63 protein-coding genes (2 of these 63 cut by a window edge) are annotated in these 54,030 nt (G+C 71.4%); 18 read left to right on the top strand and 45 right to left on the bottom strand.

What is annotated here, in order from left to right; genetic code table 11:
• Positions 1-449: the 5' portion of a TetR/AcrR family transcriptional regulator gene (locus AC07AB_RS12785; protein WP_478564496.1), read on the bottom strand. Its footprint begins 136 nt before the window's first position; the window shows 449 of its 585 coding nt (coding positions 1-449); it begins with the start codon at positions 447-449; its stop codon lies off the left edge, out of view.
• A 129-nt stretch (positions 450-578) separates the two neighbouring features.
• On the opposite strand from AC07AB_RS12785, the gene AC07AB_RS12780 reads away from it, so the two are divergent.
• Together AC07AB_RS12780 and AC07AB_RS12775 are read left to right on the top strand one after the other, a co-directional pair.
• Positions 579-1,769: a cytochrome P450 gene (locus tag AC07AB_RS12780; RefSeq protein WP_478564493.1), complete on the top strand. Its 1,191-nt coding sequence runs from the start codon at positions 579-581 to the stop codon at positions 1,767-1,769.
• Positions 1,770-1,772: 3 nt separating this feature from the next.
• Positions 1,773-1,988 carry a ferredoxin gene (locus AC07AB_RS12775; RefSeq protein WP_478564491.1) on the top strand — a complete coding sequence of 72 codons (216 nt, stop codon included), beginning with the start codon at positions 1,773-1,775 and terminating at the stop codon, positions 1,986-1,988.
• 216 nt (positions 1,989-2,204) lie between these two features.
• Here the strand turns inward: AC07AB_RS12775 and AC07AB_RS12770 are convergent, their stop codons facing one another.
• The 3 genes from AC07AB_RS12770 to AC07AB_RS12760 form a co-directional block, all read right to left on the bottom strand.
• Positions 2,205-2,705, bottom strand: a complete 501-nt coding sequence (locus AC07AB_RS12770) for a GNAT family N-acetyltransferase (protein WP_478564488.1) — start codon at positions 2,703-2,705, stop codon at positions 2,205-2,207.
• A gap of 42 nt (positions 2,706-2,747) precedes the next feature.
• Positions 2,748-3,812: a bile acid:sodium symporter family protein gene (locus AC07AB_RS12765; protein ID WP_478564485.1), complete on the bottom strand. Its 1,065-nt coding sequence runs from the start codon at positions 3,810-3,812 to the stop codon at positions 2,748-2,750.
• A 221-nt stretch (positions 3,813-4,033) separates the two neighbouring features.
• Entirely contained in the window at positions 4,034-4,891 is an 858-nt protein-coding gene (locus tag AC07AB_RS12760; RefSeq protein ID WP_478564482.1) for an isocitrate lyase/PEP mutase family protein, read from the bottom strand.
• A gap of 727 nt (positions 4,892-5,618) precedes the next feature.
• Here AC07AB_RS12760 and AC07AB_RS12755 point away from each other — a divergent pair.
• Positions 5,619-7,829, top strand: a complete 2,211-nt coding sequence (locus tag AC07AB_RS12755; protein WP_478564480.1) for an MGH1-like glycoside hydrolase domain-containing protein — start codon at positions 5,619-5,621, stop codon at positions 7,827-7,829.
• Between the two features lie 58 nt (positions 7,830-7,887).
• Here the strand turns inward: AC07AB_RS12755 and AC07AB_RS12750 are convergent, their stop codons facing one another.
• Entirely contained in the window at positions 7,888-9,114 is a 1,227-nt protein-coding gene (locus tag AC07AB_RS12750; RefSeq protein WP_478564477.1) for an acyl-CoA dehydrogenase family protein, read from the bottom strand.
• A 149-nt stretch (positions 9,115-9,263) separates the two neighbouring features.
• Between AC07AB_RS12750 and AC07AB_RS12745 the strand changes: the two genes are divergently transcribed.
• Positions 9,264-9,908 carry a TetR/AcrR family transcriptional regulator gene (locus AC07AB_RS12745; protein ID WP_478564474.1) on the top strand — a complete coding sequence of 215 codons (645 nt, stop codon included), beginning with the start codon at positions 9,264-9,266 and terminating at the stop codon, positions 9,906-9,908.
• A 23-nt stretch (positions 9,909-9,931) separates the two neighbouring features.
• Here the strand turns inward: AC07AB_RS12745 and def are convergent, their stop codons facing one another.
• A complete protein-coding gene (gene def / locus AC07AB_RS12740) occupies positions 9,932-10,492 on the bottom strand; it encodes a peptide deformylase (RefSeq protein WP_478564471.1) in 561 nt (186 codons plus the stop codon).
• Between the two features lie 166 nt (positions 10,493-10,658).
• Here def and AC07AB_RS12735 point away from each other — a divergent pair, with 166 nt between their 5' ends.
• From AC07AB_RS12735 to AC07AB_RS12705, 7 genes are all read left to right on the top strand, one after another.
• Positions 10,659-11,897, top strand: coding sequence for a MurT ligase domain-containing protein (locus tag AC07AB_RS12735; protein WP_478564468.1), 1,239 nt, complete (start codon positions 10,659-10,661; stop codon positions 11,895-11,897).
• A gap of 23 nt (positions 11,898-11,920) precedes the next feature.
• On the top strand, positions 11,921-12,649 hold the full coding sequence (locus AC07AB_RS12730) for a type 1 glutamine amidotransferase (protein WP_478564465.1): 729 nt from the start codon (positions 11,921-11,923) through the stop codon (positions 12,647-12,649).
• 146 nt (positions 12,650-12,795) lie between these two features.
• Complete coding sequence (locus tag AC07AB_RS12725) at positions 12,796-13,821, top strand: 6-phosphofructokinase (RefSeq protein ID WP_478564463.1); 1,026 nt, start codon at positions 12,796-12,798, stop codon at positions 13,819-13,821.
• A gap of 136 nt (positions 13,822-13,957) precedes the next feature.
• Positions 13,958-14,914, top strand: coding sequence for a cytochrome c oxidase assembly protein (locus AC07AB_RS12720; RefSeq protein WP_478564460.1), 957 nt, complete (start codon positions 13,958-13,960; stop codon positions 14,912-14,914).
• Between the two features lie 94 nt (positions 14,915-15,008).
• The gene (locus AC07AB_RS12715; protein WP_478564457.1) at positions 15,009-15,167 is read left to right on the top strand and encodes a hypothetical protein; all 159 of its coding nucleotides are present in this window, start codon (positions 15,009-15,011) and stop codon (positions 15,165-15,167) included.
• 198 nt (positions 15,168-15,365) lie between these two features.
• The gene (locus AC07AB_RS12710) at positions 15,366-16,070 is read left to right on the top strand and encodes a lysophospholipid acyltransferase family protein (protein ID WP_478564454.1); all 705 of its coding nucleotides are present in this window, start codon (positions 15,366-15,368) and stop codon (positions 16,068-16,070) included.
• A gap of 65 nt (positions 16,071-16,135) precedes the next feature.
• Positions 16,136-17,191 (top strand): NAD-dependent epimerase/dehydratase family protein, encoded by a 1,056-nt coding sequence (locus AC07AB_RS12705; protein WP_478564452.1) that lies wholly within the window; start codon positions 16,136-16,138, stop codon positions 17,189-17,191.
• Here the strand turns inward: AC07AB_RS12705 and AC07AB_RS12700 are convergent.
• Both AC07AB_RS12700 and AC07AB_RS12695 read right to left on the bottom strand, forming a co-directional pair.
• Positions 17,163-17,789, bottom strand: coding sequence for a DUF1707 SHOCT-like domain-containing protein (locus AC07AB_RS12700; RefSeq protein ID WP_478564449.1), 627 nt, complete (start codon positions 17,787-17,789; stop codon positions 17,163-17,165). The genes AC07AB_RS12705 and AC07AB_RS12700 overlap by 29 nt on opposite strands.
• Positions 17,790-17,926: 137 nt before the next feature.
• On the bottom strand, positions 17,927-18,313 hold the full coding sequence (locus AC07AB_RS12695; protein WP_478564446.1) for an ArsR/SmtB family transcription factor: 387 nt from the start codon (positions 18,311-18,313) through the stop codon (positions 17,927-17,929).
• A gap of 181 nt (positions 18,314-18,494) precedes the next feature.
• On the opposite strand from AC07AB_RS12695, the gene AC07AB_RS12690 reads away from it, so the two are divergent.
• Together AC07AB_RS12690 and AC07AB_RS12685 are read left to right on the top strand one after the other, a co-directional pair.
• On the top strand, positions 18,495-18,911 hold the full coding sequence (locus tag AC07AB_RS12690; RefSeq protein ID WP_478564443.1) for a hypothetical protein: 417 nt from the start codon (positions 18,495-18,497) through the stop codon (positions 18,909-18,911).
• 137 nt (positions 18,912-19,048) lie between these two features.
• Entirely contained in the window at positions 19,049-19,795 is a 747-nt protein-coding gene (locus AC07AB_RS12685) for an SDR family NAD(P)-dependent oxidoreductase (RefSeq protein WP_478564440.1), read from the top strand.
• Between the two features lie 72 nt (positions 19,796-19,867).
• Here the strand turns inward: AC07AB_RS12685 and AC07AB_RS12680 are convergent, their stop codons facing one another.
• On the bottom strand, positions 19,868-20,950 hold the full coding sequence (locus AC07AB_RS12680) for an alkene reductase (RefSeq protein ID WP_478564437.1): 1,083 nt from the start codon (positions 20,948-20,950) through the stop codon (positions 19,868-19,870).
• A 127-nt stretch (positions 20,951-21,077) separates the two neighbouring features.
• On the bottom strand, positions 21,078-22,631 hold the full coding sequence (locus AC07AB_RS12675) for an MFS transporter (protein WP_478564434.1): 1,554 nt from the start codon (positions 22,629-22,631) through the stop codon (positions 21,078-21,080).
• 123 nt (positions 22,632-22,754) lie between these two features.
• On the opposite strand from AC07AB_RS12675, the gene AC07AB_RS12670 reads away from it, so the two are divergent.
• Complete coding sequence (locus tag AC07AB_RS12670; RefSeq protein WP_478564431.1) at positions 22,755-23,333, top strand: helix-turn-helix domain-containing protein; 579 nt, start codon at positions 22,755-22,757, stop codon at positions 23,331-23,333.
• 88 nt (positions 23,334-23,421) lie between these two features.
• Here AC07AB_RS12670 and AC07AB_RS12665 read toward each other — a convergent pair whose 3' ends face one another.
• Positions 23,422-24,492, bottom strand: coding sequence for an NAD(P)/FAD-dependent oxidoreductase (locus AC07AB_RS12665; protein ID WP_478564428.1), 1,071 nt, complete (start codon positions 24,490-24,492; stop codon positions 23,422-23,424).
• Positions 24,493-24,618: 126 nt separating this feature from the next.
• Between AC07AB_RS12665 and AC07AB_RS12660 the strand changes: the two genes are divergently transcribed.
• Entirely contained in the window at positions 24,619-25,092 is a 474-nt protein-coding gene (locus tag AC07AB_RS12660) for a MarR family winged helix-turn-helix transcriptional regulator (protein WP_478564425.1), read from the top strand.
• Positions 25,089-25,967, top strand: a complete 879-nt coding sequence (locus tag AC07AB_RS12655) for an SDR family NAD(P)-dependent oxidoreductase (protein ID WP_478564422.1) — start codon at positions 25,089-25,091, stop codon at positions 25,965-25,967. Before AC07AB_RS12660 ends, AC07AB_RS12655 begins: the two co-directional genes overlap by 4 nt.
• Positions 25,968-26,051: 84 nt before the next feature.
• On the opposite strand, the gene AC07AB_RS12650 is transcribed toward AC07AB_RS12655, so the two are convergent.
• From AC07AB_RS12650 to AC07AB_RS12595, 12 genes are all read right to left on the bottom strand, one after another.
• Positions 26,052-27,650, bottom strand: coding sequence for an alpha/beta hydrolase (locus AC07AB_RS12650; protein ID WP_478564419.1), 1,599 nt, complete (start codon positions 27,648-27,650; stop codon positions 26,052-26,054).
• A gap of 115 nt (positions 27,651-27,765) precedes the next feature.
• Entirely contained in the window at positions 27,766-28,569 is an 804-nt protein-coding gene (locus AC07AB_RS12645) for an urease accessory protein UreD (RefSeq protein WP_478564416.1), read from the bottom strand.
• Positions 28,566-29,264, bottom strand: coding sequence for an urease accessory protein UreG (ureG, locus tag AC07AB_RS12640; protein WP_478564413.1), 699 nt, complete (start codon positions 29,262-29,264; stop codon positions 28,566-28,568). Before ureG ends, AC07AB_RS12645 begins: the two co-directional genes overlap by 4 nt.
• A gap of 59 nt (positions 29,265-29,323) precedes the next feature.
• Positions 29,324-30,142, bottom strand: coding sequence for an urease accessory protein UreF (locus AC07AB_RS12635; protein WP_478564410.1), 819 nt, complete (start codon positions 30,140-30,142; stop codon positions 29,324-29,326).
• Between the two features lies 1 nt (position 30,143).
• Positions 30,144-31,865, bottom strand: coding sequence for an urease subunit alpha (locus AC07AB_RS12630; protein ID WP_478564407.1), 1,722 nt, complete (start codon positions 31,863-31,865; stop codon positions 30,144-30,146).
• Positions 31,858-32,169: an urease subunit beta gene (locus AC07AB_RS12625; protein ID WP_478564404.1), complete on the bottom strand. Its 312-nt coding sequence runs from the start codon at positions 32,167-32,169 to the stop codon at positions 31,858-31,860. Before AC07AB_RS12625 ends, AC07AB_RS12630 begins: the two co-directional genes overlap by 8 nt.
• Entirely contained in the window at positions 32,166-32,489 is a 324-nt protein-coding gene (locus AC07AB_RS12620) for an urease subunit gamma (protein WP_478564401.1), read from the bottom strand. Before AC07AB_RS12620 ends, AC07AB_RS12625 begins: the two co-directional genes overlap by 4 nt.
• Before the next feature lie 906 nt (positions 32,490-33,395).
• The gene (locus AC07AB_RS12615) at positions 33,396-33,764 is read right to left on the bottom strand and encodes a hypothetical protein (protein WP_478564398.1); all 369 of its coding nucleotides are present in this window, start codon (positions 33,762-33,764) and stop codon (positions 33,396-33,398) included.
• 50 nt (positions 33,765-33,814) lie between these two features.
• Positions 33,815-34,240, bottom strand: coding sequence for a hypothetical protein (locus tag AC07AB_RS12610; RefSeq protein ID WP_478564395.1), 426 nt, complete (start codon positions 34,238-34,240; stop codon positions 33,815-33,817).
• Between the two features lie 87 nt (positions 34,241-34,327).
• Positions 34,328-35,170, bottom strand: coding sequence for a helix-turn-helix domain-containing protein (locus AC07AB_RS12605; RefSeq protein ID WP_478564392.1), 843 nt, complete (start codon positions 35,168-35,170; stop codon positions 34,328-34,330).
• Complete coding sequence (locus tag AC07AB_RS12600; RefSeq protein WP_478564389.1) at positions 35,167-35,703, bottom strand: DUF6879 family protein; 537 nt, start codon at positions 35,701-35,703, stop codon at positions 35,167-35,169. The genes AC07AB_RS12605 and AC07AB_RS12600 overlap by 4 nt, the downstream gene beginning before the upstream one ends.
• A gap of 5 nt (positions 35,704-35,708) precedes the next feature.
• Positions 35,709-35,912: a hypothetical protein gene (locus tag AC07AB_RS12595; protein ID WP_478564386.1), complete on the bottom strand. Its 204-nt coding sequence runs from the start codon at positions 35,910-35,912 to the stop codon at positions 35,709-35,711.
• Between the two features lie 272 nt (positions 35,913-36,184).
• On the opposite strand from AC07AB_RS12595, the gene AC07AB_RS12590 reads away from it, so the two are divergent.
• The gene (locus tag AC07AB_RS12590; RefSeq protein ID WP_478564383.1) at positions 36,185-36,430 is read left to right on the top strand and encodes a hypothetical protein; all 246 of its coding nucleotides are present in this window, start codon (positions 36,185-36,187) and stop codon (positions 36,428-36,430) included.
• A gap of 1 nt (position 36,431) precedes the next feature.
• On the opposite strand, the gene AC07AB_RS12585 is transcribed toward AC07AB_RS12590, so the two are convergent.
• From AC07AB_RS12585 to AC07AB_RS12565, 5 genes are all read right to left on the bottom strand, one after another.
• Positions 36,432-37,331, bottom strand: a complete 900-nt coding sequence (locus tag AC07AB_RS12585) for a DUF6221 family protein (protein ID WP_478564380.1) — start codon at positions 37,329-37,331, stop codon at positions 36,432-36,434.
• Positions 37,332-37,403: 72 nt separating this feature from the next.
• Positions 37,404-37,556 carry a hypothetical protein gene (locus AC07AB_RS12580; protein ID WP_478564378.1) on the bottom strand — a complete coding sequence of 51 codons (153 nt, stop codon included), beginning with the start codon at positions 37,554-37,556 and terminating at the stop codon, positions 37,404-37,406.
• Positions 37,557-37,565: 9 nt separating this feature from the next.
• A complete protein-coding gene (locus tag AC07AB_RS12575) occupies positions 37,566-37,814 on the bottom strand; it encodes a hypothetical protein (protein ID WP_478564376.1) in 249 nt (82 codons plus the stop codon).
• Positions 37,811-38,059 carry a holin gene (locus tag AC07AB_RS12570; RefSeq protein ID WP_478564373.1) on the bottom strand — a complete coding sequence of 83 codons (249 nt, stop codon included), beginning with the start codon at positions 38,057-38,059 and terminating at the stop codon, positions 37,811-37,813. Before AC07AB_RS12570 ends, AC07AB_RS12575 begins: the two co-directional genes overlap by 4 nt.
• A 6-nt stretch (positions 38,060-38,065) precedes the next feature.
• Positions 38,066-39,094: a peptidoglycan recognition protein family protein gene (locus AC07AB_RS12565; protein WP_478564370.1), complete on the bottom strand. Its 1,029-nt coding sequence runs from the start codon at positions 39,092-39,094 to the stop codon at positions 38,066-38,068.
• Between the two features lie 63 nt (positions 39,095-39,157).
• Here AC07AB_RS12565 and AC07AB_RS12560 point away from each other — a divergent pair, with 63 nt between their 5' ends.
• Entirely contained in the window at positions 39,158-39,640 is a 483-nt protein-coding gene (locus tag AC07AB_RS12560) for a hypothetical protein (protein ID WP_478564367.1), read from the top strand.
• A gap of 34 nt (positions 39,641-39,674) precedes the next feature.
• Here the strand turns inward: AC07AB_RS12560 and AC07AB_RS12555 are convergent, their stop codons facing one another.
• From AC07AB_RS12555 to AC07AB_RS12475, 17 genes are all read right to left on the bottom strand, one after another.
• Positions 39,675-40,349, bottom strand: coding sequence for a hypothetical protein (locus AC07AB_RS12555; protein WP_478564364.1), 675 nt, complete (start codon positions 40,347-40,349; stop codon positions 39,675-39,677).
• Between the two features lie 10 nt (positions 40,350-40,359).
• Positions 40,360-40,968, bottom strand: coding sequence for a hypothetical protein (locus AC07AB_RS12550; RefSeq protein WP_478564361.1), 609 nt, complete (start codon positions 40,966-40,968; stop codon positions 40,360-40,362).
• On the bottom strand, positions 40,965-42,056 hold the full coding sequence (locus tag AC07AB_RS12545) for a DUF5047 domain-containing protein (protein ID WP_478564359.1): 1,092 nt from the start codon (positions 42,054-42,056) through the stop codon (positions 40,965-40,967). The genes AC07AB_RS12550 and AC07AB_RS12545 overlap by 4 nt, the downstream gene beginning before the upstream one ends.
• Positions 42,056-44,296, bottom strand: coding sequence for a hypothetical protein (locus AC07AB_RS12540; RefSeq protein ID WP_478564356.1), 2,241 nt, complete (start codon positions 44,294-44,296; stop codon positions 42,056-42,058). The genes AC07AB_RS12545 and AC07AB_RS12540 overlap by 1 nt, the downstream gene beginning before the upstream one ends.
• A 2-nt stretch (positions 44,297-44,298) precedes the next feature.
• On the bottom strand, positions 44,299-48,771 hold the full coding sequence (locus AC07AB_RS12535; RefSeq protein ID WP_478564353.1) for a transglycosylase SLT domain-containing protein: 4,473 nt from the start codon (positions 48,769-48,771) through the stop codon (positions 44,299-44,301).
• A gap of 18 nt (positions 48,772-48,789) precedes the next feature.
• Entirely contained in the window at positions 48,790-49,152 is a 363-nt protein-coding gene (locus AC07AB_RS12530; RefSeq protein WP_478564351.1) for a hypothetical protein, read from the bottom strand.
• 29 nt (positions 49,153-49,181) lie between these two features.
• Positions 49,182-49,511 carry a hypothetical protein gene (locus AC07AB_RS12525; RefSeq protein WP_478564349.1) on the bottom strand — a complete coding sequence of 110 codons (330 nt, stop codon included), beginning with the start codon at positions 49,509-49,511 and terminating at the stop codon, positions 49,182-49,184.
• A 66-nt stretch (positions 49,512-49,577) separates the two neighbouring features.
• Positions 49,578-50,138, bottom strand: coding sequence for a phage tail tube protein (locus AC07AB_RS12520; RefSeq protein WP_478564346.1), 561 nt, complete (start codon positions 50,136-50,138; stop codon positions 49,578-49,580).
• 76 nt (positions 50,139-50,214) lie between these two features.
• Positions 50,215-50,613, bottom strand: coding sequence for a hypothetical protein (locus AC07AB_RS12515; protein ID WP_478564343.1), 399 nt, complete (start codon positions 50,611-50,613; stop codon positions 50,215-50,217).
• A complete protein-coding gene (locus tag AC07AB_RS12510) occupies positions 50,606-50,791 on the bottom strand; it encodes a hypothetical protein (RefSeq protein WP_478564340.1) in 186 nt (61 codons plus the stop codon). Before AC07AB_RS12510 ends, AC07AB_RS12515 begins: the two co-directional genes overlap by 8 nt.
• The gene (locus tag AC07AB_RS12505; RefSeq protein ID WP_478564337.1) at positions 50,791-51,156 is read right to left on the bottom strand and encodes a hypothetical protein; all 366 of its coding nucleotides are present in this window, start codon (positions 51,154-51,156) and stop codon (positions 50,791-50,793) included. Before AC07AB_RS12505 ends, AC07AB_RS12510 begins: the two co-directional genes overlap by 1 nt.
• Positions 51,156-51,500: a hypothetical protein gene (locus AC07AB_RS12500; protein ID WP_478564334.1), complete on the bottom strand. Its 345-nt coding sequence runs from the start codon at positions 51,498-51,500 to the stop codon at positions 51,156-51,158. The genes AC07AB_RS12505 and AC07AB_RS12500 overlap by 1 nt, the downstream gene beginning before the upstream one ends.
• On the bottom strand, positions 51,497-52,051 hold the full coding sequence (locus tag AC07AB_RS12495; RefSeq protein WP_478564331.1) for a mobile element protein: 555 nt from the start codon (positions 52,049-52,051) through the stop codon (positions 51,497-51,499). Before AC07AB_RS12495 ends, AC07AB_RS12500 begins: the two co-directional genes overlap by 4 nt.
• Positions 52,038-52,274, bottom strand: coding sequence for a hypothetical protein (locus AC07AB_RS12490; RefSeq protein ID WP_478564328.1), 237 nt, complete (start codon positions 52,272-52,274; stop codon positions 52,038-52,040). The genes AC07AB_RS12495 and AC07AB_RS12490 overlap by 14 nt, the downstream gene beginning before the upstream one ends.
• A 119-nt stretch (positions 52,275-52,393) precedes the next feature.
• On the bottom strand, positions 52,394-52,606 hold the full coding sequence (locus tag AC07AB_RS12485; RefSeq protein WP_478564325.1) for a hypothetical protein: 213 nt from the start codon (positions 52,604-52,606) through the stop codon (positions 52,394-52,396).
• A gap of 12 nt (positions 52,607-52,618) precedes the next feature.
• On the bottom strand, positions 52,619-53,929 hold the full coding sequence (locus AC07AB_RS12480) for a phage major capsid protein (protein ID WP_478564322.1): 1,311 nt from the start codon (positions 53,927-53,929) through the stop codon (positions 52,619-52,621).
• A gap of 8 nt (positions 53,930-53,937) precedes the next feature.
• Positions 53,938-54,030, bottom strand: the end of a protein-coding gene (locus tag AC07AB_RS12475) for an HK97 family phage prohead protease (RefSeq protein ID WP_478564319.1). It continues 792 nt past the right edge of the window; 93 of the gene's 885 nt are visible here — the last part of the coding sequence; the start codon falls outside the window, past its right edge — the gene reads right to left on this strand; the stop codon is at positions 53,938-53,940.

Here is a 54,030-nt window from a genome sequence, read left to right as displayed (position 1 = left end):
AGCCAGGCGAGGATCAGGTCGGAACGCAGCTCGGCGTCGGCGGCGTCGGTGAGGGTGGACAGGACGCTCGTGTACTCCCGGCCGAGGAGGCGGCGCGTCTCGCTGCGCGCCTCGCCGGTGCCGGTGGAGCGCAGATACACCTCCAGCGTCCGGTCGCGGTGGCCCTCGCCGGGGTCGAGGAGGCCGCGCAGGGCGACTTCCAGCAGCCGTTCGGGCGGTGTGTCGCGCACCTGCTGCCACCCCTGCCGGGCCACCACCTCGCTGAACAGCGCCTTCTTGGAGCCGAAGTAGCGGAAGAGCAGGGCCTGGTTGAAGCCCGCGCGGGCGGCGATGTCGCGCACCGTGGTGCGTTCGTAGCCCCGCTCGGTGAACAGCGCGGTCGCCGCGTCGATGAGGGCTCGCCTGGTCGCCTCGGCGTCCCGCCTGCGCTCCGGCCGGTCTTCGGTCATCCCGCGAGCCTCCCCCGAAATGGCCGTCAGCATAGCCCGGAATACCACCTGACGGACCGTTGACCACCCGCGCCGTCGGTCCTACCTTATGTAAGCAGACGCTTACAACGGAAGACGGAAGGGGCACAGGTGACCGCCACCGACATCGAACCCGCGGCTTACCCGTTCAACGAAGCGACCGCGCTGACGCTCTCGGATCTCTACGAGGACGCGCGCAGCCGGGAAGGGCTGCTGCGGGTCCGCTTGCCATACGGCGATCCCGCATGGCTGGCGACCCGCTACGCCGACGCCCGGCTCGTACTCGGCGACCGCCGGTTCAGCCGCGCCGAGGCCGCACACCACGACGAGCCCCGGCAGTCCGAGGCCCAGACCAACTCCGGCATCCTCAGCATGGACCCGCCCGACCACACCCGGCTCCGCAGGCTCTCGGCCAAGGCGTTCACGGTGCACCAGGTCGAGAAATTGCGGCCGGACATACGCGCGCTCGCGGAGGGCCTGATCGACGGCATGATCGAGGCCGGGCCGCCCGCCGACCTCGTCGAGGACTACGCGCTGCCGATCCCCGTCGGCGTCATCTGCCGCATGCTCGGGGTGCCCACCGAGGACCGCCCGCGCTTCCGGGTCTGGAGCGACAACGCGTTGTCCACCAGCTCCCTGACCGCCGAGGAGTTCCACGCCAGCCGGGAGGAACTGCGCGAGTACATGCGGGGCTTGATCGAGCAGCACCGCGCCCACCCCGCCGACGATCTGATGACCTCCCTGATCGAGGCGCGCGACGTGGGCGACCGGCTCTCCGAGCTGGAGCTGGTCGACCTCTGCGTCGGCATCCTGGTGGCCGGGCACGAGACCACCGCCTCCCAGATCCCCAACTTCGTCTACACCCTGCTCGGCCACCCCGAGCAGCTCGCCCTGCTGCGCGAGGACCCGGACCTCATCCCGGCCGCCGTCGAGGAGCTGCTGCGCTTCGTGCCGCTGGGCATCGGCGCCAGCCAGGCCCGGTACGCCACCGAGGACGTCGAGGTGGGCGGCACGCTGGTACGCGCCGGGGAGCCCGTGGTGGTGGCCGTCGGCGCGGCCAACCGCGACGCCCTGCGCTTCACCGAGGCCGGCAGGCTCGACGTGCGGCGGGAGAGCGGCGGTCATCTCGGGTTCGGCCACGGCGCGCACCACTGCCTGGGCGCGCCGCTGGCCCGGCTCGAACTCCAGGAGGCGCTGCGGGCCCTGGTCCTGCGGATGCCCGAGCTGCACATCACGGGGGACATCGTGTGGAAGACGGAAATGCTCGTGCGCGGGCCGCGCTCGATGCCGGTGGGGTGGTGAGCGATGACATGGCACATCGACGTGGACCGGAGTGTGTGCATCGGTTCGGGCATCTGCGCGGGGACGGCTCCTGAGCTGTTCCGGCTGGACGCCGAGCGCGCCCGCGCGGTCCAAGAGGAGATAGACCCGCAGGAGAGCGCGCTGGACGTGGCGGATTCCTGCCCGGCGATGGCGATCACCATCACGGAGGGTTCGGAGGTCATCGGGCCCCGCGAGTAGCCGCCGCGCCCGACGGGGCGGCCCGCTACCGGCTCGCGCCGGGCGCGGACCGCCCCGTGGGCTCCGCCGCCGTACGGACCGGGGCCGGCGCCACGGTCCCGATCCGCCTCAGAGCCTGTGTCGCCTCCCTGGTCGGACGCGTGACGTCTGGCACGCACGCTCGCGGCGTTGCCGAAACGCCACGGCCCGGTCCGGCCAGGGAGATGACACAGGCCCTCAGCCCGGCTCGCGCGTCTCCCGTTCCTCGGCGTAGCGCCGGAAGCCGCGGCGCTCGTAGTTGCGCAGCGCGTGCGGGTGGTCGCGGGTCGAGGTGTGCAGCCAGACCCGGCGCACCGCCGGCGCGTCCAGTGGCGGCTGGTCCCACGCCTGCCGGACCGCGAGCGTCAGGGCGTGCCCGCCGTACCCCCGCCCGACGTACTCGGGCCGCAGGCCGAACGTATCGATCTCCACGCTGCCGCCGGATTCCGCGCGCACGCTCAGTACGCCCGCCGCCTCGCCGTCCACGCGTATCAGCCAGTGCCGCATCCGCTCGTCGTGGCGCCGGCTCAGCCACCCGCCGGACCACTGGTGCGGCGCGCCCACCGCGGCCTGCGTCGCGGCCAGGGTCTCGGAGCCGGCCGGCGTCTCTTCCAGTACGACACCCTCGGCGGGCCGCCCGGGGCGCAGTTGGGCGTGCTCGGTCATCTCCAGATAGGTGACCACATGCTCTGTCCTCATGCCCTCATGCTGCCAGCCGTCCCGATGGCACGGCACCGGCTCTCAGGCGCCTGGCGCCACGTCCGTACGGGCGGCGTCCCTCGGCACCGCTCGCGGCGCCGCCGGATCGGCGGTGCGGCGCGCGAGGCGGCGGGCCAGGGCCGTGCAGACCATCAGCTGAAGCGTGTGGTAGAGCATCAACGGCAGTATCACCAGGCCGACTTGGTCGCCCGCGAAGAGCACGGTGGCGATCGGCAGGCCGCTGGCGAGGCTCTTGGTCGAGGCGCAGAAGACCGCGGTCACCTGGTCCTCCCGGCCGAAGCCCAAGAGCCGCGACCCCTTCGCGGCGACCGTCAGCACCAGCGCCAGCAGCGCCCCGCACAGGACGAGGAGGACGAGCAGCCGCCCCACCGAGGTCCGCTGCCAGATGCCGGCCGTCATCCCCTTGCTGAACGCGGCATACACGACGAGCAGGATCGACCCGCGGTCGCACACCAGCGTCAGCATGCGGTGCCGGGTGACCAGGTCCACGAGGAGCGGGCGTGCCAGCTGTCCGGCCAGGAAGGGCAGCAGCAGCTGCATCACGATGTCGGTGACCTGCCCCAGGGAGAAGGGGACGGTGCCGCTCGCGCCGCCGCGCAGCAGCAGCGCGGCGAGCAGGGGGGTGAGGACGACGCCGAGCAGCGTGGAGAAGGACGCCGAGCAGATCGCGGCGGCCACGTTGCCGCGCGCCATCGAGGTGAGGGCGACGGAGGACTGCACCGTCGAGGGCAGCAGGCACAGGAAGAGGATGCCGGTGGCCTGCTCCGCGTTGAGTACGGAGTCGGGGAGCTGCCCGAGCGCGAGGCCCAGCAGCGGGAAGAGCGCGAAGGTGCACAGCAGGATGGGCAGATGCAGCCGCCAGTGGCTCAGCCCGCCCAGCGCCGCCTGCGGCGAGAGCCGGACGCCGTAGAGGAAGAACAGCAGTCCCACGGCGACCTTGGTGGCGACGCCGAGGGCCTCGGCGGGTGTGCCGTCGGCGGGCAGCAGTGCGGCCAGTCCGACCGTGGCGAGCAGGGCCACGATGTACCAGTCGACACGGCCGCGCGCCAGAGCGCGCAGCCTGCGGGATAGGAGCGACAGCGGCATCCGGGTCTCCCTCTTCCTTCCTGATGGGCCATAGGGGGAACGGTCGGGGTGGCAGGGGGCACGGCGCGGCCGGCCGTGGCGGTACGGCCGGGAGCGCGGCGGTCGGCGCGTACGCCGGACGGGTCGCCCGCGTACGGGCGGGAGTGCGGGGAGGCCCCGGTCGGGCTGACCGGGGCCTCCCCGTTTCGCGATGGGCGCGGGCTTCGCGGGCCCGCGCCGGATCAGATCGCGGCGCCGGCCGGTGCGTGGTTCCGGCTGATGTTCCGCTCCAGCAGAGCCAGCGACTCGGCGACCCCCACGCTCTCGGCGGTGAACTGCGGCAGCCGCCCCTCGGCCTTCTTCAGCTCCGCCAGCGCCTGGTCGATGGCGGTCTGGGCCGCGAACAGGCACGGCGTGCTGTAGATCGCCACGTCGACGCCGAGCTCGCTCAGCTCGGGCAGCGAGAGCCGCGGCGACTTGCCGCCCGCGATCTGGTTGAACAGCAGCGGCTTGTCGCCGATGACCTCGCGGACCTTGCGGATCCAGTCGACGCTGCGCACCCCGTCGACGAGGATCACATCCGCGTCCGTGGCGGCCAGCGCCTCGGCCCGGCGCAGGATCTCGCCCTCTTCCGTGGCATCGGTGCGGGCGACGACGACCAGGTCGCGGCGCGCGGCCAGGACCATGTCGAGCTTCTCCAGATACGCCTCCAGCGGGAGTACCTGCTTGCCGTCGACGTGGCCGCAGCGCCGGGGCCGCTGCTGGTCCTCAAGAATCACCCCGGACGCGCCGATCGCCTCCAGGTGCTGGACGACGTGGCAGGCCGTCTCCGGGTCGACGTAACCGTCGTCGATGTCGACGAGCAGGTGTTGTCGGGGGAATGCGAGCCGCAGCCGCTGGACGAACGCGACGATGTCGGGCCACGCGATGAATCCGATGTCCGGCAGTCCGTAATGGGATGCGGCGAAACCGAATCCGGAGACGAACATGCCGTCGTAGTGCTGGGCCGCCACGGAGGCGGAGAACATATCGAAAACGCCGATCAGGGGCGTGGTCTCGTCTTGGGAGATAGCGTCACGGAGCCGATTGGGATATTCCATGGAAAACCTCCAGCGGTTGGTCGCGTCGATGTGTTCCACCGGCTGCGGCCCGCCGAGCACAGGCGGCCGGTCATGAGGGGTGACGCACGGGTCCCGCACGGGCCGCTGACGACCCCTCACCCACAGTTAAACCAAGGAATGGTCATGCGACAACCTGACTATCGTAAAGTCGCCTGATGAGAGGCGTCTTTGCGCCGATCTTCAGCGCGCAGAGAAAGACCTCCCCCCTGCCGCCCGGCGGACAAAGGCGACACACTCCCGGTACGCCCAGCTCAGCGACGCGCGGAGACCGAGGCTTGTTCGGGGCTTGTTCGCGAAAGATCCTCTTGACGGCGCATAGTCGAAGCGTGGCATCTCCACGCAACTGCACGAAATGGCCTCACGGAATGTTGAAGGGGAAACAGCCGCATACGCACATCTGACGAGAGGTGCAATACCCGGTAAACGGCGACCGTACGGACTCGGCCGCGACCATCGGCGCCATAGGGCGCCGCTCGGCGCCCGGCGGCCGGAATCACCGACCGCCGCCCGAAGGGCGATCGGGCCGATGACGCTCCAGGCGGCAGGCGGCCCGCGCGATCGACACAGACGATGCGAACCGGTCCGGAATACGCCTTTATGTCACTGGAGTGAACCAGGAGACCGACGAGAGTCAAGGGCTTAAAGTGACGCACCCCCCGGAGTTAGGGTCTCCCCTGCCAGACCCCCTCGTCACGTGAGGTTTCCCATGTCGGATCTGTCCCGCAGGCGGTTCGCCGCGTCGTCGCTCGTACCGCTGGGGGCCACGCTGCTGCCGGCCGCACCGGCGCTCGCGTCGGAGAACCAGCAGACGACGCAGTCGCAGTCCGCATCCGGCGGAACACCGCTCACCACAGATTTCCGGCACGGCCTCCACGACCTGCTCGACCTCCACGGACTGCCCACCACCGCCAAGCCGCCGGGCGACAATCCGCTCAACGTCTTCGCGGACCTGGGCGCATGGCACGCGTACGGCCTCCCCTCCCCCTCGGACCGCGACGGCCTCGGCGGATTCAGCGGACCGCTGTACCTGGCGGAGGAGTACCCCTGGTACCTCAGCCGGTCGTTCTCCCGGTTCGCCCTCCTCGACACCCGGTCGCACCGGGCCGTCGAACCGTCCGAGGACCACTCCCCCACGGTGCAGTCCGCGCCCGGACTCCTGCTCCAGTCGTTCCACGCGGACGGGCTGCGGATCACCCTGACGCTGCGTTACGCCAGTAACCGCACCGCGCTCGTCGAAGCGACGGTCCACAACAGCGGCAGACGGGCCCGCACGCTGCGGGCCTCCTGGTCGGGGACGCTGCTGCGCCACACCGAGGAGCCGGTCCGCAGCGCGCCCCGGCTCCGGGCGACCCGTACGGGCGTGGCGGTCGGCTTCGCCCGGGTCCGCTCCTATACGGACTACCTCACCACCGCCGCCGCCCGGTTCGAGGTGGTGCACACCGGGGCGGTGCACACCACGGTCCACGGCGACGGCTACCGCACCGTCGCGCGCGAGCCGGTGACCGTACGGCCGGGCGGGACGGCGGCGTTCGTCTGGAGCGAGTCCTACACCTTCACCGAAGCCGAGCGCCGTAAGGACCATCCGGCTGTGCGGGAGGCGCTCGCACACCCCGGCCGGGTCGCCGCCCGCGGGGACGAGCGCTGGCGGGAGTACCTGTCCCGCGCGCTGCACGACGTGGACGCGGGCCGCCGCCGCACGGCGGCCAAGGCGGTACAGACCCTGGTGACCAACTGGCGCAGCCCGGCCGGCGCGCTGCGCTCGGACGGCATCACGCCATCGATCACCAACAAGGATTTCGCGGGCGGCTTCTGGGCGTGGGACTCGTGGAAGGAGGCCGCCTCGACGGCGCTGTTCGCGCCCCGGCTGGCCGCCTCCGCCATCGAGGCGATGTTCGACTACCAGATCACCGCGGCCTCCGAGGACCGCCCGCAGGACGCCGGGATGGTCCCGGACGCGGTGTTCTACAACAAGGCCGGTACCGGCGGCCAGAACTGGAACGAGCGCAACTCCAAGCCGCCGCTGGCCGCCTGGGCGGTCTGGCAGGTGTACGAGCGCGGCGGGGACCGGGAGTTCCTGCGCCGGATGTACCCGAAGCTGACGGCGTATCACGCGTGGTGGTACCGCGACCGGGACCACGACCACAACGGCCTGGCGGAGTACGGGGCCACGGTCGATCCGGCCAACGACAGCACCAAGGAGCGGAGGCTGGCCGCGGCCTGGGAGAGCGGGATGGACAACGCGCCCCGCTTCGACGGCGCGGACGTGGTCGCCAACACCGACCGCGGGGGACGTACGGTCGGCTACTCGCTGGCGCAGGAGTCCGTGGACCTCAACTCCTACCTGTACGCGGAGAAGCGCTACCTGGCCCGCGCGGCGGGCGTCCTGGGGCGGCACGCGGAGTCGGCGGACTGGCACCGGCAGGCGGACGGGCTGCGGCACCGGATCCAGGTGCGCATGTACGACCCGGCCGACGGCTTCTTCCACGATTGCGGTACGGACGGCCGCGGGCCGCTCACCTCGGCGGGCAAGGGCATCGAGGGCGCCATCCCGCTGTGGGCGGGCGTCGCGACGGGCCGGCAGGCGGCGTCGGTCCGGGCGGCGCTCGTCGACCCGGCGCAGTTCGCCACCCACATGCCGCTGCCGACGGTGGCGCGCGACAACCCGGAGTTCGACCCGACCGGGTACTGGCGCGGGCTGGTCTGGCTGGACCAGGCGTACTTCGCGATCCTCGGCCTGCGCGAGTACGGCTACCACCATGACGCGGAGACCACCAAGGAACATCTCCTGCGCCACGCCCGGGGCCTGCTGGGGAACGGGCCGATCCACGAGAACTACCAGCCGCTCACCGGCGCGGGGCGCAACTCCTCGAACTTCTCGTGGTCCGCGGCGGCCGTCCTGGAACTGCTGCGGCGGTGACAACGGCGCGGGCCCCGGCCGAAAACGGCCGGGGCCCGCGCTGTTCCGCGGTACGTACTCAGCGGATCGGCATGCCCGACAGGGTACGGGCGATGACCAGGCGCTGGATCTCGCTGGTGCCCTCGAAGATCGTGTAGATGGCCGCGTCCCGGTGCATGCGCTCGACCGGGTATTCGCGGGTGAAGCCGTTCCCGCCGAGGATCTGGACGGCCTGGGCGGTGACCTTCTTGGCGGTCTCGCTGGCGAAGAGCTTCGACATGGAGCCCTCGGCGGAGGTGAAGGGCTTGCCGGTGGCGGCCATCCAGGAGGCGCGCCAGACCAGGAGGCGGGCCGCGTCGATCTGGGTCCGCATGTCGGCGATCTGGAAGGCCACGCCCTGGTTGTCGATGATGGGCCGGCCGAACTGGGAACGGGTCCGGGCGTATTCGAGGGCTTCCTCGTAGGCGGCGCGCGCGGTGCCGACCGCCATGGCGCCGACGGCCGGCCGGGACGCCTCAAAGGTGGCCATGGCGGCGTTCTTGACGCGCTCGCCGCCGGTCCTGGCGCGTTCGCGCGCGCGGGCGAGGCGCCCGTCGAGCTTTTCCTTCCCGCCGAGCAGGCAGTGGCCCGGGACGCGGACGTCCTCCAGGACGACCTCGGCGGTGTGCGAGGCGCGGATGCCGTGCTTCTTGAACTTCTGGCCCTGGGAGAGCCCGGGGGTGTCCGGCGGGACGATGAAGGAGGCGTGGCCCTTGGAGCCGAGCTCGGGATCGACCACGGCGACGACGACGTGGACATTGGCGATGCCGCCGTTGGTCGCCCACGTCTTGGTGCCGTTCAGCACCCACTCGTCCTTGGCCTGGTCGTAGACGGCGCGGGTGCGCATCGCGGCGACGTCGGAGCCGGCGTCGGGTTCGGAGGAGCAGAAGGCGGCGACCTTGACGTCGGAGGCGTCGCCGTACATCTGGGGGATCCAGGTGCCGACCTGTTCCTCGGTGCCGTTGGCGAGGACGCCGACGGCGGCGAGGCCGGTGCCGACGATGGACAGGCCGATGCCCGCGTCGCCCCAGAAGAGCTCCTCCATGGCCATGGGGATGCCGAGGCCGGTGGGGTCGAAGAACTGCTGGGCGTAGAAGTCGAGCGAGTAGATGCCGATCTTGGCCGCTTCCTGGATGACGGGCCAGGGGGTCTCCTCGCGCTCGTCCCATTCGGCCGCCGCCGGGCGCATCACATCGGCGGCGAAGCCGTGGATCCAGTCGCGCACCTCCCTCTGGTCCTCGTTCAGCTCCATGGTGAACTCGGCCATGACCCCTCCAACTATTTGTTACTAGCGGTAACACGAGTGTGTTACTCACCAGTAAGCCCTGTCAACCTGCTACGGCACCCGGATCCGCTGAGTGGAACGGGTGTTACGTTGCGCATGCGTCAAGAGTCACGGGGGCGGGGAGGCACATGATGGAGACCAGTCAGCGGGAAGACCAGCGGCGGGCCGCACAGGCGCGGCGCAAGGAGCTGCTGGAGGCCGCGGACCGGGTGGTGATGCGGGACGGGCCGGGTGCGTCGATGAACGCCATCGCGGCCGAGGCCGGGATCACCAAACCGATCCTGTACCGGCACTTCGGCGACAAGGGCGGGCTGTACCGCGCGCTGGCCGTGCGCCACACCGACGCCCTGCTCGACGGGTTGCGCGCGGCCCTCGGCTCCCCCGTCCCCCGCCGCGACCGCGTCGAGGCGACGCTGGATACGTATCTGGTGGCGATCGAGACCCGGCCCCAGGTGTACCGGTTCCTGATGCACCCCGCCGACGAGGAGCAGACCTCGGAGCAGGGGTTCGACGTCGGCCGGCACTCCGCGCCGCTGCTGCGGCGGCTCGGCGAGGAGCTGGCCCAGGTGATCGCCGAGCGGGTCGACCTCGGGCCGGGCGGCGACCAGCTGGCGCGGGCCTGGGGCCACGGGATCGTCGGCATGATGCACGCGGCGGGCGACTGGTGGCTGCGCGAGCGCCCGTTCTCCCGCGCCGAGTTGGTACGGCACCTCGCCGACCTGCTGTGGGGGCGGCTGGCCGCGGCCGGCGACCGGCCGGACGGCCCCGGCTTCTGAGAGCGGGCGGCGGACGGCGGCGCTCAGGGAGCGGCGGGCCCGGCGGGCGTCGACCACGGCGCCCGCCGGGCCGCCCGCAGCGCCCGTCGCCGGCGCAGCCCCGTCAGCCGGTCGGTGAACAGGCCCCCGTCGAGATGGTCGCTCTCGTGCTGGAGGCAGCGGGCGAAGAAGCCCGTGCCCTCCACCCGGACCGGCGCGCCGTCCGTCGTCGAGCCCTCGACGACGGCGCGGTCGAAGCGGGGCGTGCCCGCCTCGATGTCGGGGAGCGAGAGGCAGCCCTCCGGCCCGCGCACGTACACGCCGTCGGCCTCGACGAGCCGGGGGTTGACGATGTGGCCGAGGTGGCGGCGGTCCTCGTCGTCGGGGCAGTCGTAGACGAAGACCCGCAGCGGCACGCCGATCTGATTGGCCGCGAGCCCGACGCCATGGGCCGCGTACATGGTCGCGTACATGTCCTCGACGAGCGTCGCGAGGGCCGCGCCGTACTCCTCGACCTCGGCGCAGGGCGCCCGCAGGACCGGATCGCCGAGCAGCCGCATCGGCCGTATGAGTCCGCGGCTGCCGGGGATCGTGCCGTTTCGCATGCGTCAAAGCGTACGGTCCGCGGGCGGCAGGTTCGGGCCCACGGTCGGATCTCGATAGGCTGATCCCTGACCGATGCCTCCCGGCTGGCGATTCGGCGCGGAGGGGCGTTCCGCCGGCGGACACATGAGGCAGGCGCGGCGCCGGATGCAAGGAGGATCTAGGACGATGGCAGGGAACACGGAGCCGCTGTCCCCGCGGGCCAAGCTGGCCGTGACGGCGGGCAAGGCCGCGGCGGCGGTATCGCGGGCCGCGGGCCGCGGCAGCGGATCGGTGATCGGCGGCAAGGTAGCGCTCAGGCTCGACCCCGACCTGCTGGCCCGGCTGGCGACGCACTTGGACGTAGTCCTGGTGTCGGCCACCAACGGCAAGACGACGACGACCCGGCTGATCGCCGAGGCGCTGCGGGCGAGCGGAGTGGTGGTCTCGAACGCGCTGGGCGCCAACATGCCCGCGGGCATCACCTCCGCGCTGGCCGGCGGGTCCGACGCGCGGTACGGCGTGATCGAGGTGGACGAGAAGTATCTGGCGGGGGTCGCGCGCGATGTGGAGCCCAAGGCCATCGCACTGCTGAATCTCTCCCGCGACCAGCTCGACCGGGCCGCGGAGACCCGCATGCTGGCCGAGAAGTGGCGCGAGGGCCTGGCCGGCACCAAGGCCGTGGTGATCGCGAACGCCGATGACCCGCTCATCGTGTGGGCGGCGTCCTCGTCCCCGAACGTGGTGTGGGTGGCGGCAGGCCAGGAGTGGAAGGACGACGCCTGGTCGTGCCCCTCGTGCGGCGGTGTGATGCAGCGCCCGGGCGACGACTGGTTCTGCGCCGAGTGCGGCTTCCGGCGTCCCACGCCGAGCTGGGCGCTCTCCGGCGACTACGTCCTGGACCCGCACGGCAGCGCGTGGCCGATCCACCTCCAGCTGCCGGGCCGGGCGAACAAGGCGAACGCCACCTCCTCCGCGGCCGTGGCCGCCGCCTTCGGGGTGCCGCCGCAGGTGGCGCTGGAGCGGATGTACTCGGTCCAGGCGGTCGCCGGGCGGTACGACGTGGTGACGTTCATGGAGCGGGAGCTGCGGCTGCTGCTGGCGAAGAACCCGGCCGGCTGGCTGGAGACGTTCTCGCTGATCGACCCCCCGCCCACGCCGGTGATCCTCGCCGTCAACGCGCGCGGCGCGGACGGCACGGACACCTCGTGGCTGTGGGACGTGGACTACCCCCGCCTCGCCGGCCACCCGATCCTCGTCATCGGCGACCGCAAGCTGGACCTGGCGGTGCGGCTGGAGGTCGCGGGGCTGGACTTCCGGGTGTGCGAGGACGTGGACGAGGCCGTGCGGATGTCTCCGCCCGGCCGGATCGAGGTCATCGCGAACTACACCGCGTTCCAGGACGTACGCCGCCGCGTCGGCAACTGACACCCGCATAAGGAGCCTTACGCATGAGCCAGAGCAGTCTGCGCCTGGTGTGGATCTACCCCGACCTGCTGAGCACGTACGGGGACCAGGGCAACGCCCTGGTGGTGGAGCGGCGCGCGCGCCAGCGCCGACTGGACGTCCAGCGTCTGGACGTCCGCTCCGACCAGCAGCTTCCGACCTCCGGGGACATCTATCTGATCGGCGGCGGCGAGGACCGGCCGCAGCGGCTGGCGGCCGAGCGGCTGCGCCGGGACGGCGGGCTGAACCGGGCGGTGGCCAACGGCGCGATCGTCTTCTCGGTGTGCGCCGGGTACCAGATCCTGGGCCACGAGTTCATCAACGACCTCGGCCAGCGCGAGCAGGGCCTGGGGCTGCTGGACGTGGTCAGCACCCGTGGCGAGGGCGAGCGGTGCGTCGGCGACGTGCTGGGCGACATCGACGAGCGGCTGGGTCTGCCGCCCCTGACCGGTTTCGAGAACCACCAGGGCGTCACACATCTGGGTCCCACCGCGCGGCCGCTGGCGCGGGTGCGGTTCGGGAAGGGCAACGGCACGGGCGACGGCACCGAGGGCGCGTTCAACGACACCGTCTTCGGTACGTACATGCACGGCCCGGTGCTGGCCCGCAATCCGCTGATCGCGGACCTGATGCTGAAGCTGGCGCTCGATGTGAACGCGCTGCCGCCGGTGGACGAGCAGTGGTACGAGGCGCTGCGCGCGGAGCGGATCGCGTCGGCGACGCAGCCCGCGTAGCGGGGGCGACGCGAGGCCGCATGGCGAATCGGCCCGTATGACGGACGGATCGGCCTCCCCGCCACCCGCGCTTGTAGGGTGGCGGGGATGATCCAGCCGGACGACGGGGTCCGGTCAACCGGCCCTGTTGCAAAGGTTTTCGTGCCATGCGAATTGGTGTGCTCACTTCCGGCGGCGACTGCCCCGGCCTGAACGCCGTCATCCGGTCCGTCGTGCACCGGGCGGTCGTCGACCACGGTGACGAGGTCATCGGCTTCCACGACGGGTGGAAGGGGCTTTTGGAGTGCGACTACCGCAAGCTGGACCTGGACGCGGTCGGCGGAATCCTGGCGCGTGGCGGAACGATCCTCGGCTCGTCCCGGGTGCAGCCCGCGCATCTGTGCGACGGAGTGGAACGGGCCCGCGGCCACGTCCGGGACCTGGGGCTGGACGCGATCATCCCGATCGGCGGTGAGGGCACGCTCAAGGCGGCGCGGCTGCTGTCGGACGCGGGGCTGCCGATCGTCGGGGTGCCCAAGACCATCGACAACGACATCGCGTCGACGGATGTGACGTTCGGCTTCGACACCGCGGTCGGCGTCGCGACCGAGGCCCTGGACCGGCTCAAGACCACGGCGGAGTCGCATCAGCGGGTGCTGATCGTCGAGGTGATGGGGCGGCACACGGGGTGGATCGCCCTGCACTCGGGCATGGCCGCGGGAGCGCACGCCATCGTCGTGCCGGAGCGGCCGTTCGACATCGGCGAGCTGACCGCGCTGGTCGGCAAGCGCTTCGAGGCGGGCAAGAAGTTCGCCATCGTGGTGGTCGCGGAGGGCGCGAAGCCGCGCGAGGGGTCGATGGACTTCGACATCGGCGGCACCGACGTCTACGGGCACGAGCGCTTCGCGGGCGTCGCCCGCCAGCTGGCGATCGAACTGGAGCAGCGCCTGGAGAAGGAGGCGCGCCCGGTGATCCTGGGCCATGTGCAGCGGGGCGGCACGCCGACCGCGTACGACCGGGTGCTCGCGACCCGGTTCGGCTGGCACGCGGTGGAGGCGGCGCACCGGGGCGAGTTCGGGATGATGACGGCGCTGCGCGGCACGGACATCACGCTGGTGCCGCTGGCGGAGGCCGTGGAGACGCTCAAGACGGTGCCCGCCGAGCGGTACGGCGAGGCCGAGTGCGTGCTCTGAGCTGATCTCCGGGCCGTTCTCGCCCGCTCACCCGCGTACGGACGCGATCAGCGCCGAAGCCGCCCCCGGCCGGGACTCCGGCCGGGGGCGGTTCTACTCTGGTGCGGGCGCATTGGTACGAAGTAGGAGAGAGCGGATGGACCACGGCGGTCACGGCATGATGATGATGGATCTGCCGCCGTTCACGCTGGGACGGAGCCTGGAGTTCAGCGGCGACGCCTTCTTCATGATCGGCTGCTTGCTGGGGCTCGCGCTCTACGGCTGGGCCGTGGTGCGGCTGCGGCGGCGCGGGGACGCGTGGCCGGTGGGGCGCACGGTGTCGTATGTCATCGGCGTGCTGACGGTGGCGTTGGTGATGTGCACCAAGCTCAATGACTACGGCATGGCCATGTTTAGCGTGCACATGGTGCAGCACATGGTCATCAGCATGCTCTCCCCCATTCTGATCCTGCTGGGGGCGCCGGTGACGCTGGCGCTGCGGGCGCTGCCCACGGCGGCGCGCGGCCGCAAGGGGCCGCGCGAATTGCTGGTCGCGCTGTTGCACAGCTGGTATATGCGGATCATCACCCACCCGGTGTTCACGATTCCGCTGTTCATCGCGAGCCTCTACGGGCTGTATTTCACGCCGATCTTCGACTTCCTGATGGGCAGCCGGGTGGGGCACATCGCGATGATGGTGCACTTCCTCGCGGTGGGCCTGGTGTTCTTCTGGCCGATCATGGGCGTGGACCCGGGGCCGCACCGGCCGGGCTATGTGATGCGGATGCTGGAGCTGTTCGCGGGCATGCCGTTCCACGCGTTCTTCGGTATCGCGCTGATGATGGGCTCGGAGCCGATGATCACCACGTATATGCATCCCGCGGCCTCGCTCGGCGTCGATCCGCTCTCGGATCAGATGGCGGCGGGCGGTATCGCGTGGGCGTTCAGCGAGATCCCCTCGGTGGTCGTGCTGATCGCGCTGGTCTTCCAGTGGTACAAGTCCGAGCAGCGGCAGGCGCGGCGTTCGGACCGGATGGAGGCGCGCAGCGGCGACCAGGAGCTCGCGGCGTACAACGCCTATCTCGCGACGCTCCAGGCACGCGGAGGCCAGTAGCCGTCTGGCGGTGAGGACCGCGGCGGGGTGACGATGGTCCCCTGACCGCGGTCCTCGCGTTTTATCGCCGGGCCGCCTTGAGGAGGTGCGGAACATGCCCGGATCTGCACGGACGATGGCGGGGATGACGGTGGGCGGACTGGTCGCGGTGACCGGCTACAGCGTGGCGCTGGGCAGCAACGGCTGGCTGTGGTTCGCCTGGGTGGTACTGGGGCTGCTGACGGTGGGGGTGGTGGTGGCTCGGGGGAACTGAGGCCGCAGGAGGGCCCGGCAGCGGGCCGCGGCCGGACCGCTGTCCCCCCACCAGCCGCCGGTGGCCGCGGAGGCCACCGTACCGCACTGTGCGGTACGGGCGTGCGCCGTCCCCGGACGGGGCTGTCCTGCCCCTCCCCAGCCGGCCGCCGCCGGACTACTGTGCGTCAGCACTGGGACGAGGGGGAAGGCGGCCGCCGTGTTCTATCAGCTGCTCAAATACGTGTTCCTGGGGCCACCGCTCAGGCTGTTGTTCCGGCCGAGAATCGAGGGGATCGACCATATTCCGGACGACGGCGCGGCGATTGTCGCGGGAAATCATCTGTCGTTCTCCGATCATTTCCTGATGCCGGTGATCCTGCCGCGCAGAATCACGTTCCTCGCGAAGTCGGAGTACTTCACGGGCCGGGGGGTGCGGGGCCGGCTGACGGCGGCATTCTTCCGCGGGGCCGGACAGATCCCGGTGGACCGCTCCGGCGGCAAGGCGTCCCAGGGCGCACTGCGCTCGGGGCTGTCGGTGCTGCGCAAGGGCCGGCTGCTGGGGGTCTATCCGGAGGGCACGCGGTCGCACGACGGGCGGCTGTACAAGGGGCGTACGGGCGTCGCGGCGATGGCCCTGCGAGCGCGGGTGCCGGTGGTGCCGTGCGCCATGGTCGGCACGTTCGAGATCCAGCCTCCGGGCCGGTCCCTGCCGCGGATCAGGCCGGTGACGATCCGGTTCGGGGAGCCGCTGGACTTCTCGCGGTTCGTGGGGCTGAGCGACGAACGGCTGGCGCTGCGGGCCGTGACCGACGAGATCATGTACGCGATCCTGCGGCTGTCCGGGCAGGAGTACGTGGATCAGTACGCGACGGACGCGAAGAAGGCCGACCAGTCCCGGCGGTCCGCGCGCCCATTGCGCTGACGGCGGATCAGCGCACGGCGAAAGTCGATGGGCGCGCCGCCCGCGGTGGCCGTACCGTCCCGGTCATGACGGACGGAAGCGTATTCGTGCTCGGGGCGACCGGGCAGATCGGACGGGCCGCGGTGCGCGCGCTCGCGGCCGATGGGTGGCGGGTGCGGGCGGCGTCGAGGAGCGCCGGACGGGACGCGGGCTGGCCCGAGGGCGTACGGGCGGTGGCGGTGGACCGGGAGGACGGCGCGGCGCTCGCGGCGGCCCTCGGGGACGGGTGCGATGTGCTGCTGGACTGCGTCGCGTACGGGCGGGGGCACGCGCGGCAGCTGCTGGGGCTGGCGGACCGCATCGGGTCGGCCGTGGTGATCTCCAGCGGCGCGGTGTACGAGGACGAGAGCGGCCGGAGCTTCGACACGCAGAACGAGCCGGACGGCTTCCCCGCCTATCCGGTGCCGATCGCCGAGTCGTACCGCACGGTCGTGCCGAGCGATCTGACGTACGGGACGCGGAAGGTGGCGCTGGAGCGGGAGATGCTGGCGGCCGGCGACCGGCTGCCGACGACGCTGCTGCGGGCGGGCGCCGTCCACGGCCCGTACTCCGTTCTGCCCCGGGAGCTGTACTTCGTCAAGCGGGCGTTGGACGGGCGTCCGGTGCGGGTGCTCGCCTGGCGCGGCGAGAGCCGCTTCCACACCGTGCACGTCGACAATCTCGCGGAGCTGGTGCGGCTCGCGGCGGCCCGGCCCGGGTCGCGGGTGCTGAACGCCGGCGACCCCGAGGCGCTGTCGGTGGCGGAGATATCAGCGGCGGTGGACGCGGTGGCGGGGGTGGAGAGCGAGCTGGTGCCGGTCGATGGGCCGCCCCCGCGGCCGGGCGTCGGGGAGACACCGTGGAGCGTGGCGCGGCCGGTGGTGTACGACATGTCGGCGGCCGAACGCGAGCTCGGCTACCGGGCGGTGACGGGTTACGCCGAGTCGCTGCCCCGGACGGTGGAGTGGCTGGCCGGGGAACTGGCGGTCAGGGACTGGCGGGAGTCGTTCCCGCTGCTGGCCGGGGCCGGCCCGCAAGGCGGGCTCTGCGATTACGCCGCCGAGGACGAATGGCTCAACGCCACTCGCGCCAGGGCCATTTGAAGTTCCGCATGAGCCGCACATGGCCGAGGACGGACCGCCCGGTGATACGCACCACCGGGCCGTCCGAGCCCCCCTTGGGGGTCTTGCCGGGCAGGGAGCGCTTGCCGAAGAGGGCGGTTCCGGTGTCGTAGACCTGCGCCTCGTCGGGCAGCAGGATCTCGATCTTGCCGCAGAAGGAGTTGGCCTCGATCACGACTTCGCGCCGAGTGAAGACGGCGTGCCGCAGGTCGAGGACGACCGCGCCGAACCGGGCGTGCACGACGGAGTGCGGGGGTACGGGCAGTTGGCCGCCGCGCCGGATCTTACTGAAGAGGGCGGTCACGGGCTCGGTACCGGCAGGGTCGGCGAGGGACCGGCCGGGCTCGGGCGCGGGCAGGTCCGCGGTGAGCGGGACGAGTTCGGCGCGGGTACGTGCCTGGTAGACGGCCTCCAGCCGCTCGGAGTGCTCGTCGGCGGAGAGGCGGCCGAGGGCGAGGGCGTCACCGAGGAGGGCCGCGGCGGCGTCGCGCTCCTGGTCGGAGGCGCGGACGGCGGGAGCCTGGGCGGCGGGCCGGCCGGGCTCGCCGAGCGGCTCCGGGGTGGCGGCGTGATCGGGCATGCGGTCTCCTCGACGGTACGGACCCAACGGCACACTCACGCTATATCGCGACACTGTGGAGCGGCAAGGCGGCGAACGCGCCACGGCGGCCCTCCGGGCCGGAGGATCACCTCCGCTCGCCCCCCACTGGCGCCGCCTCACCCGCGGACCTTGGCGTCCCTCCGCACCTCGTCCGCCTCCGCCGCCCGGAGCAGCGCCGGCAGCAGACCGGGGAAGCGCTCCTCGATGTCCGCGCTCCGCAGGGAGATATAGCGCTCGCGCCCGATCCGCCGCGTGTGGGTCCAGCCCGCCTGGCGCAGGATCCGGAAGTGGTACGAGCCGGTGGCCCGCGTGACGGGCAGCTCGATGTCGCCGCACCCCACCTCCGCCTCCACGGCCAGCCGCCGGACGATCAGCTGACGCAGGGGCTCGCTGAACGCCTGGAGCAGACCGCCGAGGCAGAGGTCGGCGGCGTCCGGCTGATCGGCGTCGGCCGGCGGCGAGTCGGCGGGCGGCGCGGTGGGGGTGCGCACAGAGGGAGACATTTAGAGATCTCTCAAACTGAGTGTTAGCGTACGGATTGTCATTTCGATGATCCTGTAAATGTTCCGGCGGTGCAACGCTGTGCCCCGCGGCACACCCATGCCCCGAGCCGCACCGCCGGGCACACCGCCACCCCCGCAGAGCGCTCCCGCGGAGCGCTCCTCACAGAGACGGAAGACCGCCGTGCACGACACCACCGACGCCTCCCCCACCCCAGCGCCCGCGGCCGTCGGGCCGGAGCAGGACGGCGGCGGCGCGCCGCTGCGGACGCTCTTCTGCATCGCCGTCACCCAGGAGTTCTTCAACGCCGGCGACGACGAGCGCGCCGAGGTGGCCGCCGCGATCACGCCCGCCTTCGACCGGCTCGCCGAGCGCTTCGGCGTCACGGTGCTCGGCACCCTCGACGACGACCAGCTGATGGTCGGCGCGACGCCCGGCTGGCCCTGGACGTCCTACATCCTCGCCGACGTGCCCGACATGGCCACCGCCATCAAGGTCTGCGGCATCGTCCGCGAGACGCCGGTCGGCGAGAGCCGACTCTGGCGCTATCTGCGCGTCGAGGCGAGGGTCGGCCGCCCGCTGTTCTTCGGCACGCGCTGACGCGCCCCGCGCGCCCGCGCCCGTAAGCAACCGCGCTCCACCGCACGCGCGGCCCGGCTCCACGCAGATCGACCGCGTGAGACCCCTCTCCCCCGCTCCCCCTCTTCCATCGCACAGCTCCCGAAAGGTCCCGCCCCATGCTCTCCACCGGCCTCGCCGGACGCACCGTCCTGATCACCGGTTCCGCCCAAGGGCTCGGGGCCGCCCTGGTGCGCGCGTACTTCGACGAGGGCGCGCGGGTCGCGGCGCTCGACGTCGACGACGAGCGCAACCGCGCCCTGGCCGCCGAGCTGGACCCCAGCGGCGACCGCGTCCTCGCCGTCCACACCGATCTGCGCGACCTCGACGCCCTGGCCGCCGGCTACCGCGCCGCGAGCGCGTGGGGCCCGGTGGACGTACTCGTCAACAACGCGGCCCGGCCGCTGGTCAAGTCGCTCTGGGACATCACTCCCGAGGAGTGGGACGACGTGTTCGCGGTCAATCTGCGGGCCGCGTTCTTCCTCACGCGCATGGTCGCCGCCGACATGCGCGAGCGGGGGTTCGGGCGCATCGTCAACATGTCCTCCATCGCGGGCCAGGCGCCCCGGCCCACCGGCGCCGCCTACGGCACGACCAAGGCGGGCCTGATCTCGCTGACGCGCGTCTTCGCCGCCGAACTGGCCCCCCACGGCATCAACGTCAACGCCGTCGCGCCCGCGATGATCGACACCCCCATGGTCCGCTCCGTCTCCCCCGAGACCCTCGCCGAGATGACCGCCCAGGTGCCGCTCGGCCGCATCGCCGCCCCGGAGGACGTCGCCCGCCTCGCTGTCTTCCTCTCCGCCGAGGACTCCTTCATCACCGGCGCGACGTACGACATCAACGGCGGCGCCCTCATGCGCTGACCGGACGCCGCACCGCCGTGCCCCGGACCCGTCGCGGGTCCGGGGCACGGCGTGTGGACCAGGTGCCGGGCCTCAGCCCGCGTTCGCGGGCAGGAACGGGTAGTCGGTGTAGCCGCGGTGGTCGCCGCCGTAGAAGGTGGTGCCGTCGGGCTCGTTCAGCGCCGCCCCGGTACGCCAGCGGTGGATGAGGTCGGGGTTGGCGATGAAGGCCCGCCCGACGGCGACGAGGTCGGCCCGGCCGCTCTCGACGAGGTCGCGGGCGGCGGTCACGTCGGTGACGGGGTCCCAGCCGTTGCTGACGATGCGGGAGCCCCCGAAGCGGTCGGCGAGGTCCCTCAGCAGCGGGGTCTCGGGGGCGCCGATCGTGTGCAGATAGGCCAGGCCCATGGCGGAGAGCTCGTCGACGAGCGTCCGGTACGTGACGGCGGTGTCCGTCGCGTCGTCCTCCAGGGCCCCGTGGAGGTTGATGGCGGGCGAGACGCGGATGCCGACCCGTTCGCTGCCGATGGCGTCGGCCACGCCCTGGGCGACCTCGATGACGAAGCGCGCGCGGGCCTGCGGGGTGCCGCCGTACGCGTCGGTGCGGTGGTTGGTGGAGGGGGCGAGGAACTGGTGGAGGAGGTAGCCGTTGGCCCCGTGCAGTTCGACACCGTCGAGGCCGGCGTCGATCGCGGCGCGGGCGGCCTGTGCGTACTCCTCTACGACGGAGGGGATTTCCCCGGTGCCCAGTGCGCGGGGCGTCGGGTGGGGCCGGCGGCCCGCGGCGGTGAACATCTCGCCCGGTGCGGCGATCGCGCTGGGGGCGACGGTTTCGGCCCGGTGCTTGTTGTCGGGGTGCGAGATGCGCCCCGCGTGCATGAGCTGCGCGACGACGCGGCCGCCGCCGCGATGCACCGCGTCGGCGACGGCGCGCCAGCCCTCGATCTGCGCGGGGGTGTGCAGGCCGGGTGAGTTCATATAGCCCTGGCCCGCCGCACTGGGCTGCACGCCCTCGGTGATGATCAGACCGGCGGTGGCGCGCTGCCCGTAGTACGTGGTCATGAGGTCGGTGGGCAGGCCGTCGGGGGTGGCCCGGTTGCGGGTCATGGGGGCCATGGCGACGCGGTTGTTCAGGTTCCACTTGCCGACGGTCACCGGCTCGAAGAGGTCCGACATGAGGGGTTGTTGCTCCTTCTGTGTTGATGGGTGCATTGGTGGGTGCGTTGATGGATGGGTTGATGCACGCGTCGGCGAACGCACCGGAGTGGTGCGGACGTTGTGCGGTGGTGGTTGTGGTTCCGCGTCAGGCGAGATGCTGTCCCGCGCCGGGCCGCGCGTCGGCGGCGGGCTTCCGGGCGGTCTTCACCAGGACGGCGAGGACGAGGAACGCGGCGGCCAGGAGCGCGCCGGCGACGATGAACGCGACGCGGTAGCCGTGAAGGAACGCCTCCATCCGCACGGCGTGCGGGATCCCGCCCGTACTCGCCGGGCGGGCGGCGAGGTAGCCGCCGACAGCGGAGATGTAGAGGGTGTTGAGCAGGGCCGGGCCGAGGGCCGCGCCGATCTGCTGGCTGGTGCTCAGCGCCGCGCTGGCGACACCGGCGTCGCGCGGGTCGACGGCGGACAGGGCCACGTTGGGTCCGGCGAGGAAGAACAGCCCCACGCCCACGCTGACCAGGATCTGGGTCGGCAGGACTTCGCCCGTGTAGCCGGAGCCGGCGTCCAGGCGGGTGAGCCAGAACATGCCCGCCGTGGCCAGCGCCGTGCCGCCGACCATCAGCGCCTTGGGGCCGAGACGGGTGACGAGGGGCGCGGCCAGCGTGGTGGTGGCGATGATGCCGACGCTGAACGGCAGGAACGCGCAACCGGCCTGCAAGGGCGTATAGCCGAGGTTGACCTGGAGGAAGTAGGTCATGAAGAGGTTCATGCCGAACATGCCGGCGCCGAGCAGGAGATTGCCCAGGAACACCCCGGCGCGGTTGCGTTCGAGGACCACTCGCAGGGGCAGCAGGGGGTGTGCGGTGCGGCGTTCGACGACGACGAAGGCGGCGAGGAGGAGTACGGCCGCGGCCAGGAGCAGCAGGGTCGCGGGGGCCGTCCAGCCGTCGCCGTCGGCGGCCTGGGCGAAGCCGTAGACGAGGGCGACCAGGCCGCCGGTCACGAGGACGGCGCCGGGGATGTCGTAGTGGCGGTCGACGGCGGCGCGGCTCTCGCGGACGAAGCGCCGGGCGGCCAGCGCCGCCACCAGGGCGATGGGGATGTTGATGTACATGCACCAGCGCCAGCCGGCGTACTCGGTGAGGACACCGCCGAGCAGGAGACCGACCGCGCCTCCGCCGCCCTGGAAGGCTCCGAAGATCCCGAAGGCTTTGGCGCGTTCCTTCTCGTCGGTGAAGGCGACGGTGACGATGGAGAGCGCCGCGGGCGCCAGGAGCGCGGCGAAGCCGCCTTGCAGGGCGCGTGCGGCGAACAGGGTGACCGGATCGGGTGCGACGCCGCCGAGCATGGACGCCGCCGCGAATCCGACGAGGCCGATGAGCAGGGTCCGTTTGCGGCCGGCGAAGTCGGCGATGCGGCCGCCGAGCAGGAGCAGGCCGCCGAAGGCCAGGGCGTAGGCGGTGATCATCCACTGACGGTTCGCGTCGCTCATGCCCAGATCGCTCTGGGCCTGCGGCAGGGCGATGTTCACGATGGACACGTCGAGGACGACCATCAGTGTCGCGACCGACGCCACGGTCAGCGCCATCCATCTGCGCGGGTCCGGCGTCTGCGGATCCGTTGCGTACGAGTCCGGTGCCTGCGGATCCGGCGTCTGCGGGTCCGCCGCTGTCCCGGTGCGCCGGGCGGGGCTGGTCATTGAGAGCTCTCCAGAGCGGTAGTCGAGGGGGTCGGCGAGCGGCGGGCCGCTCGCGTCGCCTGGAGAGTGCGACCGGATCCGGCAAAGTTGCAAAGAGCCATGCCGTTTCGGCAAGGTGAGGCCATGGACCGAATCGAACAGTCATTGACGGCCATCGGCCCCAGGCTTCGGGAACTGCGCCGGCGGCGCGGCATCACGCTGGCCGCGGTGGCGCAGTCCACCGGCATCTCCGAGAGCACGCTCTCGCGCCTGGAAGGCGGTGGCCGCAAGCCCAACCTGGAGCTGCTCCTGCCGCTGGCCCGTGCGTACAGCGTCTCGCTGGACGAACTCGTGGGTGCTCCCGAGACGGGCGACCCGCGGGTGCATCTGCGGCCGGTCACACAGGGCAGCATGACCTTCGTGCCGCTGAGCCGCAGGCCGGGCGGGCTGCACGCGCACAAGCTCGTCATCAGTCCCAGCACCGGCGAGCGCGAACTGAACACGCACGAGGGCTACGAGTGGGTCTACGTGCTCGACGGGAGGCTGCGGCTGCACCTGGGCGAGCGGTCCCTGTCCCTGGCGCCCGGAGAGGTGGCGGAGTTCGACACGCACGTACCGCACTGGCTCGGCCCGGACAATGATCAGCCCGTCGAACTGCTCATCATCTTCGGCAAGCAGGGCGAGCGCGCCCACCTCCGCGCCCGCCCCGACCATCCCTCCTGACCCGCGGGGCCCTGAGGGCCTGTGCCATGCCCCCGGCCGGGCGCGCGGCCTCTGGCCGCCGGACCGACAGGGGACATGACACAGGCCCTCAGGCCCCGTCGGGCGCGGTGGCCGGCAACAGGGAGTCGATGCCGTGCCGGCGGTCACCCAGCACCCGCTCGCAGACCGCCGCCTCGTTCGCCGCGCTGAAGACGTCTTCCGCGCCCGCGCGGCGGCGCGCCACCGCCGCCTCCGCGTCGGCGTTCACCAGGTCGATGTTGATCGCCGCGGCCGCCGTCACACCACCGGCCTGTGCCGCGGGGACGCCGCCCATCACGTCGGTGACATTGCCGGCCACCCACACGCCGGGGACATCGGTCGCGCCGCCCGGATCGGACGGTACGTACGTGCCCACTCCCATGGGGTGGTCCGCCACGCCGATCCCCAGGCCCGACAGGATCTCGCCGCGGGCGACGAACTCGGGTGCCACGACCAGCGATCGCACGGGAATGTAGGGTCCGGAGGCCAGCCGCACACCGGTCAGCGCGTCATCCGTGACGTCCAGGCCGGTCACCTCCCCCTGCACGACGTCGATACCGAGGGCGGCCAGCCGCTCCCACTGCTCCTCGCCGGGCTCCGGGCCGGTGTGCAGGAACAGCGTGATCTTCCGCGACCACTGGTGGAACAGCAGCGCCTGGTGGACCGAGGCGGCGCTCGTCCCCAGCACTCCGATCGGGGTGTCGCGCACCTCCCAGCCGTGGCAGTACGGGCAGTGCAGGACGTCCCGCCCCCACCGCTCGCGCAGCCCGGGAACCGCCGGCAGCTCGTCGACCAACCCCGTCGTCACCAGCAGGCGGCGCGCGCCGTAGACCTCTCCGCCGTCCGTCTCGACGGCGAAGCCCTTCGCCGTGCGGCGGGTGGCCGTCGCGCGCGCCGACACCACCTTCCCTCCGTAGCGCGTCACTTCGTCCCGCCCGGCGCGCAGCAGTTCCAGCGGGGCCACCCCGTCGCGGGACAGCAGGCCGTGGGCCGCGGCGGCCGGGGCGTTGCGGGGCTCGCCCGAGTCCACGACCAGGACGGACCGCCGGGCGCGCGCCAGGGTCAGCGCTCCCGAGAGGCCCGCCACGCCGCCGCCCAGGACGATCACATCAAATTCACCGGAGACTTGTTCATCGGTCATGCGGCACACCGTGCGCCGCCCTCCGCCGCCGCACCATTTCTCTTGCCGGTCCGGCAAGGCCACCCCAGTCCGACGAGCATCTATGTGGAACTTCCAATGATTGGAACTTCCATGTACTGTGCGGCCATGGATGACGCGCGCTTGAACGAAGAGCTGATCGACTACCTGTTCGCCGTACGCACCCAGGTGCACGCCGAGCTGAGGGACCTCGCGCGCGAGGTCGGACTGACGGACACGCAGACCGACGTGCTGTGGCGGCTGAGCCGTGGGCACGAGATGACCGCGCGCCGCCTGGCCGATCGCCTCCAGTGCGACGCGTCGACGGCGACGTCGATGATCGACCGGCTGGAGAAGCGCGGCCTGGTCCGCCGTGTGCCCCACCCCACCGACCGCCGGGTCAAGGTCGTCCAGCTCACCGACGAGGGGTGCGCGCTGCGTGACCGCGTCGTCGGGCACAGCACCGAGCATTCGCCCTTCGCCCGACTCGACCGCGACAGCAGGCTCCGCCTGCACGCACTGCTGCGCGAGGTGGCCGACGGCCCCCGGCCGGCGGAGACCGCCGCTGCCACCGAAGACCACCACAGTGAGGGGCAGCGATGAGCACCACGACGACCACCGTGATCACCGGGGGCGGTTCGGGGCTGGGACTGGTGACGGCGCGTCATCTCAGCGAGGCCGGGCAGAGCGTCGTCCTCGTCGGCCGGGACGCGGCGCGCACCGCCGCCGCGGCCGACAGCCTGCGCGGCCTGGCGCCCACCGGCCGGGGCGCCGCTCCGATCAGGACGTACACCGCCGATCTGGAGCAGTGGTCGCAGGTCCGCGACCTGGCGAAGGCGCTCGCTTCGGACATCGGCCCGGTCGGCGTGCTCATCAACAACGCCGGGGCCGCGTTCGCTCGCCGCGAGCGGACCGTGGACGGCGTCGAGCGGACGTACGCCCTCAACCACCACGCGCCGTTCCTGCTCACGCACGCCCTCCTGGCCGACGGGGGCCTCGCCCCCGACGCCAGGATCATCAACCTGTCGACGTACTTGGAGAAGCGCGGAAAGCTCGACACCCGCGATCCGGACGTCACCGGCCGGTCGTGGGGCGGCGGCTTCCACCACCAGATCAACGTCTACGCGACCAGCAAACTCGTCAGCCTCCTGGCCGCCCGGGAGCTCGCGCGGCGGCTGCCCGACGGCATGAGCGTCTACAGCGCCAACCCCGGCATGGTGAAGGGCACCGCCATCAACAGCAGCGCGGGCGGCCTGTTGCGGCTGACGGCACCGCTGTTCAGGCCGTTCGCCATCTCCCTGGACGAGGGCGTGCGGACCCCGGTCCGGCTCGCCACGGCCTCGCCCGCCCCGCGGCCCAGCGGCGGCTTCTTCAGCGAGTCCCGGCCGGTCTCCCCCTCGCGTACGGCCCAGGACGACGGACTCGCCCGCACGGTCTACGAGAAGACCGCTCACCTGCTGGGCGTCGAGCCGCTGTAGGCCCAAGGCGCGTACGGACGCACCGTGCCCCCGCACCTCTTCGAGAGGGGCGGGGGCACGGCTTTCGACTGCGCGCGGCGGGTGCTACTTGGCCGCGGCGGCCTTCGGCTCAGGGGTGGCGTGCGGGGTGCACGTCACGTCCTTCGGGTCGGTCTTGCCGTCGACCAGGTAGGCGTCCACCTTGCTGTTGATGCAGGGGTTCAGCAGACCGGTGACGCCGTGCGAGCCCGCGCCCTTCTCGATGACCATGCGGGAGTTCTTGAAGCGCTTGTGCAGCTCGACGGCGCCCGCGAACGGGGTCGCGGCATCCTGGGTGCTCTGCACGATGAGCACCGGCGGCAGGTTCTTGTGGGACTTGACGTTCACCGGGGTCTGCTGCGGAGCGCCCCAGGTGGCGCAGGGCAGGTTCATCCAGGCGTTCGCCCAGGTCATGAAGGGAGCCTTCTTGTCGACCCGGGTGTTGTCGCGGTTCCACTTGTTCCAGCTCGTCGGCCACTTGGCGTCGGCGCACTCGACCGCGGTGTAGACGGCGTTGCTGTTCTCCGACGCGATGTTGCCGGCGGTGTCGGACATGTCAGGTCCGGCGGCCGCGATGAGCGGCTTCTCGTCGCCCGCGCGGTACTTGCTCCAGGCCTCGGCGACCGGGACCCAGTACGAGTCGTAGTACGGGGCCTTCTGGAAGTAGCCGATGAGCTCGGCCGGGCCGACGACCCCGCCGATCGGGTTCTTCTTGGCGGTGGCCCGCAGCTTCTCCCACTGGCGCTGGACCTTCGCCGCGGTGTTCCCGATGTGGTACACGGAGTCGTGCTTGGCGACCCACGTCTTCCAGTCGGCGAAGCGGCTCTCGAAGGCCACGTCCTGTTCCAGGTTGGCCTGGTACCAGATGTTGGACTGCGCCGGGTTGACGACGCTGTCCACGATCATGCGGCGGACGTGGTTCGGGAAGAGCGTGCCGTAGACGGCCCCGAGGTACGTACCGTAGGAGACGCCCAGGTAGTTGAGCTTCTTCTCACCGAGGGCGGCGCGGACCACGTCCAGGTCGCGGGCGGTGTTCGGCGTCGTCATGTACGGGAGCATCGCGCCGCTGCGGTCCTTGCAGCCGTCCGCGTACTCCTTGGCGAGCTTGCGCTGCGCGCGCTTGTCGGCCCCGCTGTCGGGCACCGGGTCGCTCTTGGGCGCCTTGACGAACTCCTGCGGATCGACGCAGGAGATGGCGGCGGAGTGGCCGACGCCGCGCGGGTCGAAACCGATGAAGTCGTACGCCTTGGAGGTCTTCGTCCAGAGCGGGTTCTTCTTCGTGACCCGGGCGGGGAACTGCATTCCGGAGCCGCCGGGGCCGCCCGGGTTGTAGACGAGGGAGCCCTGGCGCTCGCTCTTGTCACCGGTGGCGCGGGCGCGGTCCACGGCGATCTTGATCGTGCGCCCGTGGGGCTTGGCGTAGTCGACGGGGACCGTCACATAGCCGCACTGGATGGGGGCCGCCAGGCCCCAGGAGGCCGGGCAGTCCTGCCACTTGATGCCCGACTTCGCCGCCTTGTCCGCGGCCACCCGCACGCCGTACGCCTCGCGGGCGCCGCTGTGCGTGCGCTCACCGGCGGTGGCCGCCGGCGCGGCTATGAACCCGGCTATCAGCGCGCCGGTCACCACGGTGCCGGTCGCGCCGAGTATTGCTGTACGTCTCACGTAGGAACTCCCCCTGCTGGGTGCGCCGCCTCCGGGGGACGGCGATGATCACGAAGCTGTGAGGGGAATACTTTCGCTTCTGCCACCCGTATGGACAGATCGCACAGGTGTTTCTTTACCAATCCATAAGATTCGCCGCCGCATCCAGGTAACGGCGCAGGCACAGAGCGTCGGGAGCGACGGCCGTGACCAGAGCGGCGGGGCCCGCCAAGGGGGTCAGTACGGCCGTTTCGCCCAGGAGTGTCCGCTCCACGGGACGTTCCTCGAAGGCCGGATCCACGACGATCAGTTGGCCGACCGCCCGGTGGCCCCCGAGGACCGCGCCGCCCTGCCAGCCGGGCGCCCCCGGCCCGTACGCCAGTTCCTGGTCGAAGAGCGGACGGCCCGCGCGGCGCACGGTGAGCCGGGTGACGAGCCGCCCGGTGTGCTCGCCGGTACGGCCGAGCACCTGCTCCTCGCGGAAGACCAGACGGGCACCGGCCGCGAGATCGACGCGAGTCGTCATGCGCAGATCGCTGCCGCCCGCGGAGATCAGCGGCTCGGGGAGCCAGCGCAGTACGGCGCCCTCCCCCACCTCCAGCCGGGTGTCGTACGTGGCGTGGTCGCCCGTACGGCCGGGCAGCGCGATGGTGGCCGCGGTGGTGGTGAAGCGCAGCGCCGCCCGGTCGGCGACGGTGGCCGAGAGCGCGAGCGCGTCGCCGCCGAGCGGCGCGCTCATCGCTCCCACCAGGCAGGCGCGGGCCTCGGAGCCCGCCGAGCGCAGCCGGCGGAGGGCGAAGGGGCCCTCGCCCTCCAGCACGGGCAGGCTGGTGCCGCCGCGCCCGTCCGGCACGGCGACGACCCGTGCCGCGGCCCGTACGCCGTATCCGGTCGCGAGGGCCGCTGGGCGCGGGGCGGTCCGTGCGCTCGTGACGATCACGCCGCCGCCGTCTCCTCGGTCCAGGCCGCGAGGCGCTCGCGCACCCAGTCGGAGACCGGCTTGACGCCGCCCTCGGCCTTGATGGAGGTGAAGGCGACGGGGAGGTCGCCGCGCTGCGCCTTGGCGTCGCGCGCCATGCCTTCCAGGTCGACGCCGACGTACGGGGCGAGGTCGGTCTTGTTGACCACGAGGAGGTCGGCGGTGGTGACGCCGGGGCCGCCCTTGCGCGGGATGTCGTCGCCGCCCGCGACGTCGATGACGAAGATCTGGAAGTCGACCAGGCCCCGGGAGAAGGTGGCGGTGAGGTTGTCGCCGCCGGACTCCACCATGACGAGGTCGAGCGGCCCGACCTCGTCCTCCAGGTCCTCGACGGCCTCCAGGTTGGCGGAGATGTCGTCGCGGATCGCGGTGTGCGGGCAGGCGCCGGTCTCCACCGCGGTGATCCGCTCGGGCGGCAGCACGGCCTCGCGGAGCAGGAACTCGGCGTCCTCGCGGGTGTAGATGTCGTTGGTGACGACGGCGATGGAGAGTTCGTCGCGCAGGGCGCGGCAGAGCGCTGCGACGGTGGCGGTCTTGCCGGTGCCGACCGGGCCGCCCAGCCCGATGCGCAGCGCGCGCCGACTGCCGTCGGGGCGGTGCGCGTCGGCGCTGTGGGTGTGGCGTTCGGGGAAGTCGTTGCCGTGGTCGAGGTGCATGTCGCTCCTGGTGTTCTCTGCGAGTGGTTCAGGCAGTGCGGTGGATGGTCATGAGGCGGTCATGAGGCGAAGAGCCGTACGGGCCAGGTCGCGTGCTGTTCGGCGGTGATGTCGAGCAGCGGCGCGGACGGCGCGGGCAGCGTGTCCGTGCCCTCCTGTACGGCGCGTTCGGCCGCCTCCGCCGCCGCCCCGGCGACCTGGTCCAGGTCGCCGGCGAGGTGCGCGAGTACGGCGGTGGCGTCGAAGGGGTCGAGGCTCAGCAGCCGCACCGTGGCGGTCGCCGGGCCGCTCACCGCCTCGTAGACGCTCGCGTACGCCGCGTCGAGCGGGGTGAGCCCGGCGGCGCGGGCCGCGAGGCCGAGCACGATGGGCTGGTGGGCGCCGCGCGGCCGGGCGGCCGCGAGAGCGTCCAGTTCGGGCGAGGGCCAGGCGGACCGGGCGGCGCGCATCATCTGCCGGCCGAGCCGGCGGGCGGCGGCACGCAGCGCGGGCGCGGGGGTACGGGCGTCCGCCGCCTCGTCGAGGTCGAGCGCGTCGAGGCCCGCCGCGGCCGCGGCGGCGAGCGCCGCGGCCGTGAGCCCGGCGGTGTGCAGCCTGCCCCGGCAGAACTCCTCCAGGGTGGCGGCGTCCCGGATCCGGCCCGACTTGACCGCCGGTTCGGCCCCGCCGGAGTGGGCGTGCCCACCGGCCGGGAAGCGGCCGTCGGCGAGGACGAGCAGGGCGGCGCGGCTCCCCGTCGGCCGCGCGCGGCGGTCGTCGAGGGGCTCCAGCGGCCGGGTCCGTACGGGCCCGGTCCCCGCCGCGCCCTCGGCGGGGCGGAGCGGGCGGCCGATGAGCGGCATGGTGGCGACCGGGGCCGTCAGGGGGTCGGCGGCCATGTCAGAACAGGAAGTAACGCTGGGCCATGGGCAGTTCGTCGGCCGGCGCCGGCTCCACGGGGTCGCCGTCGATGGTGACCGTGAAGGTGTCCGGGTCGACCACGACGCGTGGCCGGGCGTCGTTGTTGCGCATATCGGCCTTGGAGACACCGCGGGTGGAGCGGATCGGGGTGAACCGCTTGCCGAGGCCGAGCCGCTCCGGGAGCCCGTCGTCCATCGCCGCCTGGGTGACGAAGTTGATGGAGCTTGCGGCCGGGGCCCGGCCGACGGCGCCGAACATGGGGCGCGGCAGGATCGGCTGCGGGGTGGGGATGGAGGCGTTGGCGTCGCCGAGCTGCGCGTACGCGATCTGGCCGCCCTTGATGACGAGTTGCGGGCGGACACCGAAGAAGACCGGGTCCCACAGCACGAGGTCGGCGAGCTTGCCGGTCTCCACGGAGCCGATCTCGTGGTCGAGGCCCTGGGCGGCGGCCGGGTTGATCGTGTACTTGGCGACGTACCGGCGCGCGCGGTGGTTGTCGGCGCGGCCGTCGCCGGGCAGGGCGCCGCGGCGCTTCTTCATGACGTGCGCGGTCTGCCAGGTGCGCAGCACGACCTCGCCGATGCGGCCCATGGCCTGGGCGTCGGAGGAGAGGATCGAGATCGCGCCGAGGTCGTGCAGGAAGTCCTCGGCGGCGATGGTGCTGGGCCGGATGCGGGACTCGGCGAAGGCGAGGTCCTCGGGAACGGCCGGGTTGAGGTGATGGCAGACCATCAGCATGTCGAGGTGTTCCTCGACGGTGTTGACGGTGTGCGGCCGGGTGGGGTTGGTGGAGCTGGGCAGCACATTGGACTCGGAGACCACGGTGATGATGTCCGGTGCGTGCCCGCCGCCCGCGCCCTCGGTGTGGTACGCGTGGATGGAGCGCCCGGCGATGGCGGCGAGGGTGTCGCCGACGAAACCGGCCTCGTTGAGGGTGTCCGTGTGGATGGCGAGCTGGGCGCCGCTCTCCTCGCAGACGTTGAGGCAGGCGTCGATGACGGCGGGGGTCGCGCCCCAGTCCTCGTGGACCTTGAACCCGACGGCGCCCGCGCGCAGCTGGTCGCGCATCGAGTCGTACGACATCGTGTTGCCCTTGCCGAGCAGCCCGATGTTGATCGGGTACGCCTCCAGCGCCTCGAACATCCGGGCCAGGTGCCAGGAGCCGGGGGTGATGGTGGTGGCCTTGCTGCCCTCGGCGGGGCCGGTGCCGCCGCCGACCAGCGTGGTGATGCCGGAGGCGAGGGCCTCGTCCACGGCCTGCGGGCAGATGAAGTGGACGTGGGTGTCGATGGCTCCGGCGGTGAGGATCTTCCCGTTGCCGGCGATGATCTCGGTCTCGGGGCCGATGACGAGGTCGGGGTGGACGCCGTCCATGGTGTCGGGGTTGCCGGCCTTGCCGATGCCGGTGATCCGGCCGTCGCGCACGCCGATGTCGGCCTTGACGATGCCCCAGTGGTCGAGGACGACGGCGCCGGTGATCACGGTGTCGGGGGCGCCCTCGGCACGGGTGGCACGGGACTGGCCCATCGACTCGCGGATCACCTTGCCGCCGCCGAAGACCGCTTCGTCGCCGGAGTGCCCGGGGCCGCCGGAGCGATCCTCCTCGATCTCCACGACGAGGTCGGTGTCGGCGAGCCGGATGCGGTCGCCCGCGGTCGGGCCGAAGAGGTCGGCGTAGGCGGGGCGGGTGAGCTCAGACATCGAGGGGTCCTCCGGTCTCGCCGCGCAGGCCCTCGACGATGCGCTTGCCCGCGATGGGCACGAGATCGACCTCGACGGGGATGCCGGGTTCGAAACGGACGGCGGTGCCGGCGGCGATGTCGAGCCGCTTGCCGTACGCGGCCTGGCGGTCGAAGTCGAGACCGGGATTGGCCTCGGCGAAGTGGTAGTGGGAGCCGACCTGTACGGGCCGGTCGGCGGCGTTCAGCACGGTGAGGCTGATGTGCGGGAGGCTCTGGTTGAAACGTACGGGCTCGTCGGCGAAGAGGATCTCTCCGGGAATCATGCGATCCGCTCCCCTTGCCAGGCGATGGGCTCGTGGACGGTGACGAGCTTGGTGCCGTCCGGGAAGGTGGCCTCGACCTGCACGTCGTGGATCATCTCGGGGATGCCGTCCATGACCTCGTCGCGGGAGAGCACCTTGCGCCCGGAGGCCATCAGCTCGGCGACGCTGTTGCCGTCGCGGGCGCCTTCGAGGATGTGCGCGGTGATGAGCGCGACGGCTTCGGGGTAGTTGAGCCGCAGCCCGCGGCCCCTTCGCCGCTCGGCGACATCGGCCGCCACATGGATGAGCAATCGCTCTTGTTCGTGCGGGGAAAGTTGCACGCGTCCCACCTCACTGTCGTACCTTCCTCCGCTCACAATTGGGCAGGAGGAACCAGCGTTCCGGCCGGTAGGCGAGTGGTGCGTGGACCGCATCGTCCGACTGAACGCAGGTGGACCATATCGGTCACGAATCCGGACTTGACCTGCGGTTCTCCGTCTCGCGGCCTGCATTGCACGTTAATACTCAACCTTTTCCACCGCGTTAACTGATGCTTTGCGCATCCATAGCCAAAGCTGTCGGAAGCGCGGTGACATCGATGTCTTTGACGTGCGCTTCCCGGCGAACGCGCCGGTGAGGGGGCCGGGGGCAGCGATGCCTCGTGCGGGCGCGACCACGATCGCCCCGGACTGGTCTTGGCAGAATCGGGCAGGATCCGGCATTAGGCCGCAGGTCGCGGGAGGAGATTGCCTTGATCGACTCCCGGTTGTCTCCCACTCCCCCACACCGCGGCGCAAGACCGGCCCCGGATCGCCCACTTGGGAGGTGGGTTCAGCGATCCGGGGCCGGTGTCTGGGGTAATCCGCCTGCGCCTCGGCTACTGGGGTGCGGCCGAGGCGCAGGCGGACCGTCCCGCGGGGTCTGGGCGGGGCAGGTCCGTCCGTCAGGGGTGTCCCCCGTGACGAGCCTTACTGAGTGAGCTTGTCCATGAGCATATGCAGGATCGGCGACCGTGGGACACATCCGTGCACTTCGGTCACGTCCTGCTTAAGCGGTGCCCTGGACATCACGGGCATCGGGGACAGTCTCCGTGCGCGTCACTCCGTGGCAGGGGCAGCCGCACCGGTAGGTGATGGCCGGCGGCTGTGTGGCGGGAGCATTGAGGGGGTGGATCTCCTTGTCGCCGGGGCAGTCCTCGCAGAACCCTGCTGCACAGAGCACGGCGACCGGCACCGGACGGCCGGCCATCAGACGGCCCCGTGAGCGCTGGTGCTGATCGCGGCCCCGAGGTCGACGGGATCGGTGAGGCGACCGGATCCGTCCGGCGTCTCCAGCCAGGCGCGGCCTTCGTAGTACAGGCCCACAGGCGGGCAGGGCAGCGCCCAGCCCAGAGGCTTGACCGTCAGATGGGGCAGATCGCCAAGATGTTCCTCAGCGCCGCCGGAGACGAGCCACCACGCGAGGTCGGCCTCGGGATAGGCGAGGACTGGCCCCAGCTTCTTGGCACGGCCTAGCCGCTGCATGGCGTCGAGGGACCGGAGGAGCGGGGCCTCGACGACCGTCCATCGGGTGGAGGCGATCGGGGCGACCTGCCCGTCTGCCCACGCGCGCCGCACCGCGGCTGAGGTGTCCGCGGAGGATACGAGCCAGCCACTGCCGCGGCGGGTCATGACCCGGCCGTGCTTGCCGTCAGCGCCTCGCGCAGGAGCTGCGGGACGACGAGCGGTTCGGGGTGGTGGCAGCGGGGCGTGGTGATCCAGTGGACGCCCAGGGGGTCGGCATCAAGGGTGCCGTTGAGGACGACGTAGCAGCACTCCCCAAAGGCGACGGATCCGGGCACTGCCCACCGATCGGCGGTTCCGGCCGGAGTCAGGAAGTAGACACGGCCCACGGGCCCGCCGGGGTCGCACAGGATGGGGCCGGTACGGCCGTCGGTGGCCATCTTGAGGTGCGCGGCGGTGACGTGTCCGAGGGCCCCGTCGATGGCGATGGCGTCCCACCACGCTCCTGCCGCGATGGCGTCGATCACGCCCTCAAGCGGCAGCCATGGCGGACGGATGGAGCGGATGGTGGTTCTGCTCGCTGTGCTCATGGCGAGGAAGGTAGGGGCGTGGATTGCGCGCTGGGGCGCGGATTGCGCGGGATTGCTCATGCCGCCCTGCGGCGTGAGGGAGATTGCTCAACTCAGGTCGAGGCTGGCTCTCGCGCGGGCGATCAGCCGGTGGGCGTGGTGGCCGTAGACCGCCGTCTCGGCGAGGGTCGCCCAGATCTTGGAGAACAGGTCGATCTCGGCGTCGTCGTCCATCCACATCTCGATCGTCCAAGTCTCGGAGATGACGAGCCGCTCGTCGTAGATGGTGAAGCCGTCGCCGGGGGCGATGGCCACGGGGACGCCCAGCGGGATGATGCCGAGGGACACAGTCGCCAGGCCCATGACCGAGAGCAGCCGATCCATCTGCGCGGCCATGACGTCGTGCGGGCAGATGAGCACGCGCAGCGCCGCTTCCCACACGAGTACGTCGAAGCGCTTGTCCGCCTCGTAGAGGGCGGACTGGCGCCGGATGCGGGCTCCGACCGATGCTTCCACGTCGCTCGGGGCGCCGTGCAGTTCCGTGTACTTGGTCAGGACGTGCCGGGCGTAGTCCGCGGTCTGGAAGATGCCCGGCACGATGCCCGCCTCGAACGACCGGGTGCGGCGGGTCCGCTCGGTCTCGGCGATCCCTGCTTCTTGGCGCGGCCGGTGGCCGCCGGCCAGCTGGCGGCGCCAGGTCCGGTAGCGCGTCTCCAGGCCCCGGAGGCGGCCCTTCAATTCCGGGGCCGCCTCCGGATGCCCGAGCGCTGCGGCCCATGCGTCGAGGTCGTCGCCACTGGGGGTCTGCTTGCCGTTCTCCAGGCGCGAGACTTTCGATGGCGCCCACCCGAGGAGAGCTGCTGCGCCTTTCCCGGTGAGCCCAGCCTCGGTGCGCAGCTCGCGGAGTCGCGCACCGAGGGACAGTCGGGCTTGCTGGAAGTCGGTGCTCACATGGACGAACGTACCCGCCCGGCGAAGTCGCGTGCAGGGCGGGCGTAGTGCCACGCCGCGTCGCGGATCTGGCAGCCCTGGAGTACGGCCGCCGGGTCGTCGGTGAGGTGCATGCCGAGGGACCGGTCGCCGTCGAAGTGGAACTGACCGATCACCCGGGAGTCGAAGAGCCAGAAGTCCCCCATGGGCACGCCCATCTGGTCGGCTTCGGTGCGGGGCAGGTATCGGATGTCCTCGCCGGCGTCGACGCTGTCCAGCACGTCCTCCAGCAACCACTGCTGGTAGCCGGTGGGTGGTTCGTCGATGACGCGGACGCGCTCGACGCGCTTGCCCTGCTGCTCCAGGTCTCGCATGACGGTCAGCCAGGGCCGGTCGCCCGGGGGCGGCGGGGGTTCGCCCCGCAGGAACCGCTCAAGATCGTCCGTCTCGGTTGGCACTCCGTAGGCTCGCCGGGTTTCCCAGCGCCACGCGGTGTGGTGGAAGCCGTCGCGGAAGTACTGGGTGATGTCCGGGCCGGTGATCAGGTCGGGCACGTGCGCTACTCCTTGGGGGCGAAGCGGGTGAGGAGCTCGCGGGGGACGACGACGAACGTCTCGCTGTCCTTGACATCGCGGAGTTGGGCGAGGTGGTCGGGGCGGGTGAGGCGGTCGCCCTGGATGATGATGTTGCCGGTGTCGGTGTCCCTGTAAAGAGTGGGGCAGTCGCCGCTCTTGGACGTCGTGCCGATGAACTCCAGTGGCATGGTTTCCCTCTCCGTGAGTGAGGTCAGGGGCCCCAGGCGGCTGGGACCGTGGTGCCTGACCGGCCATCAGGATGCTGTCTGATGCTGTTGCGCGCATGGGAATTGCGGCAGATTGCTCAGGCAGCTGCTCCATGGTCGATTGCGCGCAATCCCCGGAGCGGCGAAGTCCCTCCAGCGGGAGTTGCCGGGAGACGGCGGGCGTAGTGGCTGGCGGCGACGCGCGCGCCTGCGGCGGCGGCTTGATCTGTTCGGCTCTGGCTTAAAATCAGGGCATGTCTGATGCCCGTGTGACCGCTGACCTGATCGAGCTGGAGCGCACCTGCTGCGAGGAGCAGGAGCGGCTGACTGGGCTGGAGGGCGAGGCGCACGATGTGCAGTGGAAGGCGTGGCGGCAGGCCGCCGAGGCCGTGCAGGCCGCGTACACGGCGCACGCCGCCGCGGCGGGCCTGCCTCGGCACGAGGTGGAGATGGCCGTGAAGAAGATCGTGCGGCACCCGGCAGAGGCAGGCGAGAGCTGAGCTACGGCCGCCACTCCTTGAGGTACTCCGGGTGATCGGTGTGCGGCAGGGACATCTCCCACAGGGTCTGTTTGATGAAGTGGGTGAGGCGAGGGCTGCCCGCGATCAGTTCCTCCTCGCAGCGGACCAGCGTGCGCCGCTTGGCGGCGACCTCGGCGAGGACGCGAGCCGGATCATGGCGGGCGATGTGCGAAGTTGTGGCGCGGAGTTGGCGCCCGGAGAGGGCGAAGCCATCCGCGACGGTGATGCCATCGACCGCGATCACCTCGTCCGATTCCTCATTCGTGCGCCACGGGCCGGGACTGGCCGCCCGTGCCTCCACCTCGTCCTCGTCGAGCCGTGCCCGCAGGAACACGATCAGTTCGCTTGCCACGATGGCCTCCAAGGGCGCGCTCCACTGGGACACGACCACGGTACCGACGGTCGCTGACAGCCTGCCGCGCAGGGCCCGGTCGGGGCGGCAGACGTCGCATACGTCAGCGGCACCGTCGGCGAGCAGCCGCCCCGCCTCTTCCGTCGTGATCCGCTCCTGGCTCGATCCGGCCTGCCAGCAGTCGGCTCGGTGCAGGCGGCGAGAGGGGCCGCCGTCCGTGTAGACGTGGAGTTTCTGGAGGGTCCACTGGCGTCCCGCGACGGCTCCGGTGGTGGGCAGGTTGCTGTAGTCCTCGCCGGGGATGGGCGTGATGTCGGCAGCGGAGGCGGTGAAGGCGGTGGGCTGGGCTTTGGCTTCGCTGGTGCCGTCGCCCCGGTCGTGGCGCATGGGAAGGATGGCTTCGCATGCATACCACCACTGTCCGTCACGAGTCCGCGAGCGTCCGCTGACGATGACGTCGAGCTCCTGGCCGTCGGGCAGCGCGACCCGCGCCCAGGGGCCTGCCCGCTCGCGCCATCCGATGTGCATACCCCGATACTAAATCGAATGCGCGTGCGAAAGCGAAGGTCCCGCCCTCCCGGAGGAGAGCGGGCACAGTCATCACGCCGAATAGTCACGGACAGGCGGCGACGGCGGGTCCGGAGACGCCACCGGCTGCGGCTCGGCAAGCCCCAGCCGCACGAGGGACGCCATATCCCCCGCCGACTCGTCCACTACGGGCTGCACCGGCTGCGGCGCAGGCTGATCAGACACGATGCCCCCTCACCGCTGGAGTAGTGCGACGAGGCCAGTCACCGCTCCGGCTAGCCCGGCAAGCACACCGACCGTCGGCAGCGGCCACCGCGCCCGCTCCAGCGCACGCAGCCGCGACTCGTGGTCCTGCACCGCGGCCTGCCCGGAGCTGAGCGCCTCCAGCTTGGAATCGACCCGGGTCACGGCATCGTGGAGGGATCTCATCTCCCCGTACATCTGCGCAGAGCTGATGTAGACGCCGGGGTCCTGCGAAGTCACGCCCCAGCCCGGGGCGCCGGGGTTTTGTCCCGCGGCAGCCACGCGGCGGTGCCCTTGTCGCCGGTCATCGCGCCGATCGCGCCCTTGAGTACGGACAGGGCAGCGGGTAGCGCAGCTATCGCGGCGGCCTTGAGGGCGCTCATGCTGGTGAGGTCGAAGCCGTCGGCGAGGAGAAGGCCGAGGAACGTCGTGGCGTAGGCGGCGATGGTGCGCTCGGCGATGTCGAGGACGATCTGTCTGGGCATGGTGACCTACTTCCAGTAGAGGCCGCGGGCGCGGGCGGTGGAGAGGACGGCGGGCTTGGCGTCGGCGGGCTCAAGTGGTCCGTAGACGGCCTCGAAACGCACGGTCTCCCCGGCGGAGATGGAGCCGGCGTGGGTGAAGTCGACGAACGACAGGCCGGGCGTGGTGAGCCGCTCGATGATCGGGCCGTCCCAGCGGGAGCCGTCCTTGCGGTAGTGGTAGAAACGGCCCTGGATGGTGGCCCCGGGCGGGGCCGTGACCGTGAGGAAGACGGTGGCCGTGTACGAGTTGGCGTCGGCGATGAGGTCGGTCCCGCCGATGTCGAGGGTCCGCCAGGTGTCGGCGGGGAGTGGATACTCCTTGGTGTTGATCTCGCCGAGAGCGTGGGGCACAGCGTCCTCCGTGGTGTCGGGGTTCCATCCGGCGGGGTGGGTGAGGCGGGCGGCGATGCGGCCGCGTAGGTCGGGCATGCCGAAGCCGCGGGGATCGACCTTGTCGGAACTCCACTCCTTGTGGCCGATGACGGACTTCGCCGACCAGCCGTGCGCGCGGCACAGGGCAGCCGACACCCGCTCGATCGCATCGAGTTGGGCTGCGGGCCAAGGGTCTCGGCCGTCACCGAGGTTGATGCACTCGAAACCGTAGAAGCGGGCGTTCCCATCGACGCCGTCCGCATTGCCCTTGGTGGGCAGGGGCGGGCGGGCCCCGTAGTCCTCCGCGATCACGTGGGTGAGCACGCTGGGGTCCCCGCCGCCCGCGTGGTTGGCGCGGCCGTAGCCGACGAGGTGGACGGCCCCGTCCTTGGCGATGACGCCGTGGCACAGCGGTCCGGGCAGGCCCGAGTAGCCATCGCGGCACAGGTCGACGGTCGACTCGGTGCCGGAGGTCACGGTGTGGTGGATGACGACGCCGTTCACCGGGCCCCATGCTCCGTGACCCGCGCGGTTGTGCGTCCTCCAGGAGCCGACCTCGACGGTACGGACGCCCTCGGCTGTGAGTGCGGCGAGGAACTGGGAGGGGGTCATCGGAGTGGCCATTCGGGCCCCTTTCCGGGCATGAAAAAGGCCCCTCTCGGGGCGCGGATGGAGGACACTCGGTTCATGGCATACATGGAGTGTCCGGTGGTCCCGGACGTTTTCCCTGTCCCGTCGTGGCGATGCCACCATTGTGGTGCTGTGGGTGAGGACGGGGCCGGAATCAGCGAGGCCACCCACGTCACCGACGAGTTCGTCTACGTCCGGCCGTACTGCGAGGACTGTTTGGCAGCCCCGCCCGGGCGGATCGTTGTCCCCCCGGCCGAGGCATGGCGGACCTTCCACCGTGACACCTGCGCTCGCCGCAGGGCGCTGGAAACCGCCGTCGACGACGGGGCCATACACGCGGATACCGCCCACCACGTCCGTTGCCCGGTGTGTGGGAGCGCCTTCGCGGAGGGAACCGCCGGGTATATGCCGGTCTACGCCGTAGTGGCAGACCAGGACGAGAGCGTGTGCAACCGGTGCGTGGACACGGTGCCTCCTGCACAGATCGCGAAGGCGTATCGGCGGCGAGCCAACGGGCTGTCGCCCAGTTGGTCCACCTGATGGCGTCCCGCCCCGGTCAAGGACCGGGGCTTCGTCACGTCGCGGTCTGGTAGGTGCCGTAGATCCGGAAGACGTTGGTGTTGGCCGGGGTCCACGGCTGGCTCTCGGTCCACACGTTGGAGTCGCCAGTAGAGCCGGGGTTGGGGAACCAGATCTGGTCGGTGGTGCTCCAGCTCCCGCTGAGTGGCGAGTCGCCGATGCCGTGGTTAGGGACGACCGCACGCGAGAAGACCGCGCTCAAGACACCAGGGCAGCCGACGGCGGCCGTCGTGAACGGCAGACTGAACCGGTACGTCCCATTGCCGCGGTTCGTCGTCGAGCCGATGGTCAGCATGATGATCAGATGGCAGGTCCGGCCGACCTTCATGTACTGGCCAGTGAGCGAACCGTTGCCGATGGCGGGGTTCGTGGTGGTCGCCGACCACACCACCGGATACGTCGTCCACCCGGCAGGCCCGTAGTACACCGCCTGCCACTGGCCGCCGTCGTACACCTCCAGCGAGTTCGTGTCCCGCAGCCACGACACCATGCCCTCGACGACGGCCGCCGGGCCGGTGAGGGTCGCCGCGCGCTGCGACGCCGAGTCGAAGCGCATCGTCCCGCGCTGCGCGAGGGCGTCGGCGAGCTGCCGGGCGAGGACGCTGGCGTCAGGCTGGTCGGTGAGCGCACTGATCTGGACGCCCTGCCCGAAGATGTCGCCGGTAGCCACAAGGGGCCTCCTAGATGAGCCGGTAGCGGACGACGTCGAGGGACGCCCAGGAGGCGGTGCCCGTGTAGTCGAGGATCTGGATGGCGCCGGTGGGGAGGATGTCGACGACCCCGACGACCGCGGTGCGGATCTCGCACGCGAAGCGGGCGGCGGACGCCGGGGCCGCCGGAGCGGGGAGTGTCCCGACGGTGGCCGGGGACGCCGGCCCCGAGGCGGGAGCGCGCGCGAGCCCGCACAGGGCGGCCGTGCCGTCGCCGCCGATGCGGTAGCTGGGCGCCCAGTAGGGGCTGCCCCACGCCGTCCACCCGGCAGCCAGCGGGATCGGCTGCCAGGTGCCCGCCGTCGTGGCGGGCGTGGTGCGGCCTGCGGCGAGCCAGTTCCCGGAGCTGGACTGGGTGAGGACGATCTGGTCGCCGATCGTGGGGGTGAGGTAGGTGGCGAGGCGGCGGGTGGTGATGCCGTCCGCCGTGGTAACTGTGCCGTCCGTGCCGACGGCTCCGACGATGGCGGTGCGCCAGTCCGCGCCCCGTACCGCAGGCGCGCTGGTGCCCGCCTGTATGGCTTGGTCGTGGAGGGCGTCGGCGAGGTCGGCGTGCACCGCCATGGAGGAGTCGTTCACCGGTCCTCCTTCGCGGAGATGGTGGTGATGGGGAAGTCGCCGCCTTCGTCGAGGGGGATCGTCAGGGCTTGGACTTGGTGGAGTTCGCGGGTGCCGTCGAGGTAGACGACGCGCAGTACGTCGCCGGTTTCCAGCGCGGGGTTGGGCAGGGACGACAGGTCGCCGGTGGCGTTCGGCGCGAGGGCCGTCCGGAGTTTGAGGGTTGCGGCGGCGGTGCAGGCGGCGGTCGTCGTCAGCGTCGCCGAGCTGTAGAAGGTAGGCCGCTTGCCGAAGGGGCCGCCCCAGAAGGTGGGCGATGACGGGTCGTCGTCGACAACCAATGCGCTGACAGGCGGCGTGTTGGCTGTCGTGTTCTCCCCTTTGGCCAACACCCCGTTGTACACCTTGTCCGCGCTCATGCCGCGGGTGGCGGACACCATCACCCCGCCCTCCCCCGCCGCGACGGTCCATGCTGGTGGTGTGGTCAGCAGGTCGGGAAGCTCGGCGATGACGAACACGCCGTCCGGGTCGGCGTACACCTCGGCCCCGATAGCCGCGCCGCATTCGACGACGGCTGTCCACGCGTCGGCTTCGGTGTCCCAAGTACGGGGCCCGATCGGTGCATCGGTCGCCCGGCTGACGATCTGCGCGGCGGGGATGCTGCGCTGGATCAGCCCGGTAATGGCGGACACCGCCGTGCCGGTGGCCTTGTACGGCTGGGTGAACTTATCGTCCGCGACGATGCACTCCAGGGACTTGCCGGTCAGGGTGACGGGGCCTTCGTCAGGGTCGCCGGACACGGAGTCGAGGCGGAACACCCCGACCGGCACGGCTTCCACCGCACCGTCGGCGTACTGCACGCCGCGGGAGATCCGCAGCCGCGCCCCGTACACGCTGAGCTTGTCGGCAGCGGTCCGGGGGATCAGCGTGGTGTCGGCGAGGGTCACCGAGCAGGTGCGGCGGACAGCCTGCCCGCGGTCGACGGTCACCGAACCGCCAGTGACGTCGAGGTGCTCCACCGCGCCCGTGCTCCGGAACAGGACCACTTCCGTCACGGCGGTTCCCGACTCGGCGACCGCGGCCAGGAACCTGGAACTCACCGGATACATCAGCCGCCTCCGATGCGCCGGTCGAACAGGACGTCCTCCCACGAGCGGTACTTGTCGAGCAGTTCGCCCCAGGTGGTGTTCTCGGTGAGGATGTCCTGCCAGGTGCGGCCCGCCGTACCGCCCACCCCGACGGCGACGGGCATGTCCGCCTCTGTGAGCGGCAGCGTCCACGCCCGCCACGGCTCCAGCGCCGTGCCGGCTGTCCGGGCTTCTCGGGTCTCGGCGACGTTGGCGTACAGGTCGGTGACGCCCATGCCGGGGGCGGCCTGCCACAGCAGGACCCGCCCCGAGTCCAGCAGCCAGTGCAGGGCCTTGCGTTCCTCGTCGGACCGTGTCCAGAGGGGCAGCTCGCCCTGCCGCCCGCCGCGCACGCCGCTGAGCACGACGGCGTTGCGCCGGCCGCGGACCTGGTAAGTGGTCTGCGGGACGGGCCGCTGCCAGTCCGGGGCCCGTTGCACGAGCACCCGCAGGTTGCGCTGCGGCGCGGCGGGGTCCTTCAGCCATGCCTCCTGCGGGTCTCCGGCGGCGATGGTGACAAGGTCGGAGGTGCGGACGCCGGGAGTGGTGGCTCCGGCGGCGAGGGATTCGATGCGGTAGGTGACGGGGACGCCGAGGGGCGCCTCGTAGTCCTCGATGACCATCAGGTCGTTGGTGATCGGCGTTCGGTTGAGGAGCCCTGCCGGGCCGCGGACGAGGTTGCGGGCGCCGTCCGACACGACCCGGTACACGGTCAGCATCTGGCCGGGGGTGAGCTCGCGGAGCGTCAGGGTGATGCTGGCGTTAGCGTCCCGGGCGCTCACCGCGGTGAGGGGCAGGGCCTGCCACAGGGCGACCTGGTCGACGCGCAGTACCGAGTTGGGGGCGGTGGCGGTGAGCGTCCACTCGATGGCCGCCTGGGTCGCTCCGGCGGGGGCAGTGAAGTCGTTCGACAGCGACCACCAGCCGGGCGCCGGAGCCGGAGCGGAGGCCGCCGCGGTGACGCCGAGGTCCGCGCCGGACGCGGTGTACCAGCGGACGGCGCGGGTCAGGGTGAAGCCGCCGGCGGTGACCTGGGCGACGAACTGGCAGCGGAACCCGAGACCACCACTGGCGGCGGGCAGGGGGAATTTGGCGCTGCGGATGGTGCTGGTGGTGGCGGTCGTCGAGGTGATGGTGCCGGTGTAGGCGCCGTCGAAGACGGACGCGCCCCACGGCGCCGACCGGCTGAGTGCGGCGGCGCCGCTGGCCACGGTCCATCCGGCGGTGCCCTGTTCGAACGACGCGTCGGCGTAGGGCAGGACGGTTCCGGCGTGCAGGACGGGGGCGGTGGAGACGACGATGGTCTCCGCCCGCAGGACCTGACCGGCGCTGGCTCCGTCGATGCCCACGGCGATGCTGCACGAGTCGGTGTTCGGCGGGGCGGTGGCGGAGGCGCGTTGCCGGTACCAGCCGGTGCCGGGGGCGGCGAGGTCGCCGCGGGTGGCGGCGATCTGGTTGCCGGGCTCGTCGTAGAACCGCACCTCGACCCAGGTGGCGGCGGCGAGGGTGGGCGGGTTGAGGTAGGCATGGGCGATGTACTCGACGCCGGGGACGGCGGTGGGCCGGTCGGTCGACCGCATGGAGGCGTTGCCGGGGCCGGTGGCGGTCATCGCGATGACGTGCCCGCCCGCCGTGTAGGCGTCGACGGCCCAGCTGACGGCCGGTGCCTGCCGGGACACCGAGCTGTTGACCTCAGCGAACCAGCCGCTCGCGTCGACCTCGCTGGACTCGGTGTTGAACGCGAAGAGGTTGCCGACCGTCGAGACCGGATAGCCGAGATAGGCGTTCTCCCAGTAGTGCCAGACCCCCGCCCCGGTGACGGTGGCGGACAGGACGACGTGCGCGCGTACCGCCCCTGTGGGGGCGGGCCCGGCCACTCCGACTCGGTGCCAGGCCGCCGACGCCCCGGCGGTGGTCAGCGACCAGGTGACGGCGATCTCGGCGTTGGCCGACGACAGCCACCTGATACCGATGCGCTCCGGCTGTGTGGCGGCGCTGGCGTCCACGAACGCCTGGTACACGGTGCCCGCGTCGACGGCGTAGGACGAGGCGGTGCGGGCCTGCATCTCCCCTGCTGCGATGCTCCTCATCCCGAGGACGCCGTCGCCATTCCGGCCCCCGGATCCCAGCCACGTACCGCAGTTGGTCTTGACGACCCATCCGCTGATGTTCGGGTCGACGCGCTCCGTCGTGCTCGACAGAAAATTGCCGGGGATGCCCATGGTCAGCCCCTCCGTGCGCGCAGCGTGGTGACGAGTTGCCGGTTCTGTTCCTGGACGACGCCCCGGACCGTGCCGAGGAATTCGCCGCTGTCGAGGTAGAGGTCGCCTTCCAGCGTCGTCGGGCTGCTCGGGGCGGCGGCCGCGCCGGTGAGGGCCCGCAGCTGCGCCGGGGTCAGGACGGCCTCGGGCTGGCCGAGGCCGTTGTAGACGGGCGTCCAGCCGGGCTGGAGCCACCCGCCCGCGTCGTAGCCTCCGGCCCGGTTGTAGGCGCGGGGCAGGCTGCCGTAGGCGGCGAGGGCGTAGCGCATCGAGGAGTACACGTTGGCGAGGGGGTTGACGCTGACGCCGTAGGAGAAGGGACCGACATCCCGCATCTTCCCCGCATAGGCCCGGAAGGTGGGCCCGATGACCTGCATCAGCCCCACGCTCGGGTGCCCGGATTGCCAGTTGCTGTCCCACCTGTTGACGATGTTCGGGTTGCCGCCGGACTCCTGAGCCATGCGCCGCAGAGTCATCGCCGTGTAGGCGGCGGGCTGCCCGAGCATGCCCAGGGCCTGCTGGACGACGCCCGTCCACCGCTTCACCCCCGACCCGCCGCCACCCGAGCCGCCGGGCCCGGGGTCGCTGTCGCCGAGGCCGAGGAAGTTCCCCACCGAATCGACGAGCTTGTCGCCAAGGCCGGTGACCATCTTCACGGGGAACTTCCCGACCATCTCGCCCATCGGGGAGGACCCGACGCCCTTGGTGACCTTCGCGAGGACGGGCTTGATGAGCTCCTTCCAGATCTTCGACGGGTGGAGCAGGAGGTCAGCGCCCTTCTTCGCCCAGTCGATGCCCTTGCCGACGACGTCAGAGACGGTGTCCTTCGCCCAGTCCCAGGCGTCGCCGAGGCCGCCGAGGATGCCGCCGCTGTCCATCAGTCTGGTGCCCGCCGCCGCGTGCAGGGCAAGCGCACGGTTGCGGTACTTGGGGTCGGTGGGGATCACGAACTCGGGGAAGGCGGGGTTGCCTTCGCCGACGATCGCGGTGGGCCTGCTGACGGCCATGGGCCGGGCGGGCCCGAAGCCGCTGACGGTGCCGCCGGCCGCCAGAAGCTTCGGGGCGTCGGGGAGTTCGGGGAGGTGCACGAACTTGGCGACCTTGTCCCACACGGCCTTGATACCCCGCTCGTAGACCCACTTGATGACGAAGTTGACGGGGCCCTTCGTCAAGTCGCGGATCTTCCCGAAGGCTTTACCGATGGCGTCCCGGGCTGTCTCGAAAGCGTCGGCGACCAGCCCGATCGCCGACTTGATCGCGGTGAAGGCGGGGCGGATACCGGTACGCCACACGACGTCGATGACCGAGCTGATGCCCGACCACACTGGCCGGATGACATTGTCGAGGATCCACCGGAAGATCCCGGCGAAGGGCCCCCGGACGTAGCCCACGATGTCCGGCAGGATGCTGTGCCCGATCAGCACGTCGTACAGCCACCGGAAGACCCGGACGATCCCCCCGACGATCAGGCTGATCAGGTTGCCGAGCCACTTCACGGTCGGCCCGACCCGGTCCGCGATCCACCCGACGAAGCTGGCGAGCCACCGGATGACCGTCGACAAGGCGCCCGCCAGCGCGCCGGTGAGGAACCCCGCCAGCGAGGCGAGCGGCGGCAGCAGGATCGTCAGGACCCCCGCCGCCAGCCCCACGACCAGGCCGACGACTTCGGCGAGGGGCGGGAGGATCGGCAGCAGCGCCACCGTCAAGTCCACTGCGGCCTGCACGAGCTGCAGGAGCGGCGGTAGGAGTTGCAGGAGCACCCCGGCGGAGAGCCCCACGACCGTCCCGAGGATCTGCGCGAGGACGGGGAACAGCGGCTGGAGCGCCCCGACGAGGATCAGCAGGGCGCCGGTCAGCGGCGGGAGCGCCGCCCCGAGCGCCCCGGCGAGGGTGGCCGCCAGCTGCGCGAGGATCGGGGCGATCTGGGCGAGGATCGGGGCGAGCTGCTGGCCGAGGGCCGTCCACACCTGGCCCACCGGGGCGAGGAGCCCCAGCAGGGCGGTCGCGATGGCCGCGATGGCGGTGCCGACTGTCGGAAGGATGGGGGTGAGCGCGCCGAGGACCGTCGTGATGAGCTGGATGCCGACGGCGATGAGCGGCTGGATGGCCCGCAGCACGATCGTCAGCGCCTGCGTGAAGATCCCAGCGAGGAGACCGGCGACCTGCCCGATCAGGGCGACGAGCGGGCCGAGGAGCGGCGTCAGGGCCGTGACGACGCCAGTGATGACGCGACCCAGGAGCCCGAAGACGGGGGTCAGGGCGGTGACGATGCGCGCGAGCGGCCCCACGAGGGCCTGCACGAGCGTCGTGATGACGGTGACGACGGGGCCGAGGGCGGGCGCGAGCGCCTTGATGATCGCGACGATGAGGGCGGAGACCGGCGCGAGGAGCGGGATGAGTGCGGCCACGACCTGGATGAGGGCCGTACCCACAAGCTGGATGACGGGCAGCAGCGCCGTGACGATCGGCGTCAGGGCCGCGCCGAGGGCGGTGACGATCTGGACGACGACGGGGCCGAGCTGCTGCACGAGGGCCGCAAGCACGGGGGCGATGGCTCCGAGGAGCGGGAGGATCGCCTGGACGGCCGTCCCGATGACCGGGCCGATTGCCTGGGCGATCTGCGCGACCGCCTGGAAGACGGACCGCAGGGCGGCCTGCACTTCGGGCATGGCCGTGATGCGGCGCAGCTCGGCGATGACGCCGCCGAGGACACCGAGGACTTCCCCGCCCGCGTCCGAGGCGGTCTTGAAGATGTTGGTGACGACGCCGAGGACGTTCCCGATGATCGTGCCGAGCTGGGAGATCAGCCCGAACGCAGTGCCGATGGCCTGCTGGAGGCCGCCGGACGTGAAGGCCCGGCCGATGCCGTCGGTGAAAGACGCAATGGCCCCCGCGAACTGGACCATCAGCTGGTTGAAGGCGGGCTGCGCGGCGAGCGCGAGACGCCCGAACGCCGTGAGAATCTGCCCTGGCGTGTCCTTGAACGCGGCGAGGTTGCGGTTCGCGCCGGCGAGGATCTGCTCCAGCATCCCGGTGCGCTGCAACGCGTCGACCGCGCCGATGGCGCTGAGCGCCATGGCGTTGAGGACTCCGGCGGTGGCCGTCAGCTGCGTGCGCAGCGTCGGGATGGTGCGGCGGCCAAGACCGGCGACCGCCGTGTCGAGCCCCGCGAAGAGGCGGTTCTGCACCGACAGGCGCATGCCGTCCCACAGCGGCGCCAGCCCGCGGACCGCGGTGACGAACGACCGTGCGTTCGGGGCGAGTTTCGCCATCGCCTTGGCGAGCGCGGACGTCTGGGATGCGGCGGCGGCCTGCGCCTCGGCGAGCGCACGGGCCGCGTCCGCGACACCGCGCTGCGCGTCGGCAATCTGCCGCTGCCCCTCCCGCCGCGCCTTGTCCACCCCGGCCTGCGCCTCTCCGAGAGCACGCTGCGCGTCCGCGATGGACCGTGCCCCGTCGACGCCCGCCTTGGCCTCGGTGGTACGGGCCTTGGCGAGGGCGCGCTGCTTGTCGGCGACCCCGAGGCTGGACTGGGCGATGCGGTCCTGTGCCCGGCGCACCTGCTCGGACCCGTCGACCCCGGCCCTGGCGGCGGCCGCAGTGTCGGCCTGGAGGCGTTTGTAGTCGCGGGACTGCTCGGCGAGATGCTGCTTGGCCCGGTCGAAGGACAGTTGTGCTTCGGCGCGTTGCTGCTGGGTCGCCTTCGGGTCGGCGATGACCTTCTGGAGGTCCTGCTGTGCTTTCGCGAGGCGCAGCGTCGCCTCACGCTGATCCAACTGCGCGTCGGCCAGCCTGCTGTTCATGTCCTCCAGGGAGCGGGTCGCGTCCCGGCGGGCCGTGGTGAGGTCCTGCTGAGCAGTGCGCGCGTCCCGCTGCGCCGACGCCAGGTCCCGTTCGGCCTGGACGACGCCCTCGTGGGCGTCCCGCTGCCGCTGCGCGGCGTCGGCGACCGCGTCGGCAACCCCGCGCTCGGCGTCCGCGACGGCCCGCTGCGCGTCCTTGACGCGGTCGGCGGCCTGGACACGGGCGTCCGCGACGGCCCGCTGGGCAGTGGCCAGGGCCCGCTGCGCCGACTCGACCTGGCGGGTCGCGGAGGCCGCGGCTTGGGCTTCGCCGCTGGTGTCGGCGAACGCCGCCTTGAACGCCTCACCAACGCCTGACAATCCGAGCTTGAGGGCCCCGGCCGCTGCCCCGGCCATGGCGAGGACCGGTGCCAGGGCGGCAGCCGCCGGGGCCACCGCCGACAGGTTCGCGGCGACGGCGACGGCGGCGAGTTTCCCGACGCCCGACAGGCCAGTGCCGAACGCCTTCGCAAACATCCCGCCGCCGGAGCGTCCGGCGCTGCTCGCGCGGGCGTTGACGGACCGCGACCAGTCCCCCTCGAACTCGGGCCTGATGCTGACGTATCCGCGTCCGACGAGCACACCAGCAGCCACCGCACACCCCCGGTCAGATCAGCGGGTGGCGCCCCCGAAGGCGGCGGCGAGCTGTGCGGCACCGGAGCCGTGACGGCCCCCGAAACGGATGACGGATCCCTGCTGGCGGGGCTGGACGCCGGGGCGCGGGATCGGCTCCGGCGGACGCGGACGGCTGCCCGACCCCGAGTTGACGAGCAGCGTCAGGTGGGTGAGCTCACGGACGCTGTCCGCGATCGTCGCCAGGAGGTGCTGGTCGGGGGTCCACGTGTCGTCGGGGTGCAGAGCGCGGGCGGTCGCGGACTCCGGCGGCAGGTAGCGCAGGAACACCCGCAGCTCACGCCAGCTGAGGGTGCCCCGGTACAGCTCAAGGAGGGACCGGCCCGGCCAGTACCGGGCCATGTCCCATTCGATGGCCTCCCCGTACTCCCTCAGGAGGCGGCGGAGGCCGGGGATTCCCCCGGCTCCACACCGCTGTGCTTCTGCCACTCCTCACCGATGAGCTCCAGGTCGCCGAACGTGAAGCCCGCCTTGTACATCTCCTTGACCTTGCCCGCGCCGAGGACGTCCTTGAGGACCCCAACGGTGTCGTTGAGGTCGCCGACGCGCTCCTGCATCTCGAACGGCAATCCCTTGATCGGCGGCAAGGTGAACTCGACGCCTGCCAACTCGTAGGTGACGGGGGCCGGGAGGGCGTCGCGCCGCTGTTTCGCGAGCGCATCCAGGGACGTGACCTCACGGCCGGTGGTCTTGGCGGTCATGGTTCTCCTACGGTTGCGGGTTGGACCCGGCAGGCGCGACCCGCACGGCACACCTGCCGGGAGTGATCAGGCTGCGGACCAGGCAGGGTCGTTCGACAGCCACGTCGCGAGCTCCGGCGCGGAGGTGGCGTAGGCGGTGATGGTCATCTCCAGGCCCACCGCGCCCGAGCGGGCCACCGTGATGCTGCCGCGGTCGGTGACCTCCCCACGCGGAATCACCAGACGGTTCTTGATCGAGCCGTCGATCCACTCCAAGCCCACCGCCCGCTCATCGGGCGCGGGCGCGGCGGGAATGTCGAGGCGGTGCACGGTGCCCGACACGTCCGTCAGCGTGCTGCCCGGGAAGTACAGCGTCACCGTCTTGGCCTTCAGTTCGATCGCCGTGAATTTGAGGGTCGCGTCGACCTTCGTCAGGACCTTGCGGACCGGGCTCAGGGACTGCCACGCGGTGATGTCCTGCGTGTCCGTCGAATACTCCATGGCCACGCCGTCATCCGACATGAAGCCCAAATCCGACCAGGCCGGGCCCCACGCCGAATCCAGATCGACGGGCGCCACCGAGCCCTTCGGGGCCAAGAAAATGCTGCCGTTGAGTCCGACGCGGACGTTGTCGGCGTTGAGCGCCATAGGTGCCTCCAGGCATGGCGAGGACCCGCACGACGCTCGCCGAACGGGTAGCGAAAAGGGGAACGCAGGCTACGGACTATGCGGGGCGGACAACCATGCTCATCACGAGCACGTACCGCGGCAGGCCGGTGACCGGGTCGGGCAGCCAGATGGAACTGATCTCATCGACGCCGTAGATGCGCGCACCCTCCTGCACAGAGCCCTGAACCGCGAGGAGATGGGCAGACACCAAGGCAGCCAAGTCACGGGCCTCGTCCTTCGTCGCGGCCAGGACGTCGATGTCGAGGATGCGGTCTGCGGTGACGCCCCTCAGGCGAGATCCGCCTCCGCCCAGGAACACAGCCACCGCCGGCAGGCTCCCGGCCAGATGCTCCGGCCACTCGCCGGCCACAGTGACCAGCGAGCCGAGGGCACCGCTGAGAAGGCGGACGGCTACGGCCTCAGCGTCCGGAATAACCGTCGGCTGGTCAGGCACGACTCTTGCCGACGCGCGTCGCGGCTTCCGGGACTTCCTCCCGCGCGACGGCTACGGGCGCGAGGACGCGTGCGACGCGGCCGTCCCGCGACAAGGCGCCCAGCTCATCGTCCGTTACCTCCACAACATCACCAGGGGCGTCCGCGCCACGCCAGTGGGCGAGTTCAATGCGGGGCATCAGGTGCTCCTCAGGGAGTCCAGGGCGCGTCCGAGAACACGCCGTTTCGGGGACCGGCCGTCCTGCGGGCGCTCCCGGGTCGACGCAGGCCGCCCGGACCCGAACTCGATCTGCACCGCATAGTTGACGTTGGCCGCGATCTCGCTGCGCCACCCGAAACTGTTCCGGGTCAGCTTGGCCTCCAGCGACTTCCGGTAGTCCCCGGCTCGGGGCGAGTCACCCCAGGTGGGGCCGGTGTATTCGGGCGCATTCGCCTGGGCGTGAGCGACACCCCGCTGGGCGAGGCCGCCCAGGTAGGCGGCCATCTCCGGGCTGCTGGCGATCTCCCGGTAGACACGGCCGTTGAAGACGAAGCGGGCGGCCATCAGTCGACCTCCTTCAGTTGTGCCTCGACGTGGTGAACACCCGGCCCCCAAGGAGAGGGCCAGCGGCCTACCTTGCCGTCGACCTCCAGCGTCATCCCGTTGACCTCGATGCGGTCGGTGGCCAGGAGGTCGAGGTCCATGCCTTCGGGGGTCTGCACCGTCCACCGGGTCACCAGTGTCAGCCGGTCGTCGGCTTCCTCCGCGGCCTGGCCGCTGGGTTGCACGTTGACGCCGGTCATGGGGGCCCTGCTGGCGGCCGTCCAGTCCCGCTTCCGGTTGTTGTACCGGTCGGTGACCAGCGGGGCCCGCACGATGACGATGCTCTGGTGGAACAGTAGGGTCACGGCCGGTCGCCCCGGTTCAGGCGGTGGTTCTCGACCGCTGCCGCCCACTGTGCCGTCACGCCGATCGCCGCCTGCGCCCCGAACGTGACCTGCTGCCCGCCGACCTGTACGGACTGCACACCGGGCTGCACCCGGAACATAGCGCGCGCCTGGTCGATGACAGCCTCCTGAACATCTTGAGGCACCACCGCATCGCCGTGGGAGTACGTCACCTCCAGGCACCGCAGCCGGTCCGGCCACACCAGGCCCCCCGCCCGGCGCATGTATCCGTCCTCGGACCACGAGAAGCCGGAGCCGGCGGCCAGGGCTGTGCCGTCCAGCTTGAGGCTGGTCACGGCGAGGACGGGGGCCGCGGGCAGCAGCACAGCGCTGCGGCCCGTGCCGTCCAGGGTGACGGTGTCACCGGCCACCAGGGTGACGGGGTGGCGGACGGCACCGCGGAACCGGCGGCTGGCGGCGGCGAGCGCGGCCAGGAGCTTCGGGTCGTCTGCGGGAACGCCCAGCCACACGGCGAGCTCGGCCGGCTCGGCGAGGTAGTCAGCCGTCGCCACCCGGACCGCCGTCCTTGCCGGGCGCGGTGCGGGCCTTGTTGGCAGCTCCGCGCTGCTTCGCCTGCGGAGGGGCAGCCTCCGCCTTGGCGATCGGCTCCGGGGCCTCGGCGTCCTGCCCTGCTACCGGCGTGCCGCCGTACCGTGCGGCGTCGTCGGCGTTCAGTTGCATGCGGGTGGGGATGCCGTGCATCACCACGTCGTACAGCTTGAGCGGTCCGCCCACGGCGGCCACCTCCTCGAATCGCTCATCGACTGGTACGGCGTCCGACGGCGGGCCGCATGCGGCGTGCTCGGCGCCGCATACCGGGCACCGCCCTCCGGCCGTCCGCGAGCTGATCAGCGTCACGGGGCCAGGATTCCGGCGGTCCGCAGCCTGGCCAGCAGGTCGTTGTGGGCAGTGCGCAACACGCCGAGGTCGGTGACGACCTTGTCGAACTCGGCTTTCGTCGGGCTCGCGCCGGCTGCCGCTGTGGTCGTCATCGCTGCGGCGTTCGCGGCCGCCGTGGCCTGCTTGCCCTCCCGTGCCGCTCCCGCACCGGGGTTCAGGTATGCCATGGGGGTCTCCTGTCAGGCGGTGAGGTCGACCTTGACGAACGCGGCCGGCTGGATGACGCCGAAACCGGCGCGCATCTCGGCGAGGATCGCGACGAGGTTGCGGACGAAGAAGTCGGCGTGGGAGTCGGTCATCGTCACCGACGCCTGCTCGCGGTCCCACAGGATGCACTTGCGGAAGTCCCCGACGTACCCGATGCCTGCGGGGACGGCCTCGGTCTCGATGACGGGCAGGCCCCACAGCACACTCGCGGAGCCGACGCCGCCGGGCCCGCCGAAGTAGAAGCGTCCCTCGTTGTCCTGGAGCAGGTCGACGGTCTCCAGGTCGGCGGGGTTGAGGAGGTAGGCGTTGGCGATGCTGCGTCCGACGAGGCGGACCTTGGTCTTGGCCTTGCGGAGCGTGGTGAGCGCGTTGGTGTCCCACGCCTGCGCTTGCACTCCGGAGACGTTGGCGAGGCCCTCGAAGTTCTCCCCGGTGCCGTCACCGCCGATCATCTGGTCTTCGAGTTCCTCCTCCAGGCCGTAGCGGAGGAAAGCGTCGATGAGGGTGCGGATCTGTGCGGCATCGGACAGGGCCCGCTTGGTGATCGGAATCCAGTGGGCGATGGTCCGCACCGGGGTGGTGACCTTCGCTGCGGCCAGCGCCGACTCGGGCTTGTAGCCGCCACCGGCGTTGGGTACGAGAGCGCCCGCGCCGCCCGGCGCGGTCGGGGCCGCCGTCGAGGTGGCTTCCGGGACCGGTGCGGCGGCGTTGGTGTAGCTGGTCATCCGCACGTACTCGATCGTGTCGGACGTGGTCGAGCCGGGGGTGACGACGCTCCGCAGCGTCAGCGGGCGCTGGAAGGCTTCAGGGCCGACCTGAAGGCCGAGGTAGTCGTTGCGGACGAACGCGCCTGCGCTCGTGTCGCTGGTGCCGGTGACCAGGGATTTGAAGCCCATCGGCAGTGACTGCACGCGCTGCTTCGCCCCGAAGCCCCCGTTGGGGGCGGTGGCCAGGAGACTCTTGTACTCCGTGGATTCGACGTAGTGCTCGCCGATCGACTGGCGCTCCGGGACGATCAGCCCGGCCGGGGTGCGCTTCTCGGCCTTGGTGTCGTTCAGGCCGATGCCGTCGCCCAGGTCGGCGATGGCCTTCAGCATGTCACCGTCGGCCTTCGCCTTCTGCAGCAGCTCCTTGGCGGCCTTCGCCTTCTCCATATGCTCGGTGACCAGGGACCGCTCCTCGTCGGTGAAGTCCCGGTCCTCGGTCTCGGTCTTCTCCGAGATGGTCTTGAGTTCCGTCAGGTGGTGCGTGAGCTCATCGGTGAGCTCCTTGACCTTGCTCATGTGGCTCCTCAGTCCGTGAGCGTGGACGCATCGAGGCACAGCACCTCGATGTCGGTGCGCAGACGGGATGAGGCGGTGCCAGGCCGGGCCTCTGCCGCCTT

The sequence above is a fragment of the Streptomyces sp. NPDC044033 genome (assembly GCF_056434425.1).
The sequence above is the reverse complement of the archived record's forward strand: the minus strand, read 5'-3'. Positions and strand labels throughout refer to the sequence as shown.

Bases quoted from the DNA above. Each gene is read 5' to 3' on its own strand.
- AC07AB_RS12775 (WP_478564491.1), top strand. From the start codon at position 1,773: ATGACATGGCACATCGACGTGGACCGGAGTGTGTGCATCGGTTCGGGC.
- AC07AB_RS12770 (WP_478564488.1), bottom strand. From the start codon at position 2,705: ATGAGGACAGAGCATGTGGTCACCTATCTGGAGATGACCGAGCACGCC.
- AC07AB_RS12765 (WP_478564485.1), bottom strand. From the start codon at position 3,812: ATGCCGCTGTCGCTCCTATCCCGCAGGCTGCGCGCTCTGGCGCGCGGC.
- AC07AB_RS12760 (WP_478564482.1), bottom strand. From the start codon at position 4,891: ATGGAATATCCCAATCGGCTCCGTGACGCTATCTCCCAAGACGAGACC.
- AC07AB_RS12755 (WP_478564480.1), top strand. From the start codon at position 5,619: ATGTCGGATCTGTCCCGCAGGCGGTTCGCCGCGTCGTCGCTCGTACCG.
- AC07AB_RS12750 (WP_478564477.1), bottom strand. From the start codon at position 9,114: ATGGCCGAGTTCACCATGGAGCTGAACGAGGACCAGAGGGAGGTGCGC.
- AC07AB_RS12745 (WP_478564474.1), top strand. From the start codon at position 9,264: ATGGAGACCAGTCAGCGGGAAGACCAGCGGCGGGCCGCACAGGCGCGG.
- def (WP_478564471.1), bottom strand. From the start codon at position 10,492: ATGCGAAACGGCACGATCCCCGGCAGCCGCGGACTCATACGGCCGATG.
- AC07AB_RS12735 (WP_478564468.1), top strand. From the start codon at position 10,659: ATGGCAGGGAACACGGAGCCGCTGTCCCCGCGGGCCAAGCTGGCCGTG.
- AC07AB_RS12730 (WP_478564465.1), top strand. From the start codon at position 11,921: ATGAGCCAGAGCAGTCTGCGCCTGGTGTGGATCTACCCCGACCTGCTG.
- AC07AB_RS12725 (WP_478564463.1), top strand. From the start codon at position 12,796: ATGCGAATTGGTGTGCTCACTTCCGGCGGCGACTGCCCCGGCCTGAAC.
- AC07AB_RS12720 (WP_478564460.1), top strand. From the start codon at position 13,958: ATGGACCACGGCGGTCACGGCATGATGATGATGGATCTGCCGCCGTTC.
- AC07AB_RS12715 (WP_478564457.1), top strand. From the start codon at position 15,009: ATGCCCGGATCTGCACGGACGATGGCGGGGATGACGGTGGGCGGACTG.
- AC07AB_RS12705 (WP_478564452.1), top strand. From the start codon at position 16,136: ATGACGGACGGAAGCGTATTCGTGCTCGGGGCGACCGGGCAGATCGGA.
- AC07AB_RS12700 (WP_478564449.1), bottom strand. From the start codon at position 17,789: ATGCCCGATCACGCCGCCACCCCGGAGCCGCTCGGCGAGCCCGGCCGG.
- AC07AB_RS12695 (WP_478564446.1), bottom strand. From the start codon at position 18,313: ATGTCTCCCTCTGTGCGCACCCCCACCGCGCCGCCCGCCGACTCGCCG.
- AC07AB_RS12685 (WP_478564440.1), top strand. From the start codon at position 19,049: ATGCTCTCCACCGGCCTCGCCGGACGCACCGTCCTGATCACCGGTTCC.
- AC07AB_RS12680 (WP_478564437.1), bottom strand. From the start codon at position 20,950: ATGTCGGACCTCTTCGAGCCGGTGACCGTCGGCAAGTGGAACCTGAAC.
- AC07AB_RS12675 (WP_478564434.1), bottom strand. From the start codon at position 22,631: ATGACCAGCCCCGCCCGGCGCACCGGGACAGCGGCGGACCCGCAGACG.
- AC07AB_RS12670 (WP_478564431.1), top strand. From the start codon at position 22,755: ATGGACCGAATCGAACAGTCATTGACGGCCATCGGCCCCAGGCTTCGG.
- AC07AB_RS12665 (WP_478564428.1), bottom strand. From the start codon at position 24,492: ATGACCGATGAACAAGTCTCCGGTGAATTTGATGTGATCGTCCTGGGC.
- AC07AB_RS12660 (WP_478564425.1), top strand. From the start codon at position 24,619: ATGGATGACGCGCGCTTGAACGAAGAGCTGATCGACTACCTGTTCGCC.
- AC07AB_RS12655 (WP_478564422.1), top strand. From the start codon at position 25,089: ATGAGCACCACGACGACCACCGTGATCACCGGGGGCGGTTCGGGGCTG.
- ureG (WP_478564413.1), bottom strand. From the start codon at position 29,264: ATGCACCTCGACCACGGCAACGACTTCCCCGAACGCCACACCCACAGC.
- AC07AB_RS12635 (WP_478564410.1), bottom strand. From the start codon at position 30,142: ATGGCCGCCGACCCCCTGACGGCCCCGGTCGCCACCATGCCGCTCATC.
- AC07AB_RS12630 (WP_478564407.1), bottom strand. From the start codon at position 31,865: ATGTCTGAGCTCACCCGCCCCGCCTACGCCGACCTCTTCGGCCCGACC.
- AC07AB_RS12625 (WP_478564404.1), bottom strand. From the start codon at position 32,169: ATGATTCCCGGAGAGATCCTCTTCGCCGACGAGCCCGTACGTTTCAAC.
- AC07AB_RS12610 (WP_478564395.1), bottom strand. From the start codon at position 34,240: ATGAGCACAGCGAGCAGAACCACCATCCGCTCCATCCGTCCGCCATGG.
- AC07AB_RS12595 (WP_478564386.1), bottom strand. From the start codon at position 35,912: ATGCCACTGGAGTTCATCGGCACGACGTCCAAGAGCGGCGACTGCCCC.
- AC07AB_RS12590 (WP_478564383.1), top strand. From the start codon at position 36,185: ATGTCTGATGCCCGTGTGACCGCTGACCTGATCGAGCTGGAGCGCACC.
- AC07AB_RS12585 (WP_478564380.1), bottom strand. From the start codon at position 37,331: ATGCACATCGGATGGCGCGAGCGGGCAGGCCCCTGGGCGCGGGTCGCG.
- AC07AB_RS12570 (WP_478564373.1), bottom strand. From the start codon at position 38,059: ATGCCCAGACAGATCGTCCTCGACATCGCCGAGCGCACCATCGCCGCC.
- AC07AB_RS12565 (WP_478564370.1), bottom strand. From the start codon at position 39,094: ATGGCCACTCCGATGACCCCCTCCCAGTTCCTCGCCGCACTCACAGCC.
- AC07AB_RS12560 (WP_478564367.1), top strand. From the start codon at position 39,158: ATGGCATACATGGAGTGTCCGGTGGTCCCGGACGTTTTCCCTGTCCCG.
- AC07AB_RS12545 (WP_478564359.1), bottom strand. From the start codon at position 42,056: ATGTATCCGGTGAGTTCCAGGTTCCTGGCCGCGGTCGCCGAGTCGGGA.
- AC07AB_RS12540 (WP_478564356.1), bottom strand. From the start codon at position 44,296: ATGGGCATCCCCGGCAATTTTCTGTCGAGCACGACGGAGCGCGTCGAC.
- AC07AB_RS12530 (WP_478564351.1), bottom strand. From the start codon at position 49,152: ATGGCCCGGTACTGGCCGGGCCGGTCCCTCCTTGAGCTGTACCGGGGC.
- AC07AB_RS12525 (WP_478564349.1), bottom strand. From the start codon at position 49,511: ATGACCGCCAAGACCACCGGCCGTGAGGTCACGTCCCTGGATGCGCTC.
- AC07AB_RS12520 (WP_478564346.1), bottom strand. From the start codon at position 50,138: ATGGCGCTCAACGCCGACAACGTCCGCGTCGGACTCAACGGCAGCATT.
- AC07AB_RS12510 (WP_478564340.1), bottom strand. From the start codon at position 50,791: ATGCCCCGCATTGAACTCGCCCACTGGCGTGGCGCGGACGCCCCTGGT.
- AC07AB_RS12505 (WP_478564337.1), bottom strand. From the start codon at position 51,156: ATGGCCGCCCGCTTCGTCTTCAACGGCCGTGTCTACCGGGAGATCGCC.
- AC07AB_RS12485 (WP_478564325.1), bottom strand. From the start codon at position 52,606: ATGGCATACCTGAACCCCGGTGCGGGAGCGGCACGGGAGGGCAAGCAG.
- AC07AB_RS12480 (WP_478564322.1), bottom strand. From the start codon at position 53,929: ATGAGCAAGGTCAAGGAGCTCACCGATGAGCTCACGCACCACCTGACG.